Below are 56,185 nucleotides of genomic sequence, written 5' to 3' on the forward strand. Positions count from 1 at the left end.
CAACGCCAGCCCCAGCAGACGCAGTCCGTCGCCCGTGGTCGAGGCGAAGGTGTACCGGCACAGCATCAACAGCATGACCAGCAGGGCGCCGTAGCAGAACCGCATCAGGGTCATCGTGACGAGCGCCCAGGCGGCCTCCCGGCGCGGCGGTGCGGCGAGGTGTCGTACACCTGTCGCCAGGTCGCGGGCCGTGCCGGTGAGTGCCGTGGCCAGTCTCGGTTGCACCAACGCGGCCTCAGGCCCGAGCAGTTCCGGTGCCAGGCGCAGCGACGCGAGCGCCGCGCACAGATACAGGAAGGCGCCCAGCAGGACCACGGCGGCGTCGGAGTCCGCCACCACCAGCCGTACGAGGAAGGCGAGACCGCCGCCCGCGGTCGCGGCGAGCGTACCTGCTGTCGGGGAAAGGGAGTTGGCCATCACCAGCCGCTCGGCGTCGACGACGCGCGGCAGTGCGGCGGACAGTCCCGCGAGGACGAAGCGGTTGACCGCGGTCACGCAGAGCGCGGAGGCGTAGAAGAGCCAGTCCGGGGCGTGACTGAGGATCAGGACGGCTGTCGCCGACGCCAGCAGGGCGCGCAGCAGGTTGCCGTAGAGGAAGACCTGGCGGCGGCGCCAGCGGTCCAGGAGGACGCCTGCGAAGGGGCCCACCAGGGAGTACGGGAGCAGCAGGACCGCCATGGCGGAGGCGATCGCGGTGGCCGAGGTCTGTTTCTCCGGCGAGAAGACGACGTAGGCGGCGAGTGCGACCTGGTAGACGCCGTCGGCGCCCTGGGAGAGCAGGCGTATGGCGAGCAGGCGCCGGAAGTTCGCGAAGCGCAGAAGAGTGCGCAGATCACGGACGACGGCCATGGGGCACAGCCTCACATACGGGGAGGGTCCCCGGGCGGGCAACCCGGGGACCCTCTACGCCCTGGCAGGAGCAGTTGTGTCAGCGCTTAGCGCTCGACCTCACCCTTGATGAACTTCTCGACGTTCTCGCGGGCCTCGTCGTCGAAGTACTGGACCGGCGGGGACTTCATGAAGTAGCTGGAGGCCGACAGGATCGGGCCGCCGATGCCGCGGTCCTTGGCGATCTTCGCGGCGCGCAGGGCGTCGATGATGACACCCGCGGAGTTCGGGGAGTCCCAGACCTCGAGCTTGTACTCCAGGTTCAGCGGGACGTCACCGAAGGCGCGGCCCTCGAGGCGGACGTAGGCCCACTTGCGGTCGTCCAGCCAGGCGACGTAGTCGGACGGGCCGATGTGGACGTTCTTCTCGCCGAGGTCCCGGTCGGGGATCTGGGAGGTGACGGCCTGCGTCTTGGAGATCTTCTTGGACTCGAGGCGCTCGCGCTCGAGCATGTTCTTGAAGTCCATGTTGCCGCCGACGTTCAGCTGCATCGTGCGGTCCAGGATGACGCCCCGGTCCTCGAACAGCTTCGCCATGACGCGGTGCGTGATGGTGGCGCCGACCTGCGACTTGATGTCGTCACCGACGATCGGGACGCCTGCCTCAGTGAACTTGTCCGCCCACTCCTTGGTGCCGGCGATGAAGACCGGAAGGGCGTTGACGAAGGCGACCTTGGCGTCGATGGCGCACTGGGCGTAGAACTTCGCCGCGTCCTCGGAGCCGACGGGCAGGTAGCAGACGAGGACGTCGACCTGCTTGTCCTTGAGGACCTGGACGACGTCGACGGGATCGGCGTCGGACTCCTCGATGGTCTGGCGGTAGTACTTGCCGAGACCGTCGAGGGTGTGGCCGCGCTGGACGGTGACACCGGAGGTGGGCACGTCGCAGATCTTGATGGTGTTGTTCTCGGAGGCCCCGATGGCGTCCGCGAGGTCGAGGCCGACCTTCTTCGCGTCGACGTCGAAGGCGGCGACGAACTCGACGTCACGGACGTGGTAGTCGCCGAACTGGACGTGCATCAGGCCGGGGACCTTGGACGCCGGGTCGGCGTCCTTGTAGTACTCGACTCCCTGAACCAGCGACGCGGCGCAGTTGCCCACACCGACGATGGCTACGCGAACCGAACCCATTCCGGTTGCTCCCTGTGTGTACGAGTGAGGCCCTGACTGGACTCTCACGTGGCGGTGTCGTCGGGCGTATCCGTCCCGGGGGTGTCCCCGGGACGGGGCAGGACGCCCGGCGCTCCAGATGTGTTGTTCTGCTGAGCGGACCCCCCGGAGGCGGGACCCTTCAGGTCCCGTCCGGCCCGCTCGCTCTCGATGAGCTCGTTCAGCCAGCGCACTTCGCGCTCCACGGACTCCATCCCGTGGCGCTGGAGCTCAAGCGTGTAGTCGTCGAGGCGCTCCCGGGTGCGCGCTAGGGAGGCGCGCATCTTCTCCAGGCGTTCCTCCAGCCGGCTGCGGCGGCCTTCCAGTACGCGCATGCGTACGTCGCGCGACGTCTGCCCGAAGAAGGCGAAACGGGCGGCGAAGTGCTCGTCCTCGTACGCGTCGGGACCCGTCTGCGAGAGCAGCTCCTCGAAGTGCTCCTTACCTTCCGCCGTCAACCGGTAGACGATCTTGGCGCGACGCCCTGCGAGTGGCGCCGCGAGGGCGTCCTCGGGGGTGTGCCCCGGCTCTTCGATCAACCAGCCGTTGGCGACCAGCGTCTTGAGGCAGGGATAGAGCGTTCCGTAGCTGAACGCACGGAACACGCCCAGTGACGTATTGAGTCGTTTCCGCAGCTCATAGCCGTGCATCGGGGACTCGCGGAGCAGGCCGAGTACGGCGAACTCAAGGATCCCGGAACGCCGGCTCATCCGCTCGCCTCCTCGCCTTATCTCGCTCCGATGTATCGACTCGATACATCACGACGATAGAACGGCCTTCCGGATGCGACAAGTGGGGAGACGGTGAACGGGATCACATCACTTATTCATCCGAGGCAAGTTGCCTGATTTGGGGTGAACTCTGGGGCTCAGTGGGTTTTGGCGGTGCGTAGTCTGTGCGGCATGCAAACCACCGGGAGCCGAGTGACGCCAGGGGGCGTCGTGGCTCCCGGCGCGGTACGGGTGAATGCGGGATCGACCACATCCGTACTTCGGGGGGACCGGAAACCAGCCGCCGTTTCCAGGCGCGCAAAGGTGCGCCTGCCCGAGGAGTAGTCGTTCGATGAGCGAGCACCGTCGCAAACCGCCGCAGCCGCAGGGAGGCGGACGTGCCGCGGCCCGACGCGGCCAGTCCGGCTCGTCCTCCGGCCGCCGCGCGGCACCGCGAGGCGCAACCGGGTCCCCGGCCGATTACGGACTGGGCCAGGGGTCGACTGACGAGGAGCGGTCGTACGGCGGCCGCGCCGAAGCCCGCCGCGCGGCACAGAGAAGTGGAGGCGGCCGTCGCAGAGCGGCCGAGCCCGGCCGCGGAGGTCGGCCAGGCGGCCCCAGCGGGCCGGGGAGGGGCAGAGGGCGAGCACCCGATCCCGGCAGGAAGCGCCTGATCGACTATCCGCGCGCGGGCAAGTACGGCGTGGCGCGCTGGGTGCCGTCGTGGAAACTGGTGACGGGCCTCTTCATCGGCTTCATCGGAAGCCTGGTGGCCGTGGCGGGCATCGGTTACGCGATGGTGAGCGTCCCGAACGTCGCCGACACCGCGAAGGCGCAGAACAACGTCTTCTACTGGTCCGACAAGAGCGAGATGGTCGCCACGGGTGGTGAGACGAACCGCCAGATCGTCAACCTCTCGCAGATCCCCAAGGCGATGCAGTACGCCGTCGTCTCGCAGGAGAACAAGACCTTCTACACCGACAGCGGCATCGACCCGAAGGGCATCGCCCGCGCCGTGTTCAACATGGCTCGGGGCGGCGAGACGCAGGGTGGTTCCACCATCACCCAGCAGTACGTCAAGAACGCACGGCTGGACGACCAGTCACAGACGATCACGCGGAAGTTCAAGGAGATCTTCATCTCCATAAAGGTGGGTGCGACGGTCTCGAAGGACGAGATCATGCAGGGCTACCTGAACTCCGCGTACTACGGGCGCAACGCCTACGGCATCCAGGCGGCTGCCCGCGCGTACTTCAACAAGGACTCCGTCCAGCTGAACCCGGGCGAGTGCGCGTTCCTGGCGGCGATGCTCAAGGGCGCCACGTACTACGACCCGGCGGGCGCCACCTCCATCGACCCGGCGGCCACCCAGGAGGCCAACAGCAAGCGTGCGCTGCGCCAGATGCAGAACACCCTCGACAAGATGGTCCAGTACCACCACCTGGATGCGGCGACCCGAGCGAAGTACACCACGCTCCCCAACGTGAAGAACCCGCGGTCGAACACCCAGCTCGCCGGCCAGATCGGCTACCTCGTGGACCTGGCCAAGGCGTATCTGATCAACAACACCAACATCACTGCCAACGATCTGCAGCGGGGTGGCTACTCGATCTACACGACCTTCGACAAGAAGAAGGTCAAGGAGCTCGAGGCCTCGGTCAAGAACGTCCAGAAGGCCAACATCAAGCCCAAGGAACGCCCCAAGACGGACACACACGTCCAGTTCGGCGGCGCTTCCGTGGATCCGACGACCGGCGCCATCAAGGCCATCTACGGCGGCGAGGACGCGACCAAGCACTTCACCAACAACGCCGACGTCACCGGTGCCCAGGTCGGTTCGACGTTCAAGCCGTTCGTGCTGGCGGCGGCGATGAAGTGGGGGGTGCGGGACAAGAGCCTCGGCCCGGAGCAGGCGCAGGACGAACGCACGCAGGTCTCTCCCAAGAGCCTGTACAGCGGCAAGAACAAGCTCAAGATCGAGGACTACGACAAGACGGTCTGGAAGAACGAGAAGGGTGAGGAGTGGCTGCAGACCAACGACGGCAACGAGTCGTACGGCAGCCCGCCCAAGTACCAGATCGACTTGCGTGAGGCGATGCGGGAGTCGGTGAACTCCGCCTACGTGCAGCTCGGCATGGACGTCGGGCTGGACAAGGTCAAGGAGGCGGCCATGGACGCCGGCCTCAAGGAGAACAGCCTGGCCGGTACCAACTATCCGTCCTTCTCCATCGGTATCTCCGACCCGAGCGCGATCCGTATGGCGGGTGCGTACGCCACCTTCGCGGCCAGCGGCGAAAGGCATGACCCGTTCTCCGTCACGAAGGTCACGAGCCAGGACGGCACGGTCTTCACCCACACGGACAAGCCCGTGGAGGCGTTCACCGCGAAGGTCGCCGACAACGTCACCGACGTGCTGAAGACCGTGGTCGACAAGGGTACGGGTACCGCAGCCCAGCTGCCCGGCCGTCAGGTGGCCGGCAAGACGGGTACCACCGACGGCAACAAGTCCGCCTGGTTCGTGGGCTACACCCCGCAGCTGTCCACGTCGATCACGATGTTCCGGTACAACGACGACGAGTCGGAGAAGAACCGCACCTTCCTGGAGATGTATGGAACGGGTGGTCAGAAGAAGATCCACGGTGCGTCGTTCCCGGCCGAAATCTGGCACGACTACATGGCGGAGGCGTTGAAGAACGACCCGCCGAAGGATTTCCCGACCCCGGAACCCATCGGTGAAATCGTCAACGACGTGCCGAGCCCGACGGCCGTTCCGACGCCCAGTGCGACCCTCACGAGTCCATCACCGAGTCCGACACCCAGTGAGACCTTGACCAGCCCGTCACCCTCGCCGAGCGAGTCGTGCAAGTTCGGCTGGCAGTGCAACACCGGCGGTACGGACACCGGGGGCACCGACGGAGGCGTGACCTCGTCGCCGACGGCCACGGACACGTCCGGGACCGGAAACAGCAGAGGCAACGGCAACGGAGGGCTCTTCGGAGGGCCGGCCGGCTAGTCGTAGCAGCTGACACGGGCGTTTCACGTGAAACATGTCGATGTTTCACGTGAAACAGGGGCCGCCGCACCTGAGTGGTTGCGGCGGCCCTCGGCGTATTCCTAGACACGTACGGCAGGATGTGCGGCATGGCCAGCGCAGAATCGACGCAAGCGAGCGTGCACGACCAGGACCCGGTGCGGCCGACCAAGGAGGACGAGGTCGCCGCGTCCGGCAGCGAGCTGATCGGCGGCCCCCTCGGGCGGCGCGCCCTGCTCGGGACGTCCTGGTGGACTCCGGTGCGGGTCGTCGCGCTCGTGGCGATCGGCATGTTCGCCCTCGGACTGATCCAGAAGGCGCCCTGCTACAACGGAGCCTGGTTCTTCGGTGCCAGCTCGCAGTACACCAAGGCGTGCTACTCGGATATTCCGCATCTCTATCAGGGGCGCGGTTTCGCCGACGGGCTCGTGCCGTACTTCGACAAGCTCTCCGGCGACATGCCGTACCTCGAGTACCCCGTGCTGACCGGCGTGTTCATGGAAGTCGCCTCCTGGCTCACACCGGGCAGCGGCAGCCTCCAGGACCAGGAGCAGTGGTACTGGATGGTCAACGCCGGGATGCTGATGGTGTGCGCGGCCGTGATCGCGGTCTGCGTGACCCGTACGCACGCCCGGCGCCCCTGGGACGGTCTGCTGGTCGCCCTGGCGCCTGCCTTCGCGCTGACCGCCACCATCAACTGGGACCTGCTGGCGGTCGCTCTGACGGCCGCGGCGATGTTGATGTGGTCCCGCAGCCGCCCACTCGCGTTCGGCGTTCTCCTGGGGCTTGCCACGGCGGCCAAGCTCTATCCCGTGTTCCTGCTGGGCCCGCTGTTCCTGTTGTGCTGGCGGGCAGGAAAGTGGCGGGACTTCGGCAAGGCCGTGGCAGGAACAGTCGTCGCCTGGTCCGTCGTGAACCTGCCGGTGATGCTCTTCGCCTGGGACGGCTGGTTGCAGTTCTACAAGTTCAGCCACGACCGGGGTGTGGACTTCGGGTCGTTCTGGCTGATCATGGCTCAGAACTCGACCGACCCGCTCAGCACCGACACCGTCAACAATCTGGCCACGGCGCTGGTGGCGCTGTGTTTCGTGGGTCTTGCCGTGCTCACCATGACCGCTCCGCGTCGCCCGCGCTTCGCCCAGCTCGCCTTCCTGATCGTCGCGGCGTTCATCCTCACCAACAAGGTCTACTCCCCGCAGTACGTCCTGTGGCTGGTCCCGCTCGCCGTCCTGGCCCGGCCGAAGTGGCGGGACTTCCTGATCTGGCAGGCGTGCGAGGTCGCGTACTTCCTGGGCATCTGGATGTATCTCGCGTACACGACCAGCGGGGACGCTCACAAGGGGCTGCCGCAGGACGGCTACCACTGGGCCATCGGCGTGCACCTGCTGGGGACGTTCTACCTGTGCGGTGTCATCGTGCGCGACATCCTCATGCCGGAGCGGGATCCGGTGCGCCGGGCCGGGGACGACGACCCGTCAGGGGGTGTGCTCGACGGCGCGGAGGACGTTTTCGCTCTGGGTGCTGCGGCCCATCCGCCGCGGCACGCGGCCCACTTCGACGGGCCGCAGGTGGAGTGGGGCAGCCGTGGAGCGGCACCTTCCACGGACGGTTCGCTCTGAGCGAACAGGCGTCGGTGACGGTGGATGCCCCGTAGAGGCCGCTCCACTTGATGCGCGAAAAGGCCGTACACGGAGCTCGCGTGTACGGCCTTTCGGTTGGCTGACGCCTTCGCTCAGCGATCGACGATGCGGTCGAACTGCGTGGTGGTGTGCCGCAGATGGGCCACCAGCTCCTCGCCGACCTTCGGTTCCGGTGCGTCCGCCGGCACGAACAGAATGGAGACCTGCATGTGCGGCGGCTCCGCGAACCAGCGCTGCTTGCCGCCCCAGACGAACGGAGAAAGGTTCCGGTTCACCGTGGCGAGGCCGGCCCGGGCGACGCCCTTGGCACGCGGCATGACGCCGTGCAGCGCCTTCGGGGCCTCCAGACCCACTCCGTGCGACGTGCCGCCCGCCACGACCACCAGGAAGCCGTCGGAGGCGGCCTTCTGCTGGCGATAGCCGAAACGGTCCCCCTTGGCGACCCGCGTGACGTCCAGAACCGCGCCACGGTACTCGGTGGCCTCGTGGTCCCCCAGCCACAGCCGGGTGCCGATGCGGGCGCGGAAGCGCGTCTGCGGGAACTGCTGCTGCAGCCGGTGGAGTTCGTCAGCCTTGAGGTGGCTGACGAACATCGTGTGCAGGGGCAGGCGGGCGGCACGCAGGTGGTCCATCCAGCCGATGACCTCCTCGACGGCGTCGGAGCCGTCCGTGCGGTCCAGCGGCAGGTGAATGGCGAAGCCCTCGAGGCGGACGTTCTCAATGGCGGCGTGCAGCTGCGGCAGGTCCTGGGCGCTGATGCCGTGCCGCTTCATCGAGGACATCACCTCGATGACCACACGGGCTCCCACGAGGCCGTACACGCCGTCCACCGACGACACCGAGCGGATGACCCGGTCGGGCAGCGGGACGGGCTCCTCGCCGCGCCGGTACGGCGTCAGCACCAGCAGGTCACCACCGAAGAAGTCCTTGATGCGCGCGGCCTCGTACGTCGTGCCGACGGCGAGGACGTCCGAGCCCAGCCGCGTTGCCTCCTCCGCCAGCCGCTCGTGCCCGAAGCCGTAGCCGTTGCCCTTGCAGACCGGGACAAGGCCCGGGAACTGGTCCTGCACGTGCTTGTGGTGCGCACGCCAGCGCGCGGTGTCGACGTAGAGCGTGAGCGCCATGGCCGGACCTGGAACCTTTCTCGTGGCTGCGGTGTATCAGAGGTGTGGAAGCGAACGAAGCAGTCGTACGTATCGAAGCAAACGGCCGGGGCTGCCGGGGGTCAGCGGCGCGACATGTAGATGTCGAGCGCCTTGTGGAGCAGCTTGTTGAGCGGGAAGTCCCACTCGCCGAGGTACTCGGCAGCCTGGCCGCCCGTGCCCACCTTGAACTGGATCAGGCCGAAGAGGTGGTCGGTCTCGTCCAGGGAGTCGGAGATGCCGCGCAGGTCGTAGACGGTCGCGCCGAGTGCGTATGCGTCGCGCAGCATCCGCCACTGCATCGCGTTCGAGGGCCGGACCTCACGGCCGATGTTGTCGGAGGCGCCGTAGGAGTACCAGACGTGCCCGCCGACGATCAGCATCGTCGCCGCCGACAGATTCACGCCGTTGTGCCGGGCGAAGTACAGCCGCATGCGGTTCGGGTCCTCGGTGTTGAGAGCCGTCCACATGCGCTGGAAGTACGACAGCGGGCGCGGCCGGAAATGGTCACGCACGGCCGTGATCTCGTACAGCCTCTGCCATTCCTCAAGGTCCTGGTAACCGCCCTGGACGACCTCGACGCCGGCCTTCTCGGCCTTCTTGATGTTGCGGCGCCACAGCTGGTTGAAGTTCTTGTGGACCTCTTCCAGGGAGCGGTTGGCCAGCGGCACCTGGAAGACATAGCGGGGCTGTACGTCGCCGAAGCCGGCTCCGCCGTCCTCGCCCTGCTGCCAGCCCATACGGCGCAGTTTGTCGGCGACCTCGAAGGCGCGCGGCTCGATGAAGTCGGCCTCGATGTCACGCAGCCGCTTCACGTCCGGGCTCTGGATGCCCTGCTTGATCGAGCCCGCCTCCCAGCGCCGGATGATCACCGGCGGGCCCATCTTCACGGAGAAGGCACCCTGCTGCTTGAGGTGCGCGAGCATCGGTTCCAGCCACTCGGTCAGATTCGGCGCGAACCAGTTGATGACCGGGCCTTCGGGCAGATAGGCCAAGTAGCGCTTGATCTTGGGCAGTTGGCGGTAGAGGACGAGGCCCGCACCGACCATCTCGCCGGTGCGCTCGTCGAACCAGCCGAGGCTCTCGGAGCGCCACTCCGCCTTGACATCGGCCCAGGCCGGAACCTGCATGTGGCTCGCCGAGGGCAGGCTCTGGATGTACGCCAGATGCTGCTCGCGGCTGATCGTCCTCAGGGTCAGGCTCATTCGGGGCGCTCCTCGGGCTGGTGTGTCCCCATGGGTACAGGGGCTCCGGCTCTCGCGCCGAAGCCTACTGCGCCTTCCGAGCGCCCCGACTGGGCGTACGGAACCTGCGCCCTGGCTTGTTGGCCGCCGGGGCGTTCAGTGGTGCTTTGTCTGGGGTTGGAGAGCCGGTGTCCCTGGCTTCAGCCGATGACCCCGCCGAAGAGGCCGCCGTGCGCCATGCCGAGGAAGAAGCCGACCGCCGAGGCCCCGAGACCCAGGATGAGTCCGAAGCGTTCGCGGGTCGTCTCCGAGATCCACTGGCCGTACGCACCGGTGAGGATCCCCACCAGGCCGGCCCAGGAGCTGAGCAGGTGCAGGTTGTGGAAGAAGCCGGTCACGAACGCCGTCACGCCGACAACCAGGGTCACCGCGAGCAGCGTGTCCTGGATGGGGTGGGGCTTTCCGTCCGTGGCGAAAAGGCCTCCGACGGTGTTGGGTCGCAATGCCTGTGCCATGGGGCACCTCCTGCGGAAGACGGCGCATCGTAGCGCCATGCACACCCGATGTGTACAGATTGACGGTCCTCGCGGCCGGATTTCAACCGGAAGCGGGTGTGCAGGTAGTCTGTAGCGTCTGCACCGGTGTCTGCCCAGGCAGAGCCAGGGAACCGTCCAGGCCAGACCGGGGATGTCGCTCGCGACCCCCGATTGTCAGTGGCGGCCGATACCGTTGCGTACGCATCACGACCCTCCTGCCACGGAACGACCGTGGCCGCTGAGTCCAAAGGAGGTGGGTTCCACATGCGTCACTACGAGGTGATGGTCATCCTCGACCCCGATCTGGAGGAGCGCGCTGTCGCCCCCCTGATCGAGAACTTCCTCACCGTCGTCCGTGAGGGCAACGGCAAGGTCGAGAAGGTCGACACCTGGGGCCGTCGTCGTCTCTCGTACGAGATCAAGAAGAAGCCCGAGGGCATCTACTCGGTCATCGACCTGCAGGCCGAGCCTGCGGTCGTCAAGGAGCTCGACCGCCAGATGAACCTGAACGAGTCGGTCCTCCGGACCAAGGTCCTCCGCCCCGAGACCCACTGAGCTCTCCCGCTCAGCTGATCTCGGGATCCGAGTAGCAGCACCACAAAGCAGCCAGCAGCAAACCCGCCGAGAGGTTCCCCCATGGCAGGCGAGACCGTCATCACGGTCGTCGGCAATCTTGTCGACGACCCCGAGCTGCGCTTCACCCCTTCCGGTGCGGCGGTCGCGAAGTTCCGTGTCGCGTCCACCCCCCGCACCTTCGACCGTCAGACGAACGAGTGGAAGGACGGCGAAAGCCTCTTCCTGACCTGCTCTGTCTGGCGTCAGGCGGCGGAGAACGTCGCCGAGTCGCTCCAGCGAGGCATGCGCGTCATCGTGCAGGGCCGGCTGAAGCAGCGGTCCTACGAGGACCGTGAGGGCGTCAAGCGCACGGTCTACGAACTGGACGTCGAGGAAGTCGGCGCCAGCCTGCGCAACGCCACGGCCAAGGTCACCAAGACCGCCGGCCGCGGTGGTCAGGGTCAGGGCGGTTACGGCGGCGGTGGCGGCCAGGGTGGCGGCGGCTGGGGTGGAAACTCCGGTGGCGGCCAGCAGGGCGGCGGTGCTCCCGCCGACGACCCATGGGCGACCGGCGCTCCCGCCGGTGGCAACCAGGGCGGCGGCGGTGGCGGCTGGGGTGGAAACTCTGGCGGCGGTGGCGGCGGCTACTCGGACGAGCCCCCCTTCTAGGCCTCTGGCCGGAGGGCGGGTCGTACCCAAACTTCTTGATCACACAGGAGAAACACCATGGCGAAGCCGCCTGTGCGCAAGCCTAAGAAGAAGGTCTGCGCTTTCTGCAAGGACAAGGTCACGTACGTGGACTACAAGGACACGAACATGCTGCGGAAGTTCATTTCCGACCGCGGCAAGATCCGTGCCCGCCGCGTGACCGGCAACTGCACGCAGCACCAGCGTGACGTCGCCACGGCCGTCAAGAACAGCCGTGAGATGGCGCTGCTGCCCTACACCTCCACCGCGCGATAAGGGAAGGGTGACCGAAACATGAAGATCATCCTCACCCACGAGGTCTCCGGCCTCGGTGCCGCGGGCGACGTCGTCGACGTCAAGGACGGTTACGCTCGCAACTACCTGATCCCGCGGAAGTTCGCCATCCGCTGGACCAAGGGTGGCGAGAAGGACGTCGAGCAGATCCGTCGTGCTCGCAAGATCCACGAGATCCAGACCATCGAGCAGGCCAACCAGGTGAAGGCCCAGCTCGAGGGCGTCAAGGTCCGTCTGGCCGTTCGCTCCGGCGACGCCGGTCGTCTCTTCGGTTCCGTCACCCCGGCCGACATCGCCTCGGCGATCAAGGCCTCCGGTGGCCCCGAGGTCGACAAGCGCCGCATCGAGCTGGCCGCGCCGATCAAGACGCTGGGCGCTCACGAGACGTCGGTGCGTCTGCACCCCGAGGTTGCCGCCAAGGTCAACATCGAGGTTGTCGCGGCCTGATCGCCGCGCTCGGCTGAACAGCTGAGAGAAGGGGCGGCACCCATGCAGGGTGCGGCCCCTTCTTCGTGCTCCGGTTCAATGCGGGACCGCCCATGTTTCACGTGAAACGCCGGTTTCACGTGAAACATGTCAGCGGGTGGCGCCTGTGACGATCCAGCGGCCCGAACGTGTCCGCAGCCAAAGGGTCAGCATGCGTACCGTCATCATCAGCGTCATCGCCGCCCACAGTGCGGTGAGGCCGCCGCCGAGTGCCGGGACCAGCAAGGCCAACGGGGCGAAGACAGCAAGGGTGAGCACCATGGCCCAGGCCAGATAGGGGCCGTCGCCGGCTCCCATCAGGACGCCGTCCAGGACAAAGACGGCGCCGCAGATCGGCTGGGAGAGAGCGACTACGAGCAGGGCGGGCAGCGCGGCGTCCTTCACCACGGCGTCGCTGGTGAACAGCGGCAGGAACACCGGCCGGGCGGCCACTACCAGGACACCGAGGACGACACCCACCGCGATTCCCCACTGCACCATGCGGCGGCAGGCATCGCGAGCACCCCGGGTGTCCTCGGCGCCCAGATAGCGTCCGATGATGGCCTGACCGGCGATGGCGATGGCATCTAGGGCGAAGGCGAGCAGGCTCCACAGCGACAGGATGATCTGATGGGCAGCGATGTCGGCGTCGCCAAGTCGGGCGGCGACGGCTGTGGCGATCATCAGGATCGCTCGCAGTGACAGCGTCCGGACCAGGAGGGGAACGCCGGCTTGTGCGGAGGCCCGTATCCCTGTGGCGTCGGGACGCAGTGAGGCGCCGTGCCTGCGCGCTCCCCGGACGACCACGGTGAGATAGACGGCTGCCATGCCGCACTGTGCGAGGACGGTTCCCCAGGCGGAGCCGGCGATGCCGAGGCCGGCTCCGTAGACGAGGCCCGCGTTGAGGGCGCCGTTGGCGACAAAGCCGGCGATGGCTACGCGGAGCGGTGTCTTGGTGTCCTGCAGCCCGCGCAGCACACCGGTTGCGGCGAGGACGACGAGCATGGCGGGGATACCGAGAGACGAGATGCGCAGATAGGTCGTGGCGTAGGGGGCCGCACTGTCCGAGGCGCCGAAGAGTTCCACAAGGGCCGGTGCCGTGGGCAGTACGACGGCGATGACGGCGGCGCCGAGCAGAAGCGCCAGCCAGATGCCGTCCATGCCTTGCCGGATGGCGGCCTGGAGGTCGTCGGCGCCGACCCGTCGGGCGACGGCCGCGGTGGTCGCGTACGCGAGGAAGACGAAGATGCTGACTGCTGTCGTGAGGAGGGCCGAGGCGACGCCCAGACCGGCGAGCTGTGCCGTTCCGAGGTGGCCGACGATCGCGCTGTCGGCCATGACGAAGAGGGGCTCGGCGACGAGTGCACCGAAGGCTGGGACGGCCAGCGCGACGATCTCTCGATCGTGCTCGCGCCGGGTGACCCTGAGGGTCGCAGGAGCCTGTGTCATGAGCATCAATCTAATCGTCCACAGGTAAGAGATGCAAAGCTTTTGCGCCCCTTACTTCTCTTCGGGCTGCATGGTCTTTCGTGCGCCGTTCGAAGCGATCTTGGCCCGACTGGGGAAGTTTTTCTTCTGCACAGCCGGTGGATGGGAAAAGTGCAGGTCAAGGCGGTCGTAATGGAAGAGGCTGTTGCTTGTTCACAGGGCTGTCCACCGTGTCGTGCACAGGTTTTGCAGAGTTCTCCACAGCATCTGGGCCGTCGTCCACATGGCCTGTGGATAACCAGATTGGCTGACGGTGCCCGCAGGCCTACCGTGGTCCGGCGCCCGCTCCGTTCGTCGGCAGGGAAACCAGCCCAAAACCGACGTGCACCAACCGGAGTTGGGCCTCTCATTTGTCAGTGCTGTGCCGTAGAACAGAGGGCATGGCTAGGTCCGCCCGGCGGCGGACGGGAGGAGGTGGCTCGGTGAGTATTTCCGAGCCCTTGGACGATCCCTGGGCCGACAGCGGTCCAAGCGATCGCCTGCCTGCCTCCCGTCGACGCGGCGACGGGGGCCGGGGCCGTGACGAGCAACACGACCGTGGCCGGGACAGCGGCGAATGGGACAGCGGAGGTACGTCCTTCGAGCGAGTGCCGCCCCAGGATCTCGATGCCGAGCAGTCCGTCCTCGGTGGCATGCTCCTCTCCAAGGACGCCATCGCCGACGTCGTGGAGATCCTCAAGGGCCACGACTTCTACAAGCCGGCGCACGAGACGATCTTCCAGGCGATCCTCGACGTCTACGCCAAGGGTGAGCCGGCCGACCCCATCACGATCGCCGCCGAACTCACCAAGCGTGGCGAGATCAACAAGGTCGGTGGCGCATCGTATCTGCACACCCTTGTGCAGACTGTGCCCACTGCGGCCAATGCCGAGTACTACGCGGAGATCGTCCACGAGCGGGCGGTCCTGCGCCGTCTGGTGGAGGCAGGCACCCGCATCACCCAGATGGGATACGCGGCCGACGACGACGTCGACGAGATCGTCAACCGCGCCCAGGCCGAGATCTATGCGGTCACCGAGCAGCGCACCAGCGAGGACTACCTCCCGCTCGGCGACATCATGGAGGGCGCTCTCGACGAGATCGAGGCGATCGGCTCCCGCAGTGGCGAGATGACCGGTGTGCCCACGGGCTTCACCGACTTCGACTCGCTGACCAACGGCCTGCACCCCGGCCAGATGATCGTCATCGCCGCCCGTCCCGCGATGGGCAAGTCCACGCTCGCGCTGGACTTCGCCCGGGCCGCGTCGATCAAGCACAACCTTCCGAGCGTCATCTTCTCCCTCGAAATGGGACGCAACGAGATCGCGATGCGTCTGCTGTCCGCCGAGGCCCGTGTGGCCCTGCACCACATGCGCTCCGGCACGATGACCGACGAGGACTGGACGCGGCTGGCCCGCCGGATGCCGGACGTCTCGGCCGCGCCGCTGTTCATCGACGACTCTCCGAACCTGTCGATGATGGAGATCCGTGCCAAGTGCCGCCGTCTCAAGCAGCGCAATGACATCAGACTGGTCGTCATCGACTACCTCCAGCTGATGCAGTCCGGTGGTTCCAAGCGTGCCGAGAACCGACAGCAGGAGGTCTCGGACATGTCCCGTAACCTCAAGCTCCTCGCCAAGGAGCTGGAGATCCCGGTCATCGCGCTGTCCCAGCTGAACCGTGGCCCGGAGCAGCGCACGGACAAGAAGCCGATGGTCTCCGACCTGCGTGAGTCCGGCTCCATCGAGCAGGATGCCGACATGGTCATCCTGCTGCACCGCGAGGACGCCTACGAGAAGGAATCACCGCGTGCGGGCGAGGCCGACCTGATCGTGGCCAAGCACCGTAACGGTCCGACGGCGACGATCACGGTCGCCTTCCAGGGCCACTACTCGCGGTTCGTGGACATGGCGCAGACCTGATCCGGCGGATCCCCGTCCCGGACAAATGAACTCGACGGCCGGGTGTCCCGCGGGATGGACTTGGGTCATGACAACACCTCAGGAAGAGCTGCTCCCCGGTACGCGTCGGGCACTGCTGCACCGGATCGCAGTGGCGCAGGCCGAAGGACGTGCCCCGTCGCTGGTTGCGGCAGTCGTGAGGGGCGGCCGGACCGTGTGGCACGGCGCGCGTACCTCGGTGGACGGGCATGGTCCGGATGAGACGGTGCAGTACCGCATCGGTTCGATCACCAAGACCTTCACCGCGGTTCTGGTGCTCCGGTTGCGCGATGAGGGCCTGCTCGATCTCGGTGACCCGCTGGAGAAGCATCTGCCGGGAACCGGTGCGGGGGAGGCCACCATCGCCGACCTCCTCGCCCATACGGGCGGGTTGGCGGCGGAGTCGCCCGCCCCGTGGTGGGAGCGCACTCCGGGATCCCTGCGCCCCGAACTCTCCGACGTCCTGGGAGAGAAGCCTCTCCTGCATCCGGTGGGCCGCCGCTTCCATTACTCCAACCCCGGTTACACCGTGCTGGGGGCGCTGGTCGAGAAGCTGCGTGCAGCACCCTGGGAAGAGGTACTTCGGCGTGAAGTGCTCGAACCTCTGGGCCTCGACCGTACGAGTGGTCATCCTCAGGCTCCCCATGCGGGTGGATGGGCCGTGCACCCCTGGGCCGATGTCATGCTGCCCGAACCAGCCGAGGACCTCGGGCTGATGGCCCCGGCGGGTCAACTCTGGTCAACCACGGGTGACTTGGCGCGCTTCGCTGCCTTCCTCGCACGGGGCGACGACCGGGTACTGAGCGCCGAGACCGTGAGGGAGATGCGGACGCCCGCTGCACCGGCCGAAGCGGCGGATGTCGTGGACGGAGTCACCTACGGGCTGGGGCTGCAGATTCAGCACCGGGACGGCCGACTGCTCGTGGGGCACTCCGGGTCACTGCCGGGGTTTCTGGCGAACCTCACCTTCAGTGTTGAGGACGACGTCGCTGCTGTGGTGCTGGCCAACTGTACGTCCGGCCCGCTGCTGTCCACCCTCGGAGCCGATCTTGTGCGGATCGTCGCTGAGGCCGAGCCCCGGATTCCTGAGCCCTGGCGGCCACTGCCGGAAGTCGACGCATCGGTGCTCGAGTTGGCGGGGCCGTGGTACTGGGGAACGCATGCGTTCGCCCTGCGGCTGGCGACCGGAGGTGTCTCATTGGAGCCGCTGTCGGGAAGTGGTCGCCGCTCGCGTTTCAGGGCGAACGGCGACGGTACGTGGACCGGACTGGAGGGCTACTACGCCGGAGAGCTCCTGAAGCCCGTACGGCGCCCGGACGGGACCCTGAGTCATCTGGACCTCGGGTCGTTCGTGTTCACGCGTCAGCCGTACGACGAGGAGGCTTCCGTGCCCGGTGGGGTGGATCCGGACGGCTGGCGGGGGATCGGCTAGACGCTAGGGCTCGGCCGACGCTGTTTCACGTGAAACACGACCCTTCACAAGTCACGGCCTCACAGGTGGAGCTTGAAGCCCACGTGTGAGGCCGTGAAGCCGAGGCGCTCGTAGAAGCGATGGGCGTCGCTGCGGGTGTTGTCGGAGGTCAGCTGGACCAACTGGCAGCCCTGTCGCCGGGATTCGTCGATCGCCCACTCGATGAGCTGTGTGCCCAAGCCGCTGCCTCGCTCGTCGGCGTGGATGCGGACTCCCTCGATGATCGATCTGACGGCGCCGCGTCGCGACAGACCGGGGACGACCGTGAGCTGGAGTGTGCCGACGACACGGCCCTCACGAACGGCGACGACCAGGTGCTGGTTCGGATCGGACGCAAGCCGTTCCAGCGCGGCCAGATACGGGGTCAGGTCGTCCGGTGACTCGCGCTGGGCTCCCAGAGGGTCGTCGGCGAGCATCGCGACGATCGCGGGCACGTCGTCCGCCGTGGCGGGCCGTATTTCAAGATCTCCCATGCCCCGCACCTTACGCACCGGCACCCCCGGAGGCGGGCTCAGCCCGCTGCCACCGTCAGCGGAGCAAACCGTCTGCTCCAGTCGCCGGGCAGTTCCGGGATCCCGTACGTCATGACCGCGTTGAAGGCGACGGGCGCCAGCCCCCGCGCCTTCACCCACGCCAGCAGCTCTTCGTGCCGTACGTCGATGTCGGTGCGCAGGGGGCGGTCGGTATGGGCGGCGAGAGAGGCGACGAGTGCCTTTGCCGTCTCCGTGTCCCTGGCAATGAGCGGGCCCACGACATGGGTCTCCATGTTGGGCCAGGCGGCCGCGTAGCCGATGAGCCGGCCGTCCTCCTCGGCGACGCGCAGTCGGTCGGCGAAGGCGGGCAGTCGGGTGATGACGGGTGTGCGGTCGGCGCCGAACACCTCCTCGTCGAGCCGGAGGATCGCAGGGAGGTCCTCGGCGGTGGCCGCACGTGTGACCACCTCGGGCTCAGGCCCGCCGGGCATGAAATGCCCACGCACCATCTCGGCCCGGCCGGTGGCCTTGAAGCCGAGTTCCTCGTAGAGCGGACGGCCGTTCGGAGTCGCGTGCAGCGTCAGCGGGGTGGTGCCCATGGCCGAGACGATGTGCCGCATCAGGTGGCGTCCGATTCCACGGCGGGCATGCCGTTCGGCGACCAGCACCATGCCGATGGCGGCGAGAGCGGGGCGATGTTGCGGCCCGTACTCGGTGACGACGCAGGCGCTGACGAGGCCACCGTCGGGGTCGTCGATGCCGTATCCCTTCCCGGCTGTGAGGAGCAGGCCCCACTTGTGCTCCTCACGAGGCCACCCCCGGTCTTCGGACAGGTCGGCGCAGGCGGTGAGATCGCGAAGCGTCAGACGGCGGACGGCAAGAGCGGGGAGAGAAGGAGTCGGCACGCAGGTCAGGCTGTCCGACCTCTGCCCTCGGCGTCCACTTCTTTCCGGCAAGAAGCAGGAGCTTTTGGCCATGTCGCGGGCAAGTGCACAGGGGGCCGACAGCCGTTGGGTGTTTCACGTGAAACACGGGCGAACACCGAGCATCAGGTGGTCTCACTGGAGGAGCCTCCACGAGCCCCCCGTTAGCCTCGGGTGCCATGGCAAGACTTCATCTCTTCGATCTCGACGGCACGCTGCTGCAGGGCACTTCGGCGCCCGTGGAGATCTCGCGGCAGCTGGGGCTGGAAGCCGAGACGGTAGCGCTCGATCAGGCGATCTCGGCAGGACTGATAGGCCCGCCGCAATATGCGGCGCAGGTGTACGAGCTCTGGACGGAACTCACCGAGATGCATGTGTCGGCCGCCTTCGAAGGTGCCCCGTGGCTGGAGCGCATCAGGGAGGTCTGGGAGGAGATCCGGCAGGTGGGCGATTACTGTGCCGTCGTATCGCTCTCGCCCTCCTTCTTCGTGGAGCGGCTCATCGGGTGGGGCGCGCACGCGACGTTCGGGTCCCGTTTTCCCGCCGTGCCGTTCACCGAGCCCGTCGACCCGTCCGGAGTTCTCACTGCCGTGGCCAAGGTCGAGATCGCCGACCGACTCTGCGGCGAGTTCGGCGTGGCCCGGGAGGACTGCATCGCCTACGGCGACTCGCTGTCGGACACAGAGCTGTTCGCTGCGGTGCCGGTCTCGGTAGCGGTCAATGCGGACCGCCATCTGTCCGGTCTTGCGACACACTCGTACATAGGAGGGGATCTGTGGGAAGCCTATGAATTGGTGCGTCACGCCCGGTAATTGAAGGAATTGCTGGTTCGCCCGCTCTCCCATTCGTGGCGGAGGAAGGGGGGACTTGTGATCGGAGCGTTGGCCGGTATGGTCGACTCCGGTTCGCTGCGGGGCAAGACGTACACATCCTGGGCGGACCGAGGGCAAGGCGATGCAGCGTAACGGGACGGAGAGATCGAAGACCCGCATTTGCGGTTATACGGCCGGAGTGTCCATGTGGGATGGGATGCTGCGGTGAGAGCACTGCGGTCAATGTCACACTCTCGCCTTACTTGTCCGTACAGCACGTGAATCCAGGTTGAATGTGGCCGCATTGGCCGCGGCATGAAACGGGGAAAGCAAGCCGTCTGCGGGGGAAAAGGCACCTTCCGACCGAGGAAGTGCGCAGACCGACCGAAAGATGTTCGAGGCGAGGCACACCATGGACGCTCCGACCACCGCGTCGGCCGAGAACGGCACATCCGGCGGCGGGAGCGGCGGCTGGTTCACGCCGCGCAAGCAGCCGGCGGAGGACGCGCCGCAGTCGGCACCACCCGCCGAACCCGCTCCGGAGGCTGCTGCCGCACAGCCCTCGGCCGCACAGCCCCTCTCGGCAGAGCCCTCTTCCCCCGAGGCACTCCCCGCCGACCTGCACGTGCCCACCCAGCGCTCCACCGCGCCCACAGCGCAGCCGCAGGAGCCCGCCGTTCAATCCGGCGCCCAGGGCGCGTCACCGGATGCCCTCATCATCCGTCGGACCATGGCCGAGGTGGCGCCGATCGCCGACAAGGTCACCTCGTACTTCTACGCGCTGCTCTTCGTCCGACACCCCGATCTGCGGTCGCTGTTCCCGGCCGCGATGGACACCCAGCGCGACCGGCTGCTCAAGGCGCTGCTCACCGCGGCCGAGCACATCGACAACACCGAGGTCCTCGTCGCGTATCTGCAGAACCTCGGCCGTGGTCACCGCAAGTACGGCACCAGGCCCGAGCACTACCCGGCCGTCGGTGAGTGCCTCATCGGTGCGCTGAGCAGGTACGCCTCCGGCATCTGGGACGCGGAGACGGAGGCGGCCTGGGTGCGGGCGTACACGACCATCTCGCAGGTCATGATCGACGCAGCGGCCGCGGACGAACTGCGTGCCCCGGCCTGGTGGTACGCCGAGATCGTCGCGCACGACCTCAGGACCCCGGACGTGGCGATCGTCACGGTCCGCCCCGACCAGCCCTACCCGTTCCTCGCAGGCCAGTACACGAGCCTGGAGACCCCGTGGTGGCCGCGAATCTGGCGGCACTACTCCTTCGCCTCGGCACCCCGCTCCGACGGTCTGCTGACCTTCCATGTGAAGGCCGTCCCCGCGGGTTGGGTCTCCAATGCGCTGGTGCACCGCGCCCGTCCCGGCGACATCATCCGCCTCGGCCCGCCGGCCGGTTCGATGACCGTCGACCACACCACCGACAGCGGACTGCTGTGCCTGGGCGGCGGCACCGGCATAGCACCCATCAAGGCACTGGTGGAGGACGTCGCCGAGCACGGCGAACGGCGGACGGTCGAGGTGTTCTACGGCGCCCGCACCGACCACGACCTCTATGACATCGACACGATGCTCAGGCTCCAGCAGTCCCACCCCTGGCTCTCGGTCCGTGCGGTCATCGACCAGCAGGCCCATCTCCAGCTTCCGGACGCCATACGCGAGTACGGGCCGTGGAACGAGTTCGACGCCTATCTCTCGGGTCCGCCCGGGATGATCCGCAGCGGGGTGGACGCGCTGAGGAACATCGGTATCCCGTCGGAGCGGATACGGCACGACTCGGTGGAGGAGCTCGTCGCCATCGGAGACTGATCCGGCGCCTGGGATCAGCCCAGGTCCGGCGCGTGCATGGCGCGTACGCCCTCGATGTTCCCGTCCAGGTAGTGCCGCAGGGACAGCGGTACGAGATGCACGGAGGCGATCCCGACGCGGGTGAACGGCACCCGCACGATCTCGTACTCGCCGGCGGGCTCGTCCACCTCGGGGCCGTGCCGCAGGGAGGTGTCCATCGACTCCAGCCGGCACACGAAGAAGTGCTGCACCTTCACACCGGTCGCGCCGCCGTCCTCGCCGATGTGTTCCACGGTGTCCACGAAGCAGGGCACCACGTCGGTGATCTTGGCGCCGAGCTCCTCGTACACCTCACGGTGCAGGGCGTCGACGACGGTCGTGTCGCCGGGCTCCACGCCGCCACCGGGAGTGACCCAGTAGGGATCGACACCGGGCTTGGTGCGCTTGATCAGGATCAGATTGTCGCCGTCCAGAAGAACGGCACGTGCGGTGCGCTTGACCACGGGTCGGACGGTCATGGGAGAAATGTGGCCCGGTTGGTTCCACGTGAAACATCGCGGGATGTCACCGGTCGAGCTCACCCCGTGACTATCGGAAAAGTGCTGGTCACGACCAGTCGGCGGCCGCTCGCAGCAGCCATTCGTGAGCCCGCGCGATGTGCGGCATCGCGAGGGTGCCGGTGCGGACCACCAGGAAGTACGTGCGCAGCGGCGGCACCGCGGGTTCGTGGAGGGCAACGATCTCACCGCGCTCCAGGGCTTCCCTGCACAGATAGCGGGGCAGTACCGCGAGCCCCGCGCCCGCGACGGCGCAGGCCAGGACCGCACGCAGATCCGGGACGATGACGGTGCCGGGTACCGCAGGGCGGGAGTCGAAGACGGAGGCCCAGTAGCGGGAGACGAAGGGCAGCGACTCGTGCACCTCGATGACGGGGACGTCCTCCAGGGCGGGCGCTCCCTTGCGGCGCGGCTTCCCGGGGCCCAGCCGCTCGGCCCGCGCCGGGGTGGCGACAAGGACGTGCTCTTCGTCGCAGAGTGGAGTCGCCGTGAGCAGGGCACCGCGTGGACGGGCCGTACAGATGGCCAGATCGTGATGTCCGGCGGCGAGTCCCTCCAGGGCTTCCTCGGCGTTCCCGAAGGAAGCACGCAGCGCGAAGCCCTGGCCGTCCTCACCGGTCAGCTCCGTGAGGGCGGGCAGCGCCCGTTCCGCCGTGAACTCCGGAGGGCCGGCGAGATGCAGGGTCCGTAAGGAGGACTCGTCATCGAGGCCGGTCTCGGCGATCTCCACCAGGGCGTCGAGATGGGGAGCCGCCTTGTGGGCGAGTTCGTCCCCGATGGTCGTCGGGGTCACTCCGCGCGCCTGCCGCAGGAACAGGGGGCGGCCAAGCTGCCGCTCCAGCGTGCGGATCTGCGAGGTCACGGCCGGTTGCGACAGGCCGAGCAGGGCGGCGGCGCGGGTGAAGGAGCCGGCCCGGTGCACGGTCACAAAAGTGCGCAGCAAGGCCAGATCCATGGTTCGCCCTCCCCAGTTCCCTGCCCTTCTCCCGGCCCTCAGGCAGGGCCCAACTATAAATAAGTCGATAGGTCTCTGTCGCTACTGTGATTGGACACTGACACAGAGTCAACTAGCCTTGTTCGCGCGGTTCTTCGCGCGCGGAACCGAGGACGGTCCGAGCCACGAGGGGGGAGGCTCGGACCGTCCGTTGTGCGTAGCCGGGCATGGACCCGGCGACCGCAAGGCAGTCGCCGGCCCCGTCATTGCGCGGACGCGTCCAGCGCGCGGAGCACATCCGCCACCAGGTCCTCGGGGTCCTCGGCGCCGACCGAGAAGCGAATGAAACCCTCCGGCACGGCGTCCCCGCCCCAGCGCCCGCGCCGTTCGGCCGTCGACCGCACCCCGCCGAAGCTCGTCGCGTCGTCCACGAGCCGCAGGGCATCGAGAAAGCGGTCGGCACGCGCGCGCGTGGGCAGCGTGAAGGAGACCACGCACCCGAAGCGGCGCATCTGCTGCGAGGCGATCTTGTGCGAAGGGTCGTCGGGGAGGCCCGGGTAGCGCAGGCCGGTCACTTCGGGCCGCTTCCGCAGCGCCTCGGCGACGGTGAGAGCCGTCGCGCACTGCCGGTCGACGCGCAACTGGAGCGTGGCGATCGAACGGTGCGCGAGCCAGGCCTCCATCGGTCCCGGAATCGCGCCGATGATCTTGCGCCAGCGGCGTACGGCGGCCATGGCCTCGGCGTCGCGGCCCACGACGTAGCCGAGCAGGACGTCCCCGTGCCCGGTGAGCTGTTTGGTGCCACTGGCAACGGCGAAGTCCGCACCGAGCTCCAGCGGACGCTGTCCCAGTGGCGTGGCGAGGGTGTTGTCGACGGCGACAAGGGCGCCACGCGCATGTGCCGCCTCGACGAGCCGGCGGATGTCGCACACGTCGAGCCCGGGGTTGGAGGGCGACTCGATCCACAGCAGCTTCGCGCCGTCGAGGACGTCGAGCTGGGCGTCGTCGCCGGTCGGCGCTGTGCGCACCTCGATGCCGTACGCCTCCAGTTGCTCGCGCACCATGGGCAGCACCTGATAGCCGTCGCTGGGCAGGACGACCGTGTCCCCCGCCCGCAGTTGAGAGAAGACCACCGCTGAGATGGCGGCCATCCCGGAGGCGAAGGTGAGCGTCTCGACGCCCTCCTGCCCCGGCGCCTCCAGCTCGCCGATGGCCCGCTCCAGCAGGCTCCAGGTCGGGTTCTGGTCGCGTCCGTAGGTGTACGGGCCGTCGACGTCACCCGGCAGGTGGTAGTGGGCGGCAAACGCCGGTCCGGGCAGGTGCGGCTGGTTCTTGGCCGGCTCGGGCAGCCCGGCCCGCACCGCGCGGGTGCCGTCACCACTGCCCGTCGACGGACCCGTACCGGAGTCGCTCATACCGCCTCCACCTCCACTTGCCGGCGTACTTCGGCGAGCAGGCCCTCGCTCGCCGCCTCCACCATCTCAAGGCACTCCTCGAAGCCGTCCAGGCCCCCGTAGTACGGGTCCGGTACGTCGACGTCGTCGCCGGCGGCCAGATCGTAGGAGCGGAGCAGCCGCACCTTCGCCGCGTCCTCCGGAGTGCGGGCGAGGCGGCGCAGGGCCTTGAGGTGGCCGGTGTCCAGCGCGATGACGAGGTCCAGGCGGGAGAACCACGACGGCTGGAACTGGCGTGCCGTGTGGCTGCTGTCGTAGCCGTTCTCCTCCAGGACGGAGACGGTGCGCGGGTCGGCGCCGTCGCCCTCGTGCCAGCCGCCGGTGCCGGCGCTGTCGACCTCGACCAGGGCGTCGAGTCCCGCCTCCGCTATGCGGGCCCGGAAGACGGACTCCGCCATCGGGGAGCGGCAGATGTTTCCGGTGCAGACGAAGCAGACGCGATAGCTCATCGGGTGCTCAGTCGTTGTCGGGCAGGACGACGTGCAGCGCCCAGGACACGATGGAGATGATCAGGCCACCCAGGACCGCCGTCCAGAAGCCCTCGACGTGGAAACTCAGGTCGAGCTTGTCGGCCAGCCACGAGGTGAGCAGCAGCATCAGTGCGTTGACCACGAGGGTGATCAGACCCAGCGTCAGGATGAACAGGGGGAAGGTCAGGACCTTCAGGATCGGCTTGACCAGGAAGTTCACCAAGCCGAAGATCAGCGCGACGATGATCAGGGTGCCGGCCTTCTTGCCCGTGCTGTCACCGGTCAGGGTGATCTTGTCGAGCAGCCATACGGCGACCGCCAGGGCACCCGCGTTGGCGATCGTCTTGACTACGAAATTCTTCATGTGTCTGATCGTGGCAGACGAGATCGGTCACGAGCACTGGGACGAGGGCGACAAGGGCGATGAAGGCATTCCGGCTGGACGAACTGGAGGCGGAACGAGCCGCCAACGAGGGTGCCTACCTGCAGTTTCTGCGTGAGCGGCACATGTCCGTCGGCCTGTATGCGCTCAATGCCGGCGAACATGATCCACAGAAGCCGCACAACCAGGACGAGGTCTACTTCGTCGTGAGCGGCCGTGCCTCGATCACCGTCGGTCTGGAGACCACCGAGGTCGCCCGTGGCAGCGTGGTGTACGTGCCGGCCGGCGTCGCCCACAAGTTCCACCACATCAGCGAGGACCTGCGGGTGCTCGTGGTGTTCTCTCCGCCGGAAAGCTGACCTGCCGTCTCGGGGTTCCCTAGGGGATCAGTCAGGGGAGGACAAGGGATGCGAGGCCCCCGCCGGGGCCCCTGCCGGCCCTAGCATCGAGTGCAGGACATCAATGGGCCCCTGCACAGCAGCCGGGCGGAGAGGTAAGGACGAGCGCAATGGGTGAGATCTTCGGCGGACTGCCGTGGTGGGTGAAGTGGATTGCGGTGCCGGTCATCGCCCTCGTCGTCTTCGGCGGGCTGATAGCCAGCGTCGTCGGCTTCGTCATCGGGCTGCTGTTCAAGGTGCTGGTCTTCGTGGCACTGGTCGGTGGACTGATCTACGTCGTGCGGAAGTTCACGTCGAGTTCCTCGTCGCGCAGCGACTGGTGAGGGCCCTGGGACACCGGTGATCGGTAACAGGAATCACCGGTTCCCTCGCGCGAGGGAAGTTTTCCGGACAGGACGCATCAAGGCGCCATCTCGCCATTAGAGTCCGGAATTCGACGCGGGGGCGACCCCGCGAGCGGCGTACACCCCCTCCCGTGTTCCCCACGGCACGGGCAGCCCCCTCGCGCTTCGGGAGTGACCCTTGGCCACGGTAGACACCGCACCCACAGACCCCCACGTACCCCCCACCCCAGCCCCCGGACGCCGCATCAGGCCCCCTGAACAGCCGGGCCCCTCCACGCAGGAGCGCGTGACGGCACCACCCGTATCCTCGCGCCTGACCGCACCACCGGTGCAACCGTCCCTGGAAACCGCCCCGGCGCAGCCGCAGTCCGCAACCCTCATCGGATCCGTCCAGCGCGCGATGCGCCTGCTGGAATGCGTCGCGGGGCACGAGCACGGAGCCCCCGCCAAACAGCTCGCCCGCGAGACCTGCTTGGCGCTCCCGACGGCGTACCACCTGTTGCGGACCCTCGTCCACGAGGGCTATCTGCGCCGGGACAAAGGCCTGTTCTTCCTCGGCGACGCGGCGGTGCGACTGAGCAGCAGCGGAGCCCAGCAGAAACGTCGCAGCACGATTGCCGACGCACTCGCCGGCTGGCGGGACGCGATCGGTGTGCCCGTGTACTACGCCGTGTACCGGGAGGGCGAGATCGAGGTCATGTGCGTCTCGGACACCCCGGGCAATCCGGCCGTCGAGGAGTGGGCCGACTTCCGCGAGACCGCACACGCGCATGCGATCGGCCAGTGTCTGCTGTCCCAGCTGGACGACGCGGCCCGCCGCGACCACCTCGACCGCTACCCCGTGCAGTCCATCACCCCGTACACCGTGCGTGACAACCACACCCTGCTGCGGCGGCTCGAGCGAACACGGCGGATGGAGCCGGTGACGGAGCGGCAGGAGTACGCGCTGGGGACGGTCTGCGCCGCGATTCCGATCACGGTGGGGACGACGGCCGCGACGATGGCCATTTCTCTGCCCTCGCATCAGGCCGACCGGCTGATGTCCGCGGCTCGGCAACTGCAGAACGAGATCGGAAGGCTGATGGGGTCACTCGCCCTCTCTATCAGTATCTGAAAACTCACTCCTTGTGATCTGTCGTGTACGTTCAGCAAGATTCCACCAGTGTCAGGGGATCACTCCCAGCCGGCGGCTTCACATGACGGGGTAGGCGATGCGCGAGTCCGTACAGGCAGAGGTCATGATGAGCTTTCTCGTGTCCGAGGAGCTCTCCTTCCGCATCCCGGTGGAGCTGCGCTACGAGAGCTGTGATCCCTATGCCGTGAGGCTGACCTTCCACCTTCCCGGTGATGCGCCGGTGACCTGGGCCTTCGGCCGTGAGCTGCTCATCGACGGGGTGTGCCGGCCGTGCGGGGAAGGAGATGTGCGCGTCTCACCCGCCGAACCGGACTCCCTGGCAGAGGTCCTGATCAGGCTTCAGGTCGGCCGCGACCAGGCACTGTTCCGTGCGTCCACGGCGTCGCTCATCGCGTTCCTCGACCGCACCGACAAACTGGTGCCACTCGGCCAGGAGGGCTCCCTCGCCGACTTCGACGCCCACCTCGACGAGGCCCTGGACCGCATCCTGGCGGAGGAGCAGAGCGCGGGCTGAAACGGGACCGCGGGGGCCGACCGGAACGCTTCTGCGTGGGATGCGGAGGACGCAGTAACGCTTCTCCATGTCTCGACGTCTCCATGTGCCCGGCGGCTGGAGTCAGGTACCGCCCCGACCGTCTGTTCAGGCGTGCCTGAGTGGCCCTCGCCTCACCGCTTGCGCCGTCTGCCCCGCCCCGAGCGCACCGCAACAGGTGCTGCGCCCGCCGTGCCCGCCGCCTGCTCCGGTCCGGGACGGTCGGCCGCGACCACCAGTGCCGCGAGCAGCGTCGTCACCGGCACCGAGGCGACCAGGCCGATCGAGCCCACCAGGGTGCGTACGATCTCCTCCGCCACCAGTTCACTGTTGGCGACCGTCCCCACACTGCTCTGCGCGATGGAGAAGAGCAGCAGCAGGGGCAGCGCGGCGCCCGCGTACGCGAGGACGAGGGTGTTGACGACGGATGCGATGTGGTCGCGTCCGATACGGATGCCCGCCCGGTACAGCCCCCGCCAGCCCATCGACGGATTCGCCTCGTGCAGCTCCCAGACCGCCGAGGTCTGGGTGACCGTCACGTCGTCGAGGACACCGAGCGAACCGATGATGACGCCGGCCAGCAGCAGGCCGCTCATGTCGATCGACGGGTACAGGCCGTGGATCAGGCCGGTGTTGTCGTCCGTGTTGCCGGTCAGGGCGGCCCAGCCGATGAACTCGGAGCCGAGCAGGCCGATCAGGACGAGCGAGAGCAGAGTGCCCAGCACCGCCACGGAGGTACGGGCCGACAGACCGTGGCACATGTAGAGCGCGATCAGCATGATGGCGCTCGATCCGATCACCGCCACGAGCAGCGGATCCGAGCCCTGCAGGATCGCGGGCAGGATGAAGAAGGTCAGCACCATGAAGCTGACGGCCAGCGCGATCAGGGCCATCAGTCCGCGCATCCGTCCCACGACCACGACGGCGAGCGCGAAGATGCCGGCCAGCAGCGCCATGGGGAAGCGGCGGTTCACATCGGCGACCGAGTACTGCAGGTCCTTCGGCGCGGAGGGCTCGTATGCGGCGACGACCTTCTCGCCCTCATGCAGTTGCCGTGACTGGTCGGGCTGCACGATCTCGGTGAACGTACGGCCCTTGTCCTTGCCGGTGTCGACGCGGATCGTCGCCTTCTTGCAGGTGCCTTTCGCCTGCTGCTGGGCGGATGAGCCCTCGGCGGTGGAGGTGTCCCCCGTCGGAGTCTCGCCCGAGGCGTTCACCGACTTGCAGCTCACGCTCACGACCTTGGCGACCGTTGCCTGCTGGGTCTGCCGGTCGAAACCCACACCGGTGCGCTGGTGCGGCGGGGCGCCGCCGGGCCACAGGACCACGAGCCCGACCCCCACGGCCGCGGCGAAAGGGATGAGGATGGCGGCGATGACCTTGCGCAGGTGCATGGAGACGGGGGCCGCAGGACCGTGACTGTGCGAGTGACCGTGCCCGCCGGCGGAACCATGGCCGTGCCCCCGCCCGTGCCCGCCACCGGCCTGGTGACCGTGCCCCGCGCCGGCTCCCGGCCCGTGGTGGTGCCCGGCCCCGGAGCCATGGCTGCTGCCGCCTCCGGAGCCGTGCCCGGGGGGCGGCTCCGGAGGCGGGAACGGGGGCTGATGTGTCGTGGTCACCGCCAGATCATCGCAAGAACGACAGGGGCCCTCTGTTCAGCGCGCCCGAATTGACGCTAGCGTGGAGGCACCTTTGCACACGCGGGAGCTCGGAGCACCGGGCTGAGAGGGCGCTGACCTCCGTCCCAGCGATGTTTCACGTGGAACATCACCGAAGTCGAGTGATGTTCCCCACGAAACGTCGACAGACGGAAACCGCTGCGTCGACCGCCGAACCTGTTACCGGGTAATGCCGGCGTAGGGAGTAGGTCTCATGACCAACAAGGACGCACGCACGCCTGCCTCCAGCCAGGACGAACAGCCCATTCAGGGCGAACAGTCCCAGGAGGCCGGGAAGTCCATCGGCTGGCACAAGGCGTATGTCGAGGGCTCACGCCCCGATCTGCGAGTGCCGGTCCGCCAGGTGCATCTCACCAACGGGCAGTCGGTCACGCTGTACGACACGTCCGGCCCGTACACCGATCCGCTCGTCGACACCGATGTGCGCAGGGGGCTCGCCCCGCTGCGCGAGAACTGGATCATCGCGCGCGGTGACACCGAGGAGTACGCGGGCCGTCCCGCCCGTCCCGAGGACGACGGGATCAAGCACACCTCTCCACGAGGCGGTCTGCGCAACCTCGACGCGGTCTTCCCGGGCCGGCCGCGCCAGCCGCGCCGCAGTCGCGACGGCAAGGCGGTCACGCAGCTCGCGTACGCGCGCCGTGGGGAGATCACGCCGGAGATGGAGTACGTGGCCATCCGGGAGAACGTCTCGCCCGAGGTGGTCCGCCAGGAGATCGAGGCGGGCCGCGCGGTACTGCCGGCCAACGTCAATCATCCGGAGATCGAGCCGATGATCATCGGCAAGCGGTTCCTGGTGAAGGTCAACGCCAACATCGGCAACTCCGCGGTGACGTCCTCCATCGAGGAGGAGGTCGAGAAGATGACCTGGGCGACCCGCTGGGGCGCCGACACGGTCATGGACCTGTCCACCGGCCGCAACATCCACACCACGCGTGAGTGGGTGCTGCGCAACTCCCCCGTCCCCATCGGTACGGTGCCGCTCTATCAGGCCCTGGAGAAGGTGGACGGCCGGGCCGAGGAGCTGACCTGGGAGATCTACAAGGACACCGTCATCGAGCAGGCCGAGCAGGGCGTGGACTACATGACGGTCCATGCGGGCGTCCGTCTGCCGTACGTCCCGCTCACCGCGAACCGGAAGACCGGCATCGTCTCGCGCGGCGGCTCCATCATGGCCGCGTGGTGCCTCGCGCACCACAAGGAGTCGTTCCTGTACGAGAACTTCGAGGAACTCTGCGAGATCCTCGCCGCGTACGACGTCACGTACTCACTGGGCGACGGCCTCAGGCCGGGGTCGATCGCGGACGCCAACGACGAGGCGCAGTTCGCGGAGTTGCGCACGCTCGGGGAACTCAACCGGATCGCCAAGCGTTTCAACGTACAGACCATGATCGAGGGCCCGGGACACGTCCCGATGCACAAGATCAAGGAGAACATCGACCTTCAGCAGGAGATCTGCGATGAAGCTCCGTTCTATACGCTCGGTCCGCTGATCACGGACGTCGCGCCGGCATACGACCACATCACCTCCGGCATAGGTGCCGCGATGATCGCCTGGTGGGGCACGGCCATGCTCTGCTACGTCACGCCCAAGGAACACCTGGGCCTGCCCAACCGTGACGACGTCAAGACCGGTGTCATCACCTACAAGATCGCCGCCCATGCGGCCGACCTCGCCAAGGGGCACCCCGGGGCGCAGGAATGGGACGACGCGCTGTCCGACGCCCGCTTCGAGTTCCGGTGGGAGGACCAGTTCAACCTCGCCCTGGACCCCGACACGGCACGGGAGTTCCACGACGAGACCCTCCCGGCGGAGCCGGCCAAGACCGCCCACTTCTGCTCGATGTGCGGGCCGAAGTTCTGCTCGATGAAGATCTCCCAGGACATCCGCCGCGAACACGGCGGGAGCCGAGCGGAGATCGAGCAGGGCATGGCCGAGAAGTCGAAGGAGTTCGCGGCCGCGGGCAACAGGGTGTACCTGCCGATCGCGGACTGACGTAAGCCGGTGTGAGTGGCTCCGCTCCTCCGACATGGAGGACGGTCCCGCTCTTCGGAGTGAGGTGCCGTAGGGCGGAGCCGTCGGTGGAATCGGTGTTCGGCTTGCGCTCCCCCTGCGGGCCCTGACGGGCCTTTCTGATGCGGGGGGCGCAAGCCGACGGTTACTCCGGCTGGTGTTCCGGGCCCCCGAAGTCCGGGCTGGTGTAGTCCGGGCTGGTGAAGCTCGGGCGCGGGCCGGGGGTCGAGCCGTCGTCCGGGCTGCTGAAGCCCGGCCGGTCGTAGCCGAGGTGGGGCATGCGGCTGGTCGACGTCGGCGGAGTGGCGGTGTGCAGCGCCGCGGCGGTGCCGGGGTCGGCGAGTGCCTCCCTGAGGAACGGCATGATGCCGCGCTCCAGGAGTGCCTGGCGCCAGGCTTCCCTGGCCAGGGCCACTTCCTCGCTCAGCTCGCCGTACGGTCCGGACTCGAGCGAGGGCTGGTTGCGCAGGGCGGTGAGCAGCAGCCCGACAGCGGCGACGAGGATCGCGGCCGCGGTCATGGCACCGAACACCCAACCCGCGGTGATCATGGTCTTGCCGAACACCTGTTTGGGCTCCAGCGACTTGATGATGTACCCGACGAGCAGGAAGATCACCGCAGCTGTTCCGGCGAGGACGGGGGTGAGGACGGCGGCGACGGCTACGGCGCCCGCGCCGGCCGGCTCGGCGGCCTCGCCGAGGGTGGTGGCGAGCCCCACCGCCCCCGCGCCCGGCTCCGCTGAGCCGGATTCACGGGTGGACGGCGGGGTGGACGGCGCCGGCTGGCGCAGTTCCTCGCGAACCTTCACGTAATGCTGGTACTCGGCTGCCGCTGCCACCGTGATGAGTGCGGTGGCGTTGAGCGCCATCGTGCGCAGCTGTTCGGGGTTGAGCCGCTCGCCGACAGCGGCAAGCTCCGGGCGGTTTGGGGCGGAGCGCAGCGCCTCATCGAGGACCCGCTCGTACTCCTGGCGGTCCTCGCTCAGCAGGTGCTGCGGAACGCTGTTCATGTGCATCCCCCGATGCTCCGTAGGGCTTGGGGCTCGCATGCCAACGAGCCGTCGGGCAGAAACGGAGGGGAGCCTGCTACGGATAAGCCGATGGTAGAGCGGCGACGGCACACGGTGACAGGGGGTTTGAAGAAATTGGGCCCTGGCCTGCGCCGTTTATCGCGGTTCCGCCATGGGGGAACGCCTGCCCTGTGAACGTTCAGATATCCAGTGGCAGTTGCTGGACCAGCAGCTTTCCGGCCATGGTCACTCCGCCGTCCATCGCGATGGCGAGTCCCTCGGCGTAGACGTGCGGTCCTTCGACCACGGGCCCCGCGCTGTCCTCGCCCTCCTCGGAGCCGACCTCGCCCAGCAGATACGGAATGGGGCTGTGACCGTGAACAATCCGCGTGCCGCCGTACGTATCCAGCAGGGAGCGTACGGCGTCTGCGCCGCCCTCGTCGCGGAAGGAGAACCGCTTGGTGAACTTGCGGAACAGATCCCAGCACTCGTCGGCGTCGTTACGCGTGAGTGTTTCGCGGACGGTGTCGTTGACCGCCTCGATCGAGTCGCCGTAGTCGAGGTAGGCGGTGGTGTCCGAGTGGACGAGCAGATAGCCGTCGACCTCCTCGACGGCGTCGAGGCGGGCCATCCACTGCAGATGGTGGTCCTGGAGGCGGTCCATGTCGGTCTTCTGGCCGCCGTTGAGCAGCCAGGCCGCCTGGAAGGTGGCGGTGCCCGCACCGGAGTTGACGGGGGTGTCGCCGAACCGCTTGGCGCCCAGCAGCAGCAGCTCGTGGTTGCCCATGAGCGCCTTGCAGTAGCCGCCGGCCGCGGCCGCCTCCGCGGACAGCCGCATCACGAGGTCGATGACGCCGATGCCGTCCGGGCCACGGTCGGTGAAGTCGCCGAGGAACCACAGCCGGGAGGTGCCCGCGCACCAGTTGCCCGCGGAGTCGACGAGGCCCTGCTCCTGGAGGGCGGCCACCAATTCGTCGAGATAGCCGTGCACATCACCCACGACGTACAGCGGGCCGGCGCCGTCGGTCTGCTGGGGGATGGGGAGGGACGCGGGGTCGACGGGCACCTGAAGAGTGTCACCGCGGTTGATGACCGGCAGGTCGCGCTGTGTCGGGGTGTACCCCTCCGGGTGGTCGGCCGGCTCCTCGACGGGTCTGGCGACGTCGCCGGGGTATGTGCTGTGGCCGTACGGACCGGTCTCGTGGACATACGCCGGTACCCGGAAGTCGCGCAACGTCGCCGTCCGCTCCGTCTCGGGTCCCTGACCGGCCCCCTGAGTCATCAGACCCCTCCACCATCGCGCCGCATCTGCACCGCTTCGGACTGCCTGGTCGCAGCGGCCCGCGGTGTCGTGGGCCCATCATAGGAATGCCGATCGCGCCATGTGATGACCCAGGGGTGGTGAATCGGAGGAAGAGTCCAGTTCACCGCGGCTTTCGCCCCGATTGGGCAGGGCTTCGACCGTCTGCTGACGGCCTTGGTTCTACTCCTCTTCGGGCGACCGCGGCGCGCTGACGGTCGTACGCGGCGGGCGTCGCTGGGACGAGGTACGCACGATCAGCTCCGTCGGTATCACCTGCTCGACCGGTTGGTCCGATTCGACCCCCTCGATCGCGTCGATGAGGAGCTGCACCACGGCCGTGCCGATGCGGCGCGGCTTCAGGGAGAGCGTGGTGATGGGCGGTTCGGTGTTGGCGTACACGGTGGATTCGCTGCAGCAGACCAGAAGCAGGTCGTCCGGCACCCGCAGGCCGTAGCGTCGGGCCGCGGCGAGCAGGTCGGTGCCGTTCGGGTCGAACAGGCCGTAGACGGCGTCGGGCCGGTCGGGGCGGGCGAGCAGCCGGTCGGCGGCGACGGCGCCCGCGCACGGGTCGTGCGCCGGGTAGGCCTCGTACACCGGGTCCTGTCCGACGCGTTCGCACCAGCGCAGATACGCCGTGGTCGACAGGTGGGTGTACGTGTCGGTCGAGGTTCCCGTCAGCAGTCCGATGCGGCGTGCGCCGGCGTCGGCCAGGTGGTCGAGGATGCCGAGTACGGCTGCCTCGTGGTCGTTGTCGACCCAGGCGGTGACCGGGAGCGAGCCGGCGGGACGGCCGTCGGAGACGACGGGCAGGCCCTGCCGGACCAGTTCGCTGACCACCGGGTCCTGGTCGGAGGGGTCGATGACGACCGTGCCGTCCAGCGCGACGTTCGACCACACGTCGTGGCGCGAGGTCGCGGGCAGGATCACCAGGGCGTAACCGCGGGCGAGCGCGGCCGAGGTGGCGGCGCGTGCCATCTCGGCGAAGTAGGCGAACTCGGTGAAGGTGAAAGGTTCATCCCCGTATGTCGTCACGGTCAGGCCGATGAGTCCCGACTTGCCGGTACGGAGGGTTCGGGCCGCCGCCGACGGGCGATACCCCAGCCGGTCGGCGACCTCTCGGACATGACGCCGGGTGGCGTCCGGGAGCCGGCCCTTGCCGTTGAGGGCGTCGGAGACGGTCGTGATGGAGACTCCGGCGGCGGCGGCAACGTCTCTGATGCCCGCACGGCCCGGCCGGCTGCCTCGGCGTGAGGTTTCCGCGCGGCTCACCTGGTGCTTCCCTGCTGCTGTCATGGCGAGCCGATAGTAGGGCTCATGGAGTGGGGTAGGGCGGACGCATATGCACGCGTTGACAGGGACGTTTCTGCAAGGTCATATGTCGTCAATTGCCTTTGAAACAAAGGCAGTTGAACGATCCAATGGAGTTACGTGACTTGTCGGCGCGCATGGGCCTGCCAAGTCCCCGATGTTTCGAAGAGGTCTCAACTCACCTTGATGGGCGATGCGCGCCAGGGCGCGAGCCACCGGCGCATAGATATATGTGGCCGCGCCCCCCGGTTCGTCTGCCTACGGGTGGTGATGCCCCTGATGTGTATGTGACGGATGAGGTCTGTTCTCAGCTGTACGCAGCGGCGCCGAATCCTCATAAGGTGAGCAGTATTGGAAGCCGGTGGTCATGAGGAGGACTGCGGTGAGCGAGACGAGCCCCAAGCTGCGCGCCGAGCTGGAGGGTATCCCCACCTACAAGCCGGGCAAGCCTGCCGCGGCCGGCGGTCCGGTGGCCTACAAGCTGTCCTCCAACGAGAACCCGTATCCGCCGCTGCCCGGTGTGATGGAGACGGTGACGGCCGCGGTCTCGTCCTTCAACCGCTACCCCGACATGGCCTGTACCGGCCTGATGAGCGAGCTGTCGGACCGCTTCGGCGTCCCGCTCTCCCACCTGGCCACCGGCACGGGTTCGGTCGGTGTCGCCCAGCAGCTGATCCAGGCGACCAGCGGCCCCGGTGACGAGGTCATCTACGCCTGGCGGTCTTTCGAGGCGTACCCGATCATCACGCAGATCAGCGGCGCGACCTCGGTGCAGGTGCCGCTGACCCCGGGCGACGTGCACGACCTGGACGCGATGGCGGACGCGATCACCGACCGGACGCGCCTCGTCTTCGTCTGCAACCCCAACAACCCGACCGGCACGGTGGTACGGCGCGCCGAGCTGGAGCGGTTCCTCGACCGGGTGCCCGGCGATGTACTGGTCGTGCTGGACGAGGCGTATCGCGAGTTCATCCGCGACCCCGAGGTGCCGGACGGCGTGGAGCTGTACCGCGAGCGACCGAACGTCTGCGTGCTGCGCACGTTCTCCAAGGCGTACGGTCTCGCGGGCCTGCGTGTCGGCTTCGCCATCGCCCATGAGCCGGTGGCGGCTGCGCTGCGCAAGACGGCGGTGCCGTTCGGCGTGAGCCAGCTTGCGCAGGAGGCGGCCATTGCCTCGCTCCGCGCCGAGGACGAACTGCTCGGCCGGGTCGGCTCGCTGGTCTGTGAGCGCAACCGCGTGGTCGACGGGTTGCGCGCCCAGGGCTGGACCGTGCCCGAGACCCAGGCCAACTTCGTGTGGCTGCGGCTGGGGGAGAGCGCGGTCGCGTTCGCGGCGGCGTGCGAGCAGCACGGCGTGGTGGTCCGGCCGTTCCCGGGCGAGGGTGTGCGGGTGACGGTCGGGGAGACCGAGGCGAACGACATCTTCCTGAAGGTGGCGGAAGGGTTCCGCAAGGAGCTCTGAGTCGGCGTTACGCGTCTACGAGTTCCACGCGCACCGGGTCGCCGTCGCGGACCGTGGCGAGGAGCCTGGGGTCGCCGTCGAGGCGGCCCAGGACGTTGCACGGGCTCGCGAGGCGGCACTCGTCGCTTCGCGAGATCGGAGTGGGCCCGTAGGGGAGTGCCAGCGCGTCGCCGTCGGTCCAGAAGGCGACCGTGCCCGGGTCCACGACCTGCTGGGCCGATGTTTCACGTGGAACCGAGACGCCCGTGTCGAAGTAGACCTCCTCGCCCCAGGTACGGGCGGTGGAGGCGAGCGGCAGTGCCTTGGTGAGGGCCTGCGCGGTCGGGGTGTCGTCGAGGGTTGCGGTGAGGTGGCCGGCGGGCCACGAGATCCGTATCTGCACGGCAGGTAATTCAACAATATGTTGAAGTTGCTGCCAAGGGTTGACGTGACGCAGAAGACAGGACCCCCCTGCTGATCGGCGAAAACGGGTGCGTCATAATTGCTTGTGAATGTGAACGCTTTCACAAGCGGTAAGGAGCGGCGACGTGGACCTGGCTTTGGCGCCGGAGACCCTGGCGCGATGGCAGTTCGGCATCACGACCGTCTACCACTTCCTGTTCGTCCCCTTGACGATCTCGCTGGCCGCTCTCACGGCCGGCCTGCAGACCGCCTGGGTGCGCACGGAGAAGGAGAAGTACCTCAGGGCGACCAAGTTCTGGGGCAAGCTTTTCCTGATCAACATCGCGATGGGTGTGGTCACCGGCATCGTGCAGGAGTTCCAGTTCGGCATGAACTGGTCCGACTACTCGCGCTTCGTCGGTGACGTCTTCGGCGCCCCGCTGGCCTTCGAGGCCCTGATCGCGTTCTTCTTCGAGTCGACCTTCATCGGCCTGTGGATCTTCGGGTGGGACAAGCTGCCCAAGAGGATCCATCTGGCCTGCATCTGGATGGTCTCGATCGGCACGATCCTGTCGGCGTACTTCATCCTCGCGGCCAACTCCTGGATGCAGCACCCTGTCGGCTACCGGATCAACAAGGCGAAGGGACGTGCCGAACTCACCGACTTCTGGCACGTACTGACCCAGAACACCGCGCTGGCCCAGGCATTCCACACGCTCTCCGCGTCCTTCCTGACCGGTGGCGCGTTCATGGTCGGTATCGCCGCCTTCCACCTGTTCCGCAAGAAGCACGTCCGGGTGATGAAGACCTCGCTGCGGCTGGGTCTGGTCACCGTCGTCATCGCCGGTCTGCTCACCGCGATCAGCGGTGACACCCTCGGCAAGGTCATGTTCAAGCAGCAGCCGATGAAAATGGCCGCCGCCGAGGCGCTGTGGGACGGTCAGAAGTCCGCGCCGTTCTCGATCTTCGCGTACGGCGACGTCAGCAAGGGCCACAACACCGTCGAACTGTCGGTCCCCGGCCTGCTGTCGTTCCTCGCCGACGACAACTTCCACTCGTACGTCCCCGGCATCAACGACACCAACAAGGCCGAGCAGAAGAAGTTCGGTCCTGGTGACTACCGGCCCATCATCCCGGTCACCTTCTGGGCGTTCCGCTGGATGATCGGCTTCGGCATGGCGTCCTTCGCCATCGGCCTGGCCGGACTCTGGCTGACCCGTAAGAAGTTCATGCTGCCGCAGCATCTGAGGGTCGGCGACGACGAGGTGCCGCATCTGGTCCTCTTCAGGAACAAGGCCCTGAGCCCCAAGCTCAGCAGGCTGTACTGGTTGGTGGCGATCTGGACCCTGGGCTTCCCGCTGATCGCCAACTCCTGGGGCTGGATCTTCACCGAGATGGGCCGCCAGCCGTGGGTCGTCTACGGCGTCCTGCAGACCCGGCACGCGGTCTCCCCCGGCGTCTCCCAGGCCGAGGTACTCACCTCGATGATCGTCTTCACCACGCTCTACGCGATCCTCGCCGTCGTCGAGGTCAAGCTGCTGGTGAAGTACGTCAAGGCCGGCCCGCCCGAGCTCACCGAGGCCGACCTCAACCCGCCCACGAAGATCGGCGGCGACACCCGTGACGCCGACAAGCCGATGGCCTTCTCGTACTAGGCCGAGGGAGATCGAGTCATGGAACTTCACGACGTCTGGTTCGTCCTGATCGCCGTCCTGTGGACCGGCTACTTCTTCCTGGAGGGCTTCGACTTCGGGGTCGGCATCCTCACCAAGCTGCTGGCCCGGAACCGGCCCGAGAAGCGGGTGCTGATCAACACGATCGGTCCCGTGTGGGACGGCAACGAGGTCTGGCTCCTCTCGGCCGGCGGTGCCACCTTCGCCGCCTTCCCCGACTGGTACGCCACGCTCTTCTCCGGCTTCTACCTGCCGCTGCTGATCATCCTGGTCAGCCTGATCGTGCGCGGTGTCGCCTTCGAGTACCGGGCGAAGCGGCCCGAGGAGAACTGGCAGCGCAACTGGGAGACCGCGATCTTCTGGACCTCGCTGATCCCGGCTTTCCTGTGGGGCGTCGCCTTCGGCAACATCGTGCAGGGCGTGAAGATCGACAAGAACTTCGAGTACGTCGGCACCGTCTGGGACCTGCTCAACCCTTATGCGCTGCTCGGCGGGCTCGCGACCCTCACGCTGTTCACCTTCCACGGGGCCGTGTTCACGGCACTCAAGACGGTCGGCGACATCCGGGAGCGGGCGCGGAAGCTGGCGACGGTGGTCGGTCTCGTCACCGCCGTGGTGGCGCTGATCTTCCTGCTGTGGACGCAGGTCGACAGCGGTGACGGCAAGAGCCTGGTTGCGCTCGTCGTGGCCGTGGCCGCGCTGGTCGGCGCCCTGGTGGCCAACCAGGCCGGGCGCGAGGGCTGGTCGTTCGCGCTGTCCGGGGTCACGATCGTGGCCGCCGTGGCGATGCTCTTTCTGTCGCTCTTCCCGAACGTCATGCCGTCGTCGCTCAATGGGAACTGGAGCCTCACGGTCACCAACGCCTCGTCGAGCCCCTACACCCTGAAGATCATGACCTGGTGCGCGGCGATCGCCACGCCGATCGTCCTGCTCTATCAGGGATGGACCTACTGGGTGTTCCGCAAGCGGATCGGAACGCAGCACATCGCTGACGCCGTGCACTGAGTCCGAGGTGGGGCATGTTTCACGTGAAACGTGCCCTTTGAGGAAGAGGGTGTGTTTCACGTGAAACCGATCGACCCGCGGCTGCTCCGCTACGCCCGTGCCACCCGCCTCTTCATGGTGGCGGTCGTCGGCCTGGGCGTGGCCGGTGCGGCGCTGGTCATCGCTCAGGCGATGCTCATCGCCGAGGTGGTGGTGGGCGCCTTCCAGTACGGGATGTCGGTGGACGAACTCGGCACTCCCCTGTTGCTGTTGGCGGCCGTCGCCGGTGGTCGTGCGCTGGTCTCGTGGCTCACCGAGCTCGCGGCGCACCGGGCGAGCGCGGCGGTGAAGTCGGAGCTGCGGGGCCGGCTGCTGGAGCGTGCCGCCGAGCTGGGGCCGGGGTGGCTGAGCGGGCAGCGGACCGGGTCTCTCGTTGCCCTTGCCACCCGTGGGGTCGACGCCCTCGACGACTATTTCTCGCGTTATCTGCCGCAGTTGGGGCTCGCGGTGGTCGTGCCGGTGGCGGTGCTGGCCCGGATCGTCACCGAGGACTGGGTCTCGGCGGCGATCATCGTGGGGACCCTGCCGCTCATCCCGGTCTTCATGGTCCTGATCGGCTGGGCCACCCAGTCCCGGATGGACCGTCAGTGGCGCCTGCTGTCCCGGCTGTCCGGACACTTCCTGGATGTCGTCGCGGGGCTGCCGACGCTGAAGGTGTTCGGGCGGGCCAAGGCGCAGGCCGAGTCGATCAAACGCATCACCGGCGAGTACCGGCAGGCGACCATGCGGACGCTTCGGATCGCCTTCATCTCGTCCTTCGCGCTGGAACTGCTTTCCACGCTGTCGGTCGCGCTGGTCGCCGTGACGATCGGCATGCGGCTCGTGCACGGCGAGATGGACCTGTACATCGGCCTTGTCATCCTCGTCCTCGCGCCCGAAGCCTATCTGCCCCTGCGGCAGGTCGGGGCGCAGTACCACGCGGCGGCGGAGGGGCTTGCGGCGGCCGAGGAGATCTTTGCGGTCCTGGAGACGCCTGTTCCGGCAGCGGGTACGGGGGCCGTGCCGGCGGGTGGTATTGCCTTCGAGGGGGTGACGGTCCGGTATCCCGGGAGGTCCGAGGACGCCGTGTCGGATGTGTCCTTCGCCGTCGAGCCCGGCGAGACCGTCGCGCTCGTCGGGCCGAGCGGCGCCGGCAAGTCGACACTGCTGAACGCCCTGCTGGGGTTCGTGCGGCCGGCCGAGGGACGGGTGCGGGTCGGGGGAGCCGATCTCACCGAGGTCGCTCTCGAGCAGTGGCGGTCGAGGATCGCCTGGGTGCCGCAGCGGCCGCATCTGTTCGCCGGGACGATCGCCGAGAACGTACGGCTGGCCCGGCCCGACGCCGACGAGACCGCCGTACGCAAAGCGTTGAGCGATGCCGGGGCACTGGAGTTCGTGGACGCGCTGCCCGGGGGCGCCGAGACCGTGCTCGGGGAGGACGGGGCCGGGCTGTCCGCCGGGCAGCGCCAGCGGCTCGCGCTGGCCCGCGCGTTCCTCGCGGACCGGCCCGTACTGCTGCTCGACGAGCCGACCGCGGCCCTCGACGGCGCCACCGAGGCCGAGGTCGTGGAGGCGGTACGGCGACTGGCGGTGGGGCGGACGGTGCTGCTGGTCGTGCACCGGCCGGCGCTGCTGAGGGTGGCGGACCGGGTGGTACGGCTGGGGGCGGCGGACGCGGCAGATCCTCTGCAGCGGCCTGTGTCCCCCGCCGCTTCCGTGCAGTCCGCAGCGGTGCCGTCCGAGAGTCGCCCCGTCGCGGCCGCCGCTTCGGAGGAGACCGGGACGAGCGGTCTCACGACAGGCACGCCCGCCGTCCTCGCCCGCGTCCGGGCCATGTCCGGCCCCCGGCGCGGTCGTCTCGCTCTCGCCCTGCTGCTCGGCAGCCTTGCGCTCGGCAGCGCCGTCGGGCTCATGGCCACCTCCGGGTGGCTGATCTCGCGAGCCTCGCAGCAGCCGCCCGTGCTGTATCTGATGGTGGCGGTGACCGCGACGCGGGCCTTTGGCATCGGGCGGGCCGTCTTCCGGTACGCCGAGCGGCTCGTGTCGCACGACGCGGTGCTGCGGATGCTCGCCGACACGAGGGTCGCCGTCTACCGGCGGCTGGAGCGACTGGCGCCCGCCGGGCTGCGCCGCACCCGCCGGGGCGACCTGCTCTCGCGGCTCGTCGCCGACGTGGACGCCCTGCAGGACTACTGGCTGCGCTGGTTGCTGCCCGCCGGATCCGCGGCGATCGTGTCCGCCGCCTCCGTCGGCTTCACCACCTGGCTGCTGCCCGAGGCCGGCCTCGCACTCGCCGTCGGGCTGGTGGCGGCCGGGGTCGGGGTCCCGCTGGTCACCGGTGCCGTGGCGCACCGCGCCGACCGCCGCCTGGCCCCCGCCCGAGGCGTCCTCGCAACCCGGGTGACCGATCTGCTCACCGGCACCGCGGAGCTGACCGTCGCCGGCGCCCTGCCGGCTCGTACCGCAGAGGCTCGCCGCGCCGACGGCACGCTCACCCGGATCGCCTCGCGCGCCGCCACCGCCACCGCGCTCGGCGACGGACTCACCGCGCTGCTCTCCGGGCTCACGGTCGCCGCCACCGCCCTCGTGGGCGCCCAGGCGGTCGCCGACGGGCGGCTGGGCGGCGTGGCGATGGCCGTCGTCGTCCTCACGCCGCTGGCCGCGTTCGAGGCGGTCCTCGGGCTGCCGCTCGCCGTGCAGTACCGGCAACGGGTGCGCAGAAGCGCGGAGCGCGTGTACGAGGTCCTGGACGCGTCCGAGCCGGTACGGGAGCCGGAGCAGCCCCGGCAGGCCCCCACCTCTCCCTTCCCGGTCGTCCTGAAGGGTCTGACCGCCCGGTACGAAGGGCAGGACCGGGATGCGCTCGACGGACTCGACCTCACCCTCCACGAGGGACGCCGGATCGCCGTGGTCGGGCCGTCCGGCTCCGGCAAGACGACGCTCGCGCAGGTGCTGCTGCGCTTCCTGGACCCGGACACGGGCTCGTACACGCTGGCCGGCGTGGACGCCCAGGCGCTCGACGGCGACGACGTACGACGGCTCGTAGGGCTGTGTGCCCAGGACGCTCACCTCTTCGACAGCTCGGTACGCGAGAACCTGCTGCTGGCGAAGAAGGACGCCACCGAGGGCGACCTGCGCGACGCGCTGGCCCGGGCCCGGCTGCTGGACTGGGCCGACAGCCTGCCCGAGGGGCTCGACACACTGGTCGGAGAACACGGGGCCCGGCTGTCGGGAGGACAGCGGCAGCGCCTCGCGCTGGCCCGCGCGCTCCTCGCCGACTTCCCGGTTCTCGTGCTCGACGAACCCGCCGAACACCTCGACCTGCCGACGGCCGACGCCCTCACCGCCGACCTGCTGGCCGCCACCGAGGGCCGCACGACACTGCTCATCACGCACCGGCTGGCCGGCCTGGCGGCGGTCGACGAGGTCGTCGTACTGGACGAGGGGCGAGTGGTGCAGCACGGGACGTTCACCGAACTCGCTGCCGTGGAGGGGCCGTTGCAGGCGATGCTGCAGCGGGAGGCGGAGACGGAACTGCTCTCCGGAGCGACGTCGTAGCAGAGCCCAGCGCTCAAGGTGCAACGGACACCCTGCCGACGACCGTGTCGCGGGGCGTCCGCACTGAGCCATCCGGGGTGCTGCTTCCCCCAGGCGTAGGACTTGAACATGACCGGTCCCTGCCGGTCGGGTCACGATCGCTGACATGTGCTCATTCCGCCGTCGTCCGCTGCTCCTTCCGGCCCTGCTGTGTGCGCTCGTGATGCTTGTGGCCCGGCCCACGGAGGCGATGGGCGTGGGCGACGGGGACGAGCTCGGCAGCGGCATCAGCGCCCAGGTCGAGCAGCTCTACGAGGATGCGGCACTGGCCACGCAGCAGTACGAAGCGGGTCGTCAGGAGGCCGACGTGCGGCGGGCGCAGGCCGAGCAGGCCCAGACGCTGCTGGACGGCGAACGGCAGGAGATCACCCGCCTGCACGCGGACCTCGGTCGGATGGCGCGCGCCCAGTACCGCACCGGCGGCGGCCTCCCGGTGGCCGCGCAGCTGATCCTCGCGGACAGCCCCGACGCGCTGATGCGCAGTCAGCACGTCCTGGAGCAGGCAAATCTGGCCCTGGCCGGCTCGGTCGCCAGGAGCCGCCGGGCCGAGGCACGCTTCGCCGCCGACGAGGCCAAGGCCAAGGCGGCATGGCAGGCGCTGGAGCAACGGAACATCGAGCTCGCCGCCGTGAAGGACACTATCGAACGGAAACTCGAGGAGGCGCGTGGGCAGTTGCAGGGGCAGGCGGCGGCTTCCGTCGCAGCCGGCAGCTGCCGCGGCTCCGTCCGGCTTCACCAGCCGACGACCAAGTTCACCAAGCCGTGGGTCGCGCCCGTGGAGACGTACGTACTGTCCGCCGGCTTCGGCAGCGGTGGTGACCGGTGGGCGAACCGGCACACCGGGCAGGACTTCGCGGTACCGATCGGCACGCCGGTGCGGGCGGTCGGCGCGGGACGCGTGGTGAGCGTGTCGTGCGGAGGAGCCTTCGGCATCGAGATCGTCCTTCAGCACCCGGGCGGCTACTACACGCAGTACGCCCATCTCGCCGCCGTCGCCGTCGACCAGGGCCAGCGGGTGGACACCGGGCAGTGGATCGGCCAGTCGGGCACCACCGGCAACTCCACCGGCCCCCATCTGCACTTCGAGGTGCGCGTCACCCCGGAGATGGGCTCCGCGGTGGACCCGGTGCCATGGCTCGCGGCACGAGGCGTCCGCCTCGCATGACCGGTACGGCGAGGGCTAACCCCGCTCTGCCAGCATCCGCTCGATGACCAGCGCCACCCCGTCGTCGTTGTTGGCGACCGTGCGGCCCGAGGCCGCGGCGATGACGTCCGGATGCGCGTTGCCCATCGCATAGGACTGGCCCGCCCAGGTGAGCATCTCCACATCGTTCGGCATATCCCCGAAGGCGACGACCTCCTCGTGCGAGATGCCGCGCTCCGCGCAGCACAGCGCGAGCGTGCTCGCTTTGGAAACGCCGGGGCCGCTGATCTCCAGCAGGGCGCTGGGACTTGAGCGGGTGACGCTCGCCCGGTCGCCGATGGCGAGACGGGCCGTGGTGAGGAAACCGTCCGGATCGAGGGACGGGTGATAGGCAAGGATCTTCAGCACCGGCTCGGCGGCACCGGGCCCGTCCGCCGCCAGCAGGTCCTCGGCCGGCATGAGGTTGTCCGGGATCTCCATGTGCAGCTTCGGATAGTCCGGCTCCTGATGGAAGCCGTACGTCTGCTCCACCGCGTACACCGTGCCCGGCGCCGCGTCGCGCAGCAGCCGTACGGCGTCCAGGGCGTTGTCCCGGGCCAGCTCCCGCACCTTCACGAACCGGTGGGCGCCCGGGCCGCCGTGCAGGTCGACCACGGCCGCGCCGTTGCCGCAGATCGCCAGCCCGTGGCCGTGGACATGGTCGCTGACGACGTCCATCCAGCGGGCCGGGCGGCCGGTGACGAAGAAGACCTCGATGCCCGCGTCTTCGGCGGCGGCGAGTGCGGCGACCGTGCGTGGGGAGACCGACTTGTCGTCCCGCAGGAGGGTGCCGTCGAGATCGGTGGCTATGAGCCGCGGCGCTGCGGCGGCGGCCGGGGTCTCGGGCTGTCGAGTCGCTGAGGTCACCCGCCCATTCTCCCGCATATGCCTGCACGGCCGTGCGGGAGCCCGCACAGGTGAGTGGTTACCGTCCTCATCAGCACAGTCACAGCCCATCCGCTCAGTCGAGCTGCGCCGTGGCCTCCATGGCTATCTGCTCGAAGACCTTCTCGTCGGCGGCGAAGTCGGAGTCGGGTATGGGCCAGTGGAGCACGATCTCGGTGAAGCCCAGTTCCCGGTGCCGTCCCGCGAAGTCCACGAACGCATCGAGCGACTCCAGCGGCCGCCCGCGGTCCGGGGTGAAGCCGGTGAGCAGGATCTTGTCGAGTCCGGTCACGTCCCGGCCGATCTCGGCGCAGGCGTCGGCCAGCTTCTCGGCCTGGCCGCGAATGGCCTGAATCGACTGTTCGGAAGTGCCGTTCTCGTACAGCTTCGGGTCGCCCGTGGTCACCCACGCCTGCCCGTACTCCGCGGCGAGCCTCAGCCCGCGGGGGCCGGTCGCCGCCACCGCGAAGGGCAGCCGGGGCCGTTGCACACAGCCCGGTATGTTGCGTGCCTCGTGCGCCGAGTAGAAGTCGCCCTCGTACGACAGCCCCTCCTTGCCGTCCTCGGTCAGCAGCCGGTCCAGGAGTTGGACGAACTCGGCGAACCGGTCCGCGCGCTCCCGCGGGGTCCAGGGCTCCTGCCCCAGCGCCGTGGCGTCGAAGCCGTTGCCACCCGCGCCGACGCCGAGGGTGAGCCGGCCCGAGGAGAAGTCGTCGAGGGAGATCAGCTCCTTCGCGAACGGCACCGGGTGGCGGAAGTTCGGCGAGGTCACCAGGGTGCCCAGCCGCATCCGCTCGGTGACGGCCGCCGCCGCGGTCAGGGTCGGTACGGCACCGAACCACGGGCCGTCCCGGAAGCTGCGCCAGGACAGGTGGTCGTAGGTGTAGGCGGTGTGGAAGCCGAGCTGTTCCGCGCGCTGCCATGCCGAACGGCCGCCCTCGTGCCAGCGGCGGTACGGGAGGATCACAGTGCTCAGACGCAGACTCATGCCCCCGAGACTAAGCGGCCGCACTGACAACGGACGAAACGGTCACCGTGCGCGGTCGCGCGGCCACGCGCCGACGCGGGCGGGGGCTGTATGTCAGTGCGGCTGGGGGAAGCGCAGGTACCGAGGCGGCACGGCCTTGGTGAGCCACACCCCGTTCTCGCTGACGTGGAAGACGTGCCCGTCGCGGTGCATCGCGGCCGCGTCCACGGACAGCACGACGGGCCGGCCGCGGCGGGCGCCGACACGGGTGGCGGTCTCGCGGTCCGGCGAGAGATGCACGTCGTGCCGGTTCATGGGCCGCAGCCCCTCGGCGCGGATCGAGTCCAGGTTGCCGGCCACGGTCCCGTGGTAGAGGTACGGCGGCGGGGTGGCCGGGGCGAGCCCGAGGTCGATCTCGATGCTGTGGCCCTGGCTGGCGCGGATCCGGGTGCCCTCGACGGCGAAGCGTTTCTTGTCGTTGACGGCGACGACGTGGTCCAGCTCCTCGCGCGTGAAGCGGAACCCGTGCGCGGCGGCCGCGGCGATCAGTACGTCGATCTCGACCCAGCCGGCCTCGTCGAGCGTCAGACCGATCCGTTCGGGCTGGTGGCGCAGGTGTTTCGAGAGGTACTTCGACACCTTTACGGTGCGTCTTTCGTCCATGCGTCTTTCGTCCATCCGTTCAGCATGACGGGAGAGACGGGGATCACGCAGAATATTTTGGCGGGTAGGTTTGATCCACAGCCAACTAGTGTTATCCACAGGCCAGTTGGCTGTTCTGTGGACAACTACGCATACACGTCAGTCCCGTTCGTCAAGATCGACTGGGGGCACCTCCCTTGACGTGAGCGCGTCCAACGCCCTTGCGTGCACCTCCCGTTCAGCCGCCAGACGCACGAACTCCGCCGCCCCCTCCGCTCCAACCAGCCCTTCCACCGCCTGCATTGTCTCCGCGGGCAACGACACGGAGCGTGACGCGGGGCGGTCCGGTGCGGGTTCCCCGGCGCCGAGTTGCTGTCGCAGCTGCCGTACCGCCAACGAACGCATGGCCCGCGCCAGTTCGGCATCCACCGTCTGCTGTGCGAGGGGCCTCAGCCGCCGTACGAGCGAGGCGGCTTCTGCCGCGTCCGCGTCCGTAGGGCGGTGCGGTCCGCCGAGGTAGCGGGCGAAGACATGCTCGGTGGTGAACTCCAGGAAACGGGCGGCGATGTGCTCGACCTGGCCCCTCAACTCCCGCAGATGGCCGGAGATCGCGGCAAGCGGGACACCGGCGGCATGCAACTCGACGGCCACCGCGAGCTCTTGGGGACTCGGTACGAGGAAGGAGTCCTCGTCGCCGGGAACCGGCTCCAGGACTCCCAGCTCCACGGCGTCGGCGACCGCCGCGTCGTCGGGTGCGCCGCCGAAGCGCTCGTCCAGTTCGGCACGCGAGATCCGTACCGCCTCCTCGTCGGTCCACGGGCCGTCGACCTCGGCCACCAGCCCGAGCACTCCGCCCAGGCCGCGGCCCGTGTCCCAGGCCTCCAGGAGCTCCTTGATGGAGGCCAGGGTGTAGCCGCGGTCCAGGAGGTCGGCGATCTGGCGCAGGCGCGCGAGATGCGCGTCCGAGTAGAGATTGGCGCGGCCGCGGCGCTCGGGACGGGGGAGGAGGCCGCGGTCCTGGTAGGCGCGGATGGTGCGGACGGTGGCGCCGCTGTGGTGCGCCAAGTCCTCTATCCGGTACGGCGATTGCATGCCGGGTGCCTCCGTCCGCCGGCGTTTTCGAGCAACTGCCCCCTCACAGCGGTGGTTCCATGCGTGCGATCGCCCGCAATGCGCGCGGGGTGAACCTGGACATGAAGTGCGCGCCCCGGGCCTCCGGAGTGACCGGCACGACCGCCTCGTTGCGCACGACCGCCCGCAGGATCGCCTCGGCGACCTTCTCCGGCGGGTAGTTGCGCAGGCCGTACAGCCGTGCCGCCTTCTTCTGGCGCCGCTTCTCCTCCTCGGCGTCCACGCCGGCGAAGCGTGCCGTCGAGGTGATGCTGGTGTTGACGAAGCCCGGGCAGATCGCGCTCACGCCGATTCCCCGGCCCGCGAGTTCCGCGCGCAGGCACTCGCTGAGCATCAGTACGGCCGCCTTGGAGGTGCTGTAGGCGGGCAGCGACCTGGACGGCTGGTACGCAGCCGCCGACGCGGTGTTGACGATGTGGCCGCCCTGTCCGCGCTCGGCCATCTGCCTGCCGAAGAGCCGGCAGCCGTGGATCACGCCCCACAGGTTGACGTCGAGGACCTTCCTCCAGTCCTCCGGGCTGGTGTCGAAGAAGGACCCGGACAGGCCGATCCCGGCGTTGTTCACCAGGACGTCCACCACTCCGTACTCGGTGGCGACCTTCTCGGCGAGCTTCTCCATGGCCTGTTCGTCGGAGACGTCGGCCGTCTCCGGCCAGGCTTCGGGGGCGCCGATCAGGCGGGACAGTTCGGCGGTGCGGGTGGCGGCCTCGGCGTCCCGGTCGACGGCCACCACGCGTGCGCCGGCCTCCGCGAAGGCGAACGCCGTGGCCCGCCCGATGCCGCTGCCCGCGCCGGTGACCAGGACGAGCTGCCCGCCGAAGCGCTCGGCGTATCTGCCGGTCGCCGCCACCTTGGTCTTTCCGCCCTCGGTGGCCGTCACGAACTCGGTGATCCAGGCGGCCAGTTGGTCGGGGCGGGTGCGCGGTATCCAGTGCTTGGCCGGGAGTGTGCGGCGGGTCAACTGCGGTACCCACCGCTCCAGTTCGTCGTAGAGCTTCTCCGACAGGAACGCGTCCCCCAGGGGGGTGATGAGCTGCACGGGCGCGTGCGCATAGGCGTCCGGGCGGGGCCTGCGCAGTCTGGCGCGGACGTTGTCCCGGTACAGCCAGGCGCCGTGCGCCGCGTCGGTGGGGAGTGAGGAGGTCGGGTAGTCGCCGCCGGGCACCTTCTCGAAGCGTTCCAGGATGCGCGGCCAGCGCTTGCCGAGCGGGCCGCGCCAGGCGAGTTCGGGCAGTACGGGCGTGTGCAGCAGGTACACGTACCAGGACTTGGCGCCCTGGCCGAGGAGCTGGCCGACACGGCGCGGGGTGGGCCGCTTGATGCGCTTGTCGAGCCAGTGCCCGAAGTGGTCGAGGGACGGGCCGGACATCGAGGTGAAGGACGCGATGCGCCCCTCGGTGCGCGGGACGGTGACGAACTCCCAGGACTGCACCGAACCCCAGTCGTGCCCGACCACGTGCACCGGTCGGTCCGGGCTGACGGTGTCGATCACTGCGAGGAAGTCGTCCGTGAGCTTCTCCAGGGTGAAGCCGCCGCGCAGCGGCTGCGGTGCCGTCGACCGGCCGTGTCCCCGGACGTCGTAGAGGACGACATGGAAGCGCTCGGCGAGCCGCGGGGCGACCTCGGACCACACTTCCTTGCTGTCGGGGTATCCGTGCACGAGGACCACCGTCGGCTGCCCGGAGTCCCCGAGCTCCGCCACGCACAGCTCCACGCCGCCGGTGTGCACCCGGCGCTCTCGCGCGCCCTTCCGCACCGACTGGGAAAAGCCCGTCACTTGTCCTCCGCCCAGCGCCGCACGTGCGGCAGATCGTCGTCCAGCCAGAAGGCACTCTGCTCGGGGTCCCTGGAGTCGGTGACGACCAGGATCTCCTCGAACTTCGCGCCCGTACCCCGGAAGCCGAGATGGGGTTCGACCGCCCACAGGCCCGGCCGCGGAGGGTGGTCGGAGAAGCGGTAGGGCGACCACAGCGGGGACCAGCCGTCGCGATGGCCGTGCAGCGCGTCGGAGGCGAGCCCCTTCAGGGACTGGGTGCCGAACCCGAACAGATGCGGTGACCAGCGGCGCTGCTTCACGCGGTCGACCTTGTGCGCGATCACTCCGAAGGGATAGGCGCGGTGCCGGTTGGCATAACCCTGGCGGACCATGAGGCGGTCCACGTCCTCGTAGATCGCCCGCAGCGGGCGCCGCTCGCGCACCTCGCGCAGGATCAGCTCCCGGTGCGCCCGAAGGTCGGCCATGAGCCTGTCCTGCACGGGGTTGATCCCGAGGGAGCCCGAGTAGCCGATGTCGGCCGTGAAGCCGTCGTACACGGGGGCCATGTCCAGGATGAACGGCATCCCGGGCTCGAGCCGCCGCTCGGTCGGGAAGAACTGGAGCGGGATGCGGAAGTTCACGAACGCCGTGCGGTCCCCGAACCAGGCGAAGGGCAGATGGAACCAGTCCCGCACGCCCCGCTCACGCAGCCAGGCACGCTGCATGCGGGCCGCCTCGCGCTCCGTGACTCCCGGCTGGAGCTGTGCGGCGACCGCCTCCGCGCACTCGTAGGCGAGGCGTTGCACCCGCCTGAACCCCCGCAGCTGCGCGGAGAGTTCATCCGTCACTGCCGTCGTCATGCCACCGCCCACCTCGTCCACGCCGACTGCGGTACGTGCCCGTAACTTGACACTGGTGAATGTGACAGTTGTTAGAGGCTGCGTCAATAGGAGGAGCCGAGGCTGTGGATAACTCTGCGTAGCTCTCAGGTAGGGGAATCCCCTACGGACCCGTACGCCTGGAGGCTGATGCCAGGACAGCTCTGCGGTCTGACGACCGGCGTGGTCCGCGTCACTATCGTCGAAGCCGTGACTGTGATCGCGACCGAAAGCCTGAGCAAGCGGTTCCCCCGGGTGACCGCGCTTGACCGGCTCTCCGTCGACGTCGGGCCCGGTGTGACCGGACTCGTCGGAGCGAACGGAGCCGGCAAGTCCACACTGATCAAGATCCTCCTGGGTCTGTCCCCCGCCTCCGAGGGCCGCGCCGAAGTGCTCGGGCTCGACGTCGCGACCAAGGGTGGCGACATCCGCGAGCGGGTCGGCTACATGCCGGAGCACGACTGCCTGCCGCCGGACGTCTCGGCCACCGAGTTCGTCGTCCACATGGCGCGCATGTCCGGCCTGCCGCCCACGGCAGCGCGCGAGCGCACCGCGGACACGCTGCGCCATGTCGGTCTCTACGAGGAGCGCTACCGCCCCATCGGCGGCTACTCGACCGGTATGAAGCAGCGCGTCAAGCTCGCGCAGGCGCTGGTCCACGACCCCCAGCTGGTCTTCCTGGACGAGCCGACCAACGGCCTCGACCCGGTCGGCCGCGACGAGATGCTCGGCCTGATCCGCCGCATCCACACCGACTTCGGCATCTCGGTCCTGGTCACCTCGCATCTGCTGGGCGAGCTCGAGCGCACCTGTGACCACGTGGTGATCATCGACGGCGGCAAGCTCCTGCGCTCCAGCTCCACCACGGACTTCACACAGACCACGACCACCCTCGCGATCGAGGTCACCGACAGCGACGAACACCCGGACGGCACGCGCGCGGTGCGTGAAGCGCTGCACGCGCGCGGGGTGGCCGTCGCCGACGGCAGCGACGGCCTGCCGGGTGCCGGGCACATCCTGCTGCTCACGGCGCAGGGCGAGGAGACGTACGACCTCGTACGTGACGTCGTCGCGGACCTCGGCCTCGGCCTGGTGCGCATGGAGCAGCGCAGGCACCACATCTCGGAGGTCTTCAAGAGCGAGGAAGAGCAGCGGAAGGAGGCGGTCGGCCATGGCAGTTGAGCACCCTTCGGCGGCTGCACCGGGTGACCAGACCCGCATCCACAACATCGGCTACCGCAGCTACGACGGCCCACGCCTCGGCCGCTCCTACGCCACCCGCTCCCTGTACTCGCAGTCCCTGCGCGGCGCCTACGGCCTCGGTCGTTCGATCAAGTCCAAGGTGCTGCCGATGCTGCTGTTCGCGGTGATGTGCGTGCCGGCGGCCATCATGGTGGCCGTCGCCGTCGCCACCAAGGCGCACGCACTGCCGGTCGAGTACACCCGCTACGCGATCATCATGCAGTCCGTCATCTGCCTGTACGTCGCCTCCCAGGCACCCCAGTCCGTCTCGCGCGACCTGCGCTTCAAGACCGTGCCGCTGTACTTCTCGCGGCCGATCGAGACCGCCGACTACGTGCGCGCGAAGTACGCGGCGCTCGCCTCGGCGATGTTCATCCTGACCGCGGCCCCGCTGATCGTGCTCTATGTGGGCGCGCTGCTGGCCAAACTCGACTTCGCCGACCAGACCAAGGGATTCGCCGAGGGACTCGTGTCCGTGGCACTGCTCTCACTGCTCTTCGCCGGCATCGGCCTGGTCATCGCGTCGGTCACCCCGCGCCGCGGCTTCGGCATCGCGGCCGTGATCGCCGTCCTGATCGTCTCCTACGGCGCCGTCTCCACGCTCCAGGCGATCGCCGACGCCCAGGGCAGCACGAGCGCCATCCCCTGGATCGGTCTCTTCTCGCCGGTCACGCTCATCGATGGCGTGCAGTCCGCCTTCCTCGGCGCGACCCCGGCGCTCCCGGGAGGCCACGGCCCCTCCACCGGTCAGGGCGTGGTGTACGTCCTGCTCACACTGGGCCTGATCGCCGCCAGCTACGGCCTCCTGATGCGCCGCTACAAGAAGGTGGGACTGTGACCACGCTCCAGATCGACCACGTCTCCCGCTGGTTCGGCAACGTGGTCGCCGTCAACGACATCACCATGACGATCGGCCCCGGCGTCACCGGCCTGCTCGGCCCGAACGGCGCCGGAAAGTCCACCCTCATCAACATGATGGCCGGCTTCCTGGCCCCCTCCACCGGAACCGTCACCCTCGACGGGCAGCAGGTGTGGCGCAACGAGTCGATCTACCGGCACATCGGCATCGTCCCCGAACGCGAGGCGATGTACGACTTCCTCACCGGACGCGAGTTCGTCGTCGCCAACGCCGAGTTGCACGGCCTGGGCGCCAAGGCCGCCCAGAAGGCGCTGGCCACGGTCGAGATGGAGTACGCGCAGGACCGCAAGATCTCCACGTACTCCAAGGGCATGCGCCAGCGCGTGAAGATGGCGAGCGCCCTGGTCCACGACCCCTCGCTGCTCCTGCTGGACGAGCCCTTCAACGGCATGGACCCGCGCCAGCGCATGCAGCTCATGGACCTGCTGCGACGCATGGGCAACGAGGGCCGCACGGTGTTGTTCTCGTCGCACATCCTCGAAGAGGTCGAGCAACTCGCCTGGCACATCGAGGTCGTCGTCGCCGGACGCCACGCGGCCAGCGGCGACTTCCGCAAGATCCGCCGCCTGATGACCGACCGCCCGCACCGCTACCTGGTGCGTTCCAGCGACGACCGCGCGCTTGCGGCCGCACTGATCGCCGACCCGTCGACATCGGGCATCGAAGTCGACCTCGCCGAGGGCGCGTTGCGCATCCAGGCCGTCGACTTCGGCCGTTTCACGACACTGCTGCCCAGGGTCGCCCGCGACCACGGCATCCGGCTGCTCACGGTCTCGCCGTCCGACGAGTCCCTCGAGTCCGTCTTCTCGTACCTGGTCGCGGCGTAGGAGGCCGAAAGATGTACGACCCCACAGTCGCCCGGCTCACCTACCGGGCCCTGCTCGGCCGTCGCCGGGCCCTCATCCTGGGCGCACTGCCCCTGCTGCTGATCGCGATCTCCGTCGTCGTACGCGCCCTCACCGGCGCCGACGACCAGACGGCCTCCGACCTGCTGGGCAAGCTCGCGCTCGCCACGATGGTGCCGATCATCGGCGTCATCGCCGGCACGGGCGCGATCGGACCGGAGATCGACGACGGCTCGGTGGTGTACCTGCTGTCCAAGCCGCTGAAGCGGCCGACGATCATCTTCACCAAGCTGATCGTGGCGATCGCGGTGACGATGGTGTTCTCCGCACTGCCCACCCTCATCGCCGGCTTCATCCTCAACGGCAACGGGCAGCAGATCGCCGTCGCCTACACGGTCGCCGCGCTGGTCTCCTCCATCGCCTACGCGGCGCTGTTCCTGCTGCTGGGCACGGTGTCCCGGCACGCGGTGGTCTTCGGGCTGGTGTACGCACTCGTCTGGGAAGCCCTGTTCGGCTCCCTGGTGCCCGGCGCGCGCACGCTGAGCGTCCAGCAGTGGTCGCTGGCGGTCGCCCACAAGGTCGCCGGCGGCGACCTGGTCACCTCCGACGTCGGCCTGACCACGGCCACGGTGTTCCTGGTCGCGGTGACCGTCCTCGCCACCTGGTACGCCGGGCAGAAGCTGCGCACCTTGAAACTGGCCGGTGAGGAGTGACACGTCCCGACCTTGACGGGGACTTCACCCCTCTCCGGGCAGACTGCGCAAATGGGGATGTACGACTGACGCACCTGGGGACGTACGACTGAGAGGAACGGGAATGGCAGACGACTGGGACGAGCTGGTCCTGGACGAGGACTTCATACGGGGCGCCGAGACCTCCGAGCCGTCTGCCCGCGCCCGCATGCTCGCCGCCCGCTGGCGCAACGAGGAGCCCGAGCCGCAGCCCTGGCGCTCCGACGAGCCACCCGCGGGCTGGTTCTTCAGCAAGGCGCGCCGCCGCAAGTGGCGGCGGCGCTGATCCCTCTACGGACGTTGTCCGGTCATTACGGACGTTGTCCGGTCGTTTTATTCAGTGGCGTCCAACTCGTCCGACAGGCACAGTGGTTGTGTCCACACCGCCGGACGCCCGCACTTTCGGATACTGCTCCGGCGCCACGTTCTGGGAGAGGAGCCGGGCGATGTCCATGCACGACAGTACGTCCAGCTCCCGACAGGGCAGCCCGCGGCGGGTTCCGGTGTAGTTACCCCACCGTCGAACCCGCTCCGCACGGGGAGCTGCCCGGGGCGGCCGCTTCGAGCACGCGATGTCGCTCTCGCGTGGGCCGCCCACCCGGAGGATTGGCCGAGTGGTAAGGCACTGGCTTGCTAAGCCATGGTCGGGGTCACCCCCGCGCACGTTCGATCCGTGCATCCTCCGCAACAAACCGAAGAACTAGCCCAGCAACCGCTCAAGCACCACCGCGATCCCGTCCTCCTCGTTGGAGGACGTCACCTCGTCCGCCACCGCCCTCAGCTCCTCGTGGGCGTTGGCCATGGCCACGCCCCGTGCCGCCCAGGCGAACATCGGGATGTCGTTGGGCATGTCGCCGAAGGCGATCGTGTCCGCCGCCTTGACGCCCAGGCGCCGGGCCGCCAGCGACAGGCCCGTCGCCTTGGACAGACCCAGCGGCAGCAGCTCCACGATGCCCTCGCCCGCCATGGCGACCGTGACGAAGCCGCCCGCGGCCTCTCGTGCCGCCTCGGCGAGCTCGTCGTCGGACAGCTCCGGGTGCTGTATGTAGATCTTGTTCAGCGGGGCCGACCAGAGGTCGGACGCCTCCGTGAACGGCGTCACGGGAAGCTCTCCGGTGAGTGCGTACCCCGGCCCCACCAGCACGTCGCCGTCCAGGCCGTCACGGCTCGCCGCCAGGTGCAGCGGGCCGACCTCCGCCTCGATCTTCGCCAGGGCCACGCCCGCCAGCTGCCGGTCCAGGGTCACCGAGGTCAGCAGACGGTGCGCCCCGGCGTCGTACACCTGCGCGCCCTGGCCGCAGACCGCGAGGCCCTCGTAGCCGAGGTCGTCGAGGATGTGCCGGGTCCAGGGGACCGCGCGGCCGGTGACGACGATGTGCGCGGCGCCCGCCTCGGTGGCCGAGGCGAGCGCGTCACGGGTGCGCCGCGAGACCGACTCGTCGGAGCGCAGGAGCGTTCCGTCGAGGTCGGTGGCGATGAGTCTGTACGGGAACCCCGGGGTCGCGGACGCGTCGCTCACTTGGCGACCGGCTCCAGGACCTCCCGGCCGCCCAGGAACGGGCGCAGCACCGGCGGCACATACACCGAGCCGTCGGCCTGCTGGTGGTTCTCCAGGATCGCCACGATCGTGCGCGGTACGGCGCACAGCGTGCCGTTGAGCGTCGCGAGCGGCTTGACCTGCTTGCCGTCACGGACGCGGATCGACAGGCGGCGGGACTGGAACTCGGTGCAGTCCGAGGTCGAGGTCAGCTCGCGGTACTTGCCCTGCGTGGGGATCCACGCCTCGCAGTCGAACTTGCGGGCCGCCGAGGAGCCCAGGTCGGCCGAGGCGACGTCGATCACGCGGAACGGCAGCTCCAGCGAGGTCAGCCACTCCTTCTCCCACTGCAGCAGACGCTGGTGCTCGGCCTCCGAGTCCTCCGGGGCGACGTATGAGAACATCTCCACCTTGTCGAACTGGTGGACGCGGAAGATGCCCCGGGTGTCCTTGCCGTGCGAGCCGGCCTCACGGCGGAAGCAGGGCGAGAAGCCCGCGTACCGAAGGGGCAGCCGGTCGGCGTCGATGATCTCGTCCATGTGGTACGCGGCGAGGGGGACCTCGGAGGTGCCGACCAGGTAGAGGTCGTCCTTGTCGAGGTGGTAGACGTCCTGGGCCGCCTGGCCGAGGAAGCCCGTGCCCGCCATCGACTGGGG

General features: G+C 68.5%; 52 protein-coding genes, 1 tRNA gene and 1 riboswitch (2 of these 54 cut by a window edge). Of the genes, 26 read left to right on the forward strand and 27 right to left on the reverse strand.

Annotated elements, in window-relative coordinates; translation table 11 throughout:
- The 3 genes from ACFY1E_RS08265 to ACFY1E_RS08275 all read right to left on the reverse strand — a co-directional run.
- Positions 1-849, reverse strand: partial view of an MFS transporter gene (locus ACFY1E_RS08265; protein WP_389072870.1) — the 5' portion only. Its footprint begins 414 nt before the window's first position; the window shows 849 of its 1,263 coding nt (coding positions 1-849); its start codon is at positions 847-849; its stop codon lies off the left edge, out of view.
- Between the two features lie 86 nt (positions 850-935).
- On the reverse strand, positions 936-2,018 hold the full coding sequence (locus ACFY1E_RS08270; protein ID WP_099930060.1) for an inositol-3-phosphate synthase: 1,083 nt from the start codon (positions 2,016-2,018) through the stop codon (positions 936-938).
- 44 nt (positions 2,019-2,062) lie between these two features.
- Complete coding sequence (locus tag ACFY1E_RS08275) at positions 2,063-2,746, reverse strand: helix-turn-helix transcriptional regulator (protein ID WP_099930059.1); 684 nt, start codon at positions 2,744-2,746, stop codon at positions 2,063-2,065.
- Positions 2,747-3,098: 352 nt separating this feature from the next.
- On the opposite strand from ACFY1E_RS08275, the gene ACFY1E_RS08280 reads away from it, so the two are divergent.
- Positions 3,099-5,759, forward strand: coding sequence for a transglycosylase domain-containing protein (locus ACFY1E_RS08280; protein ID WP_389072872.1), 2,661 nt, complete (start codon positions 3,099-3,101; stop codon positions 5,757-5,759).
- A 128-nt stretch (positions 5,760-5,887) separates the two neighbouring features.
- Positions 5,888-7,396, forward strand: a complete 1,509-nt coding sequence (locus tag ACFY1E_RS08285) for a glycosyltransferase family 87 protein (RefSeq protein ID WP_389072874.1) — start codon at positions 5,888-5,890, stop codon at positions 7,394-7,396.
- Between the two features lie 113 nt (positions 7,397-7,509).
- Here the strand turns inward: ACFY1E_RS08285 and ACFY1E_RS08290 are convergent, their stop codons facing one another.
- The 3 genes from ACFY1E_RS08290 to ACFY1E_RS08300 form a co-directional block, all read right to left on the reverse strand.
- Entirely contained in the window at positions 7,510-8,541 is a 1,032-nt protein-coding gene (locus ACFY1E_RS08290) for an alanine racemase (protein WP_365834097.1), read from the reverse strand.
- 101 nt (positions 8,542-8,642) lie between these two features.
- Complete coding sequence (gene femX / locus ACFY1E_RS08295; RefSeq protein ID WP_115907084.1) at positions 8,643-9,764, reverse strand: peptidoglycan bridge formation glycyltransferase FemX; 1,122 nt, start codon at positions 9,762-9,764, stop codon at positions 8,643-8,645.
- A 179-nt stretch (positions 9,765-9,943) separates the two neighbouring features.
- Positions 9,944-10,258, reverse strand: coding sequence for a hypothetical protein (locus ACFY1E_RS08300; protein WP_365834099.1), 315 nt, complete (start codon positions 10,256-10,258; stop codon positions 9,944-9,946).
- A 285-nt stretch (positions 10,259-10,543) separates the two neighbouring features.
- Here ACFY1E_RS08300 and rpsF point away from each other — a divergent pair, with 285 nt between their 5' ends.
- From rpsF to rplI, 4 genes are all read left to right on the forward strand, one after another.
- Positions 10,544-10,834, forward strand: coding sequence for a 30S ribosomal protein S6 (rpsF, locus tag ACFY1E_RS08305; protein WP_115907086.1), 291 nt, complete (start codon positions 10,544-10,546; stop codon positions 10,832-10,834).
- Positions 10,835-10,915: 81 nt separating this feature from the next.
- On the forward strand, positions 10,916-11,503 hold the full coding sequence (locus ACFY1E_RS08310; protein WP_344403207.1) for a single-stranded DNA-binding protein: 588 nt from the start codon (positions 10,916-10,918) through the stop codon (positions 11,501-11,503).
- 57 nt (positions 11,504-11,560) lie between these two features.
- Positions 11,561-11,797 (forward strand): 30S ribosomal protein S18, encoded by a 237-nt coding sequence (gene rpsR / locus ACFY1E_RS08315; RefSeq protein WP_003949403.1) that lies wholly within the window; start codon positions 11,561-11,563, stop codon positions 11,795-11,797.
- Positions 11,798-11,815: 18 nt separating this feature from the next.
- Positions 11,816-12,262 (forward strand): 50S ribosomal protein L9, encoded by a 447-nt coding sequence (gene rplI, locus ACFY1E_RS08320; RefSeq protein ID WP_389072879.1) that lies wholly within the window; start codon positions 11,816-11,818, stop codon positions 12,260-12,262.
- Positions 12,263-12,391: 129 nt separating this feature from the next.
- Here rplI and ACFY1E_RS08325 read toward each other — a convergent pair whose 3' ends face one another.
- A complete protein-coding gene (locus tag ACFY1E_RS08325; RefSeq protein WP_389072881.1) occupies positions 12,392-13,729 on the reverse strand; it encodes an MATE family efflux transporter in 1,338 nt (445 codons plus the stop codon).
- A gap of 461 nt (positions 13,730-14,190) precedes the next feature.
- Here ACFY1E_RS08325 and dnaB point away from each other — a divergent pair, with 461 nt between their 5' ends.
- Together dnaB and ACFY1E_RS08335 are read left to right on the forward strand one after the other, a co-directional pair.
- On the forward strand, positions 14,191-15,669 hold the full coding sequence (gene dnaB / locus ACFY1E_RS08330; protein WP_389072883.1) for a replicative DNA helicase: 1,479 nt from the start codon (positions 14,191-14,193) through the stop codon (positions 15,667-15,669).
- Between the two features lie 67 nt (positions 15,670-15,736).
- Complete coding sequence (locus ACFY1E_RS08335) at positions 15,737-17,119, forward strand: serine hydrolase domain-containing protein (RefSeq protein ID WP_389072884.1); 1,383 nt, start codon at positions 15,737-15,739, stop codon at positions 17,117-17,119.
- A gap of 59 nt (positions 17,120-17,178) precedes the next feature.
- On the opposite strand, the gene ACFY1E_RS08340 is transcribed toward ACFY1E_RS08335, so the two are convergent.
- The gene (locus tag ACFY1E_RS08340; RefSeq protein ID WP_389072886.1) at positions 17,179-17,631 is read right to left on the reverse strand and encodes a GNAT family N-acetyltransferase; all 453 of its coding nucleotides are present in this window, start codon (positions 17,629-17,631) and stop codon (positions 17,179-17,181) included.
- 38 nt (positions 17,632-17,669) lie between these two features.
- On the reverse strand, positions 17,670-18,536 hold the full coding sequence (locus ACFY1E_RS08345; RefSeq protein WP_389072889.1) for a GNAT family N-acetyltransferase: 867 nt from the start codon (positions 18,534-18,536) through the stop codon (positions 17,670-17,672).
- A 197-nt stretch (positions 18,537-18,733) separates the two neighbouring features.
- On the opposite strand from ACFY1E_RS08345, the gene ACFY1E_RS08350 reads away from it, so the two are divergent.
- On the forward strand, positions 18,734-19,366 hold the full coding sequence (locus ACFY1E_RS08350; RefSeq protein WP_389072891.1) for an HAD family hydrolase: 633 nt from the start codon (positions 18,734-18,736) through the stop codon (positions 19,364-19,366).
- A 391-nt stretch (positions 19,367-19,757) separates the two neighbouring features.
- Positions 19,758-21,179: a globin domain-containing protein gene (locus ACFY1E_RS08355; protein ID WP_389072893.1), complete on the forward strand. Its 1,422-nt coding sequence runs from the start codon at positions 19,758-19,760 to the stop codon at positions 21,177-21,179.
- A gap of 14 nt (positions 21,180-21,193) precedes the next feature.
- On the opposite strand, the gene ACFY1E_RS08360 is transcribed toward ACFY1E_RS08355, so the two are convergent.
- From ACFY1E_RS08360 to ACFY1E_RS08380, 5 genes are all read right to left on the reverse strand, one after another.
- Entirely contained in the window at positions 21,194-21,676 is a 483-nt protein-coding gene (locus ACFY1E_RS08360) for an NUDIX domain-containing protein (RefSeq protein ID WP_123966210.1), read from the reverse strand.
- 88 nt (positions 21,677-21,764) lie between these two features.
- On the reverse strand, positions 21,765-22,670 hold the full coding sequence (locus ACFY1E_RS08365) for a LysR family transcriptional regulator (protein WP_389072895.1): 906 nt from the start codon (positions 22,668-22,670) through the stop codon (positions 21,765-21,767).
- A gap of 242 nt (positions 22,671-22,912) precedes the next feature.
- Positions 22,913-24,064: a cystathionine gamma-lyase gene (locus ACFY1E_RS08370; protein WP_389072898.1), complete on the reverse strand. Its 1,152-nt coding sequence runs from the start codon at positions 24,062-24,064 to the stop codon at positions 22,913-22,915.
- On the reverse strand, positions 24,061-24,552 hold the full coding sequence (locus tag ACFY1E_RS08375; protein WP_389072900.1) for a low molecular weight protein-tyrosine-phosphatase: 492 nt from the start codon (positions 24,550-24,552) through the stop codon (positions 24,061-24,063). Before ACFY1E_RS08375 ends, ACFY1E_RS08370 begins: the two co-directional genes overlap by 4 nt.
- Positions 24,553-24,559: 7 nt before the next feature.
- The gene (locus ACFY1E_RS08380; protein ID WP_389072903.1) at positions 24,560-24,937 is read right to left on the reverse strand and encodes a phage holin family protein; all 378 of its coding nucleotides are present in this window, start codon (positions 24,935-24,937) and stop codon (positions 24,560-24,562) included.
- Positions 24,938-24,996: 59 nt separating this feature from the next.
- Here ACFY1E_RS08380 and ACFY1E_RS08385 point away from each other — a divergent pair, with 59 nt between their 5' ends.
- From ACFY1E_RS08385 to ACFY1E_RS08400, 4 genes are all read left to right on the forward strand, one after another.
- The gene (locus tag ACFY1E_RS08385) at positions 24,997-25,314 is read left to right on the forward strand and encodes a cupin domain-containing protein (protein ID WP_099930040.1); all 318 of its coding nucleotides are present in this window, start codon (positions 24,997-24,999) and stop codon (positions 25,312-25,314) included.
- Between the two features lie 149 nt (positions 25,315-25,463).
- Complete coding sequence (locus tag ACFY1E_RS08390) at positions 25,464-25,676, forward strand: DUF5326 family protein (protein WP_123966204.1); 213 nt, start codon at positions 25,464-25,466, stop codon at positions 25,674-25,676.
- A gap of 307 nt (positions 25,677-25,983) precedes the next feature.
- Complete coding sequence (locus ACFY1E_RS08395) at positions 25,984-26,811, forward strand: IclR family transcriptional regulator (RefSeq protein WP_389072905.1); 828 nt, start codon at positions 25,984-25,986, stop codon at positions 26,809-26,811.
- A gap of 97 nt (positions 26,812-26,908) precedes the next feature.
- Positions 26,909-27,346, forward strand: coding sequence for an SsgA family sporulation/cell division regulator (locus ACFY1E_RS08400; RefSeq protein WP_266957524.1), 438 nt, complete (start codon positions 26,909-26,911; stop codon positions 27,344-27,346).
- Between the two features lie 152 nt (positions 27,347-27,498).
- Here the strand turns inward: ACFY1E_RS08400 and ACFY1E_RS08405 are convergent, their stop codons facing one another.
- Positions 27,499-28,983 carry a YibE/F family protein gene (locus ACFY1E_RS08405; RefSeq protein WP_389072907.1) on the reverse strand — a complete coding sequence of 495 codons (1,485 nt, stop codon included), beginning with the start codon at positions 28,981-28,983 and terminating at the stop codon, positions 27,499-27,501.
- Positions 28,984-29,054: 71 nt separating this feature from the next.
- A riboswitch (TPP riboswitch) is annotated at positions 29,055-29,244 on the forward strand.
- Here ACFY1E_RS08405 and thiC point away from each other — a divergent pair.
- On the forward strand, positions 29,237-31,039 hold the full coding sequence (gene thiC / locus ACFY1E_RS08410; protein WP_389072909.1) for a phosphomethylpyrimidine synthase ThiC: 1,803 nt from the start codon (positions 29,237-29,239) through the stop codon (positions 31,037-31,039). (Overlaps the previous riboswitch by 8 nt.)
- Positions 31,040-31,202: 163 nt before the next feature.
- Here the strand turns inward: thiC and ACFY1E_RS08415 are convergent, their stop codons facing one another.
- The 3 genes from ACFY1E_RS08415 to ACFY1E_RS08425 form a co-directional block, all read right to left on the reverse strand.
- A complete protein-coding gene (locus tag ACFY1E_RS08415; RefSeq protein WP_389072912.1) occupies positions 31,203-32,072 on the reverse strand; it encodes a hypothetical protein in 870 nt (289 codons plus the stop codon).
- A 193-nt stretch (positions 32,073-32,265) separates the two neighbouring features.
- Positions 32,266-33,348: a metallophosphoesterase gene (locus ACFY1E_RS08420; RefSeq protein WP_389072913.1), complete on the reverse strand. Its 1,083-nt coding sequence runs from the start codon at positions 33,346-33,348 to the stop codon at positions 32,266-32,268.
- 201 nt (positions 33,349-33,549) lie between these two features.
- Positions 33,550-34,662: a LacI family DNA-binding transcriptional regulator gene (locus ACFY1E_RS08425; protein ID WP_030938801.1), complete on the reverse strand. Its 1,113-nt coding sequence runs from the start codon at positions 34,660-34,662 to the stop codon at positions 33,550-33,552.
- 397 nt (positions 34,663-35,059) lie between these two features.
- On the opposite strand from ACFY1E_RS08425, the gene hisC reads away from it, so the two are divergent.
- Positions 35,060-36,139, forward strand: a complete 1,080-nt coding sequence (gene hisC, locus ACFY1E_RS08430) for a histidinol-phosphate transaminase (RefSeq protein WP_389072915.1) — start codon at positions 35,060-35,062, stop codon at positions 36,137-36,139.
- A gap of 7 nt (positions 36,140-36,146) precedes the next feature.
- Here hisC and ACFY1E_RS08435 read toward each other — a convergent pair whose 3' ends face one another.
- Positions 36,147-36,521 carry a cyclophilin-like fold protein gene (locus ACFY1E_RS08435; RefSeq protein WP_389072917.1) on the reverse strand — a complete coding sequence of 125 codons (375 nt, stop codon included), beginning with the start codon at positions 36,519-36,521 and terminating at the stop codon, positions 36,147-36,149.
- A gap of 145 nt (positions 36,522-36,666) precedes the next feature.
- Here ACFY1E_RS08435 and ACFY1E_RS08440 point away from each other — a divergent pair, with 145 nt between their 5' ends.
- The 4 genes from ACFY1E_RS08440 to ACFY1E_RS08455 all read left to right on the forward strand — a co-directional run bounded on the left by ACFY1E_RS08440 (position 36,667) and on the right by ACFY1E_RS08455 (position 43,978).
- On the forward strand, positions 36,667-38,175 hold the full coding sequence (locus ACFY1E_RS08440) for a cytochrome ubiquinol oxidase subunit I (RefSeq protein WP_389072918.1): 1,509 nt from the start codon (positions 36,667-36,669) through the stop codon (positions 38,173-38,175).
- An 18-nt stretch (positions 38,176-38,193) separates the two neighbouring features.
- Positions 38,194-39,198, forward strand: a complete 1,005-nt coding sequence (cydB, locus tag ACFY1E_RS08445) for a cytochrome d ubiquinol oxidase subunit II (RefSeq protein ID WP_389072920.1) — start codon at positions 38,194-38,196, stop codon at positions 39,196-39,198.
- Positions 39,199-39,258: 60 nt separating this feature from the next.
- Positions 39,259-42,774: a thiol reductant ABC exporter subunit CydD gene (gene cydD, locus ACFY1E_RS08450; RefSeq protein WP_389072921.1), complete on the forward strand. Its 3,516-nt coding sequence runs from the start codon at positions 39,259-39,261 to the stop codon at positions 42,772-42,774.
- Positions 42,775-42,919: 145 nt separating this feature from the next.
- The gene (locus tag ACFY1E_RS08455) at positions 42,920-43,978 is read left to right on the forward strand and encodes a peptidoglycan DD-metalloendopeptidase family protein (RefSeq protein ID WP_389072923.1); all 1,059 of its coding nucleotides are present in this window, start codon (positions 42,920-42,922) and stop codon (positions 43,976-43,978) included.
- Between the two features lie 15 nt (positions 43,979-43,993).
- Here ACFY1E_RS08455 and ACFY1E_RS08460 read toward each other — a convergent pair whose 3' ends face one another.
- From ACFY1E_RS08460 to ACFY1E_RS08485, 6 genes are all read right to left on the reverse strand, one after another.
- Positions 43,994-44,881, reverse strand: coding sequence for an HAD hydrolase family protein (locus ACFY1E_RS08460; protein ID WP_389072924.1), 888 nt, complete (start codon positions 44,879-44,881; stop codon positions 43,994-43,996).
- A gap of 76 nt (positions 44,882-44,957) precedes the next feature.
- Positions 44,958-45,869 carry an LLM class flavin-dependent oxidoreductase gene (locus ACFY1E_RS08465; RefSeq protein WP_389072927.1) on the reverse strand — a complete coding sequence of 304 codons (912 nt, stop codon included), beginning with the start codon at positions 45,867-45,869 and terminating at the stop codon, positions 44,958-44,960.
- 93 nt (positions 45,870-45,962) lie between these two features.
- Positions 45,963-46,511 carry an RNA 2'-phosphotransferase gene (locus tag ACFY1E_RS08470; protein ID WP_389072929.1) on the reverse strand — a complete coding sequence of 183 codons (549 nt, stop codon included), beginning with the start codon at positions 46,509-46,511 and terminating at the stop codon, positions 45,963-45,965.
- Between the two features lie 138 nt (positions 46,512-46,649).
- Positions 46,650-47,582, reverse strand: a complete 933-nt coding sequence (locus tag ACFY1E_RS08475; protein ID WP_389072932.1) for a MerR family transcriptional regulator — start codon at positions 47,580-47,582, stop codon at positions 46,650-46,652.
- A gap of 43 nt (positions 47,583-47,625) precedes the next feature.
- Positions 47,626-49,398: an SDR family oxidoreductase gene (locus ACFY1E_RS08480; protein ID WP_389072933.1), complete on the reverse strand. Its 1,773-nt coding sequence runs from the start codon at positions 49,396-49,398 to the stop codon at positions 47,626-47,628.
- Entirely contained in the window at positions 49,395-50,237 is an 843-nt protein-coding gene (locus tag ACFY1E_RS08485; protein WP_389072935.1) for a M24 family metallopeptidase, read from the reverse strand. Before ACFY1E_RS08485 ends, ACFY1E_RS08480 begins: the two co-directional genes overlap by 4 nt.
- A 234-nt stretch (positions 50,238-50,471) precedes the next feature.
- Here ACFY1E_RS08485 and ACFY1E_RS08490 point away from each other — a divergent pair, with 234 nt between their 5' ends.
- From ACFY1E_RS08490 to ACFY1E_RS08515, 6 genes are all read left to right on the forward strand, one after another.
- Positions 50,472-51,437 (forward strand): ABC transporter ATP-binding protein, encoded by a 966-nt coding sequence (locus ACFY1E_RS08490; RefSeq protein ID WP_389073373.1) that lies wholly within the window; start codon positions 50,472-50,474, stop codon positions 51,435-51,437.
- Entirely contained in the window at positions 51,427-52,335 is a 909-nt protein-coding gene (locus ACFY1E_RS08495) for an ABC transporter permease (protein WP_389072937.1), read from the forward strand. The genes ACFY1E_RS08490 and ACFY1E_RS08495 overlap by 11 nt, the downstream gene beginning before the upstream one ends.
- Complete coding sequence (locus ACFY1E_RS08500) at positions 52,332-53,243, forward strand: ABC transporter ATP-binding protein (RefSeq protein WP_389072939.1); 912 nt, start codon at positions 52,332-52,334, stop codon at positions 53,241-53,243. Before ACFY1E_RS08495 ends, ACFY1E_RS08500 begins: the two co-directional genes overlap by 4 nt.
- An 11-nt stretch (positions 53,244-53,254) precedes the next feature.
- A complete protein-coding gene (locus ACFY1E_RS08505; protein ID WP_389072941.1) occupies positions 53,255-53,974 on the forward strand; it encodes an ABC transporter permease subunit in 720 nt (239 codons plus the stop codon).
- Positions 53,975-54,077: 103 nt separating this feature from the next.
- Positions 54,078-54,278, forward strand: coding sequence for a hypothetical protein (locus ACFY1E_RS08510; RefSeq protein WP_344403250.1), 201 nt, complete (start codon positions 54,078-54,080; stop codon positions 54,276-54,278).
- Positions 54,279-54,592: 314 nt separating this feature from the next.
- Positions 54,593-54,677, forward strand: a tRNA-Ser gene (locus tag ACFY1E_RS08515).
- Positions 54,678-54,692: 15 nt separating this feature from the next.
- Here the strand turns inward: ACFY1E_RS08515 and ACFY1E_RS08520 are convergent.
- Positions 54,693-55,511 carry an HAD family hydrolase gene (locus ACFY1E_RS08520; RefSeq protein WP_389072944.1) on the reverse strand — a complete coding sequence of 273 codons (819 nt, stop codon included), beginning with the start codon at positions 55,509-55,511 and terminating at the stop codon, positions 54,693-54,695.
- Positions 55,508-56,185: the 3' portion of a serine--tRNA ligase gene (gene serS / locus ACFY1E_RS08525; protein ID WP_389072946.1), read on the reverse strand. Its footprint extends 600 nt past the window's final position; only the last 678 of its 1,278 coding nucleotides appear in the window; the start codon falls outside the window, past its right edge — the gene reads right to left on this strand; the stop codon is at positions 55,508-55,510. The genes ACFY1E_RS08520 and serS overlap by 4 nt, the downstream gene beginning before the upstream one ends.

The sequence above is a fragment of the Streptomyces sp. NPDC001604 genome (assembly GCF_042893475.1).
Lineage (GTDB): Bacteria > Actinomycetota > Actinomycetes > Streptomycetales > Streptomycetaceae > Streptomyces.

Excerpts from the sequence above, each read along its gene's own strand:
- ACFY1E_RS08270 (WP_099930060.1), bottom strand. The coding sequence starts at position 2,018 with ATGGGTTCGGTTCGCGTAGCCATCGTCGGTGTGGGCAACTGCGCCGCG.
- ACFY1E_RS08275 (WP_099930059.1), bottom strand. The coding sequence starts at position 2,746 with ATGAGCCGGCGTTCCGGGATCCTTGAGTTCGCCGTACTCGGCCTGCTC.
- ACFY1E_RS08280 (WP_389072872.1), top strand. The coding sequence starts at position 3,099 with ATGAGCGAGCACCGTCGCAAACCGCCGCAGCCGCAGGGAGGCGGACGT.
- ACFY1E_RS08285 (WP_389072874.1), top strand. The coding sequence starts at position 5,888 with ATGGCCAGCGCAGAATCGACGCAAGCGAGCGTGCACGACCAGGACCCG.
- ACFY1E_RS08290 (WP_365834097.1), bottom strand. The coding sequence starts at position 8,541 with ATGGCGCTCACGCTCTACGTCGACACCGCGCGCTGGCGTGCGCACCAC.
- femX (WP_115907084.1), bottom strand. The coding sequence starts at position 9,764 with ATGAGCCTGACCCTGAGGACGATCAGCCGCGAGCAGCATCTGGCGTAC.
- ACFY1E_RS08300 (WP_365834099.1), bottom strand. The coding sequence starts at position 10,258 with ATGGCACAGGCATTGCGACCCAACACCGTCGGAGGCCTTTTCGCCACG.
- rpsF (WP_115907086.1), top strand. The coding sequence starts at position 10,544 with ATGCGTCACTACGAGGTGATGGTCATCCTCGACCCCGATCTGGAGGAG.
- ACFY1E_RS08310 (WP_344403207.1), top strand. The coding sequence starts at position 10,916 with ATGGCAGGCGAGACCGTCATCACGGTCGTCGGCAATCTTGTCGACGAC.
- rpsR (WP_003949403.1), top strand. The coding sequence starts at position 11,561 with ATGGCGAAGCCGCCTGTGCGCAAGCCTAAGAAGAAGGTCTGCGCTTTC.
- rplI (WP_389072879.1), top strand. The coding sequence starts at position 11,816 with ATGAAGATCATCCTCACCCACGAGGTCTCCGGCCTCGGTGCCGCGGGC.
- ACFY1E_RS08325 (WP_389072881.1), bottom strand. The coding sequence starts at position 13,729 with ATGACACAGGCTCCTGCGACCCTCAGGGTCACCCGGCGCGAGCACGAT.
- ACFY1E_RS08335 (WP_389072884.1), top strand. The coding sequence starts at position 15,737 with ATGACAACACCTCAGGAAGAGCTGCTCCCCGGTACGCGTCGGGCACTG.
- ACFY1E_RS08340 (WP_389072886.1), bottom strand. The coding sequence starts at position 17,631 with ATGGGAGATCTTGAAATACGGCCCGCCACGGCGGACGACGTGCCCGCG.
- ACFY1E_RS08350 (WP_389072891.1), top strand. The coding sequence starts at position 18,734 with ATGGCAAGACTTCATCTCTTCGATCTCGACGGCACGCTGCTGCAGGGC.
- ACFY1E_RS08355 (WP_389072893.1), top strand. The coding sequence starts at position 19,758 with ATGTTCGAGGCGAGGCACACCATGGACGCTCCGACCACCGCGTCGGCC.
- ACFY1E_RS08360 (WP_123966210.1), bottom strand. The coding sequence starts at position 21,676 with ATGACCGTCCGACCCGTGGTCAAGCGCACCGCACGTGCCGTTCTTCTG.
- ACFY1E_RS08365 (WP_389072895.1), bottom strand. The coding sequence starts at position 22,670 with ATGGATCTGGCCTTGCTGCGCACTTTTGTGACCGTGCACCGGGCCGGC.
- ACFY1E_RS08370 (WP_389072898.1), bottom strand. The coding sequence starts at position 24,064 with ATGAGCGACTCCGGTACGGGTCCGTCGACGGGCAGTGGTGACGGCACC.
- ACFY1E_RS08375 (WP_389072900.1), bottom strand. The coding sequence starts at position 24,552 with ATGAGCTATCGCGTCTGCTTCGTCTGCACCGGAAACATCTGCCGCTCC.
- ACFY1E_RS08380 (WP_389072903.1), bottom strand. The coding sequence starts at position 24,937 with ATGAAGAATTTCGTAGTCAAGACGATCGCCAACGCGGGTGCCCTGGCG.
- ACFY1E_RS08385 (WP_099930040.1), top strand. The coding sequence starts at position 24,997 with ATGAAGGCATTCCGGCTGGACGAACTGGAGGCGGAACGAGCCGCCAAC.
- ACFY1E_RS08390 (WP_123966204.1), top strand. The coding sequence starts at position 25,464 with ATGGGTGAGATCTTCGGCGGACTGCCGTGGTGGGTGAAGTGGATTGCG.
- ACFY1E_RS08400 (WP_266957524.1), top strand. The coding sequence starts at position 26,909 with ATGCGCGAGTCCGTACAGGCAGAGGTCATGATGAGCTTTCTCGTGTCC.
- thiC (WP_389072909.1), top strand. The coding sequence starts at position 29,237 with ATGACCAACAAGGACGCACGCACGCCTGCCTCCAGCCAGGACGAACAG.
- ACFY1E_RS08415 (WP_389072912.1), bottom strand. The coding sequence starts at position 32,072 with ATGCACATGAACAGCGTTCCGCAGCACCTGCTGAGCGAGGACCGCCAG.
- ACFY1E_RS08420 (WP_389072913.1), bottom strand. The coding sequence starts at position 33,348 with ATGACTCAGGGGGCCGGTCAGGGACCCGAGACGGAGCGGACGGCGACG.
- ACFY1E_RS08425 (WP_030938801.1), bottom strand. The coding sequence starts at position 34,662 with ATGACAGCAGCAGGGAAGCACCAGGTGAGCCGCGCGGAAACCTCACGC.
- cydB (WP_389072920.1), top strand. The coding sequence starts at position 38,194 with ATGGAACTTCACGACGTCTGGTTCGTCCTGATCGCCGTCCTGTGGACC.
- ACFY1E_RS08455 (WP_389072923.1), top strand. The coding sequence starts at position 42,920 with ATGTGCTCATTCCGCCGTCGTCCGCTGCTCCTTCCGGCCCTGCTGTGT.
- ACFY1E_RS08460 (WP_389072924.1), bottom strand. The coding sequence starts at position 44,881 with ATGCGGGAGAATGGGCGGGTGACCTCAGCGACTCGACAGCCCGAGACC.
- ACFY1E_RS08465 (WP_389072927.1), bottom strand. The coding sequence starts at position 45,869 with ATGAGTCTGCGTCTGAGCACTGTGATCCTCCCGTACCGCCGCTGGCAC.
- ACFY1E_RS08470 (WP_389072929.1), bottom strand. The coding sequence starts at position 46,511 with ATGGACGAAAGACGCACCGTAAAGGTGTCGAAGTACCTCTCGAAACAC.
- ACFY1E_RS08475 (WP_389072932.1), bottom strand. The coding sequence starts at position 47,582 with ATGCAATCGCCGTACCGGATAGAGGACTTGGCGCACCACAGCGGCGCC.
- ACFY1E_RS08485 (WP_389072935.1), bottom strand. The coding sequence starts at position 50,237 with ATGACGACGGCAGTGACGGATGAACTCTCCGCGCAGCTGCGGGGGTTC.
- ACFY1E_RS08495 (WP_389072937.1), top strand. The coding sequence starts at position 51,427 with ATGGCAGTTGAGCACCCTTCGGCGGCTGCACCGGGTGACCAGACCCGC.
- ACFY1E_RS08505 (WP_389072941.1), top strand. The coding sequence starts at position 53,255 with ATGTACGACCCCACAGTCGCCCGGCTCACCTACCGGGCCCTGCTCGGC.
- ACFY1E_RS08510 (WP_344403250.1), top strand. The coding sequence starts at position 54,078 with ATGGCAGACGACTGGGACGAGCTGGTCCTGGACGAGGACTTCATACGG.